The organism is Bowdeniella massiliensis (genome assembly GCF_023634005.1).
GTDB lineage: Bacteria > Actinomycetota > Actinomycetes > Actinomycetales > Actinomycetaceae > Bowdeniella > Bowdeniella massiliensis.
The window spans coordinates 1-56,205 of record NZ_JALIQR010000002.1 but is presented as its reverse complement, the minus strand read 5'-3'; the positions used below and the strand labels follow the sequence as shown (position 1 = coordinate 56,205).

The window sequence follows — 56,205 nt, the reverse complement described above, 5'->3', positions numbered from 1 at the left end:
AGAACACCCTCGTTGGACTGACTATGTCTTCGCCAAGTGCGGCCACGATGGCGCGCCAGCGTACCTGGTCGACAACGCGCAAACAGGGCGACCGAGTTTCCACCGGCCTGGAGAGCCTGTCCCGAGCGCGCGCCGCGCGAGGAGGGAAGTCGGCCCGTCACCGGATCCGTGAGATCGGCCGGCGTGGCATAATCGTGGCATGAGCCGCATACGGATTAGTACCACAGTAAACGCGGAACTTTTGGGGAACGCGCGAAAGGTCACCTCGAAGCCTGATTCCGCGCTCATCGATGAAGCACTGGCTGCGCTGTTGGCCAGGCATCGCGCGGCGGAAGTGGACGCCAGCTACGCCGCCTACGACACACATCCCTTGGATGAGCCTGACGAGTGGGGGGACCTGGCGTCGTTCCGTCGCGCAGTGGCCGCCTCATGACAGGCTTGCCGGCCCGAGGCGAGGTCTGGTGGTGTGAGATGGCCGAGATCGGTCGACGCCCCGTCGTCATAATCTCTCGCGACGCCGCCATCCCCAGGCTTCGTCGCGCGCTGGTCGCCCCATGCACGACCACGATCCGAAACATCCCAAGTGAGGTCCTCCTGGAACCCGGGGAAGACCCCGTGCCACGCCGTTCGGCAGTGAACTTGGACTCGGTCGAGAGCGTGTCGACTGCGATTCTGGTCGAACGCTTGGGGCGGTTGGCCGATGCGCGCATGGGCGAGGTCTGCGCTGCCCTTGCAGTGGCCGTCGACTGTACTGCGCAGTGAGCCCCGCCCCGAGCTCGCGCACACTCTGCCCGGCTCGGTCGTCCTTTATCACCTGAGTCGGGGTTTTAAAGCTAGACGTTGAACCGGCACTCGACCACGTCCCATGAGAGCCATGAACGGCTTCCAAGTCAGTTTCTCCGTGCCAACGGTGTTCTCGCGGCGTGCCCATCCCACGTGGCCGACGACCCGACCTTCGTTTCGCGCCATGATGTGGACATCATGTGGCGCATAGCCGTAGGGCTGTTGCGGATCCCACTCTCCGAACTCCTCGAGATACTCGCTGTCGAAGCCCCTGCAGATCGGCTTCAGTCAGCTCTTGATGGGCGATGACCGCAATCGAATGACGCTTCACGCGTCCGCATTCCACGGGTCGACGAGTTCGACGCCGGTGTGCTGGAAATCCATCACATTGCGCGTAGCGCAGGTTGCCCCGTGCGCCAGGCAAATCGCGGCAATCTGGGCGTCGGCGGTACTGACCGGCGCACCTGCCGCCTCACGCGACGCGAGCACCTCCGTATACCGCTCCGCCGCGTCAGCATCGAATGCGAGCACCGACCGGCTCCCCCGATACGGCGCTACCGCTTCCTCGATCCCGTGCGCCAGCGCGTCTTTGCGTCGACCTTCCGGGAGCCTTCGGACGCCGGCAAGCAGCTCCGCAAGAGTGATGGACGTGATGGCGACGTCGCCCGTCAGCGACACAAGCCACTCGAGGACACGAGGCTCCGGTGAGGGCCGAAAGATCTCCGAGATGACGTTGGTGTCGAGGACGATCATTCGAGGCTCGCCACCCGTGCGACATCGTCGCGTGTCGGAATCGGCAGCTCCTCGACCCCACCGACATCCTGCGCCACATTCAGAAGAGCCACGCCTATGTGCGGCCGTCGGGCCGCCTTCGTCAGGATGTCGCGAACCTCGGCCTCCATGGACCGCCCGTGTTCCTTCGCCTGAGATGCGAGCTGTTGCTTCACGTGGTCATCGAGACCACGCACGATGATGGATGACATCAGAGCCACCTCCTTCTGCTATCAACCATGATAGCTCTGATGGCGCGATGCGGGATCCAACAACCGGAAGAACTCAAGAACGATGCCTACCCCCGTAACGTCAATAGCAAGTAGGCGGCACGGGCACATTGCACGGCGAGATTACATTCAGTCACGCGACCTGCAGTGGAGTAATAGCAGCGACCGTGTTCTTCAACGCGCGACGCTCCAACCGCAGCTCGTAGTTCGACTGCAGATTCATCCAGAACTCCTCGGATGTCCCGAAATACCGCGCCAGCCGTATCGCCGTATCTGCAGTGATGCCGCGCTTGCCATGCACGATCTCATTGATCCGACGAGGCGGCCCCCCGATCGAAATGGCGAGCTTGTGCTGCGTAGTCCCGAAACCCTCGATGAAGTCCTCCATCAAGATCCCTCCCAGGTGGATCGACTTATCAGGTCGGCCTCAGTGGTAGTCGACGAGTTCGACACCATCTGCACCTCCATCACTCCAGACGAAGCAGATACGCCATTGTGCATTCACACGGATGCCGTGCTGTCCGCGCCGGTCGACGCGCTTGACGTACTGCTCATGCCAGATGCGCTCGGTGTCCTTGTTGTCGAACGATCCGGTCGCAAAGCCAATGCATCAGCAAGGCGATCGGCGACCATCCGCACCGCACGGTCCTTAAATTCTTGTGAATACCTCTTCGGCATGTTCCAATCCTCTCAAAAACAGGTAGGAACAAAACCCAGGACGCTTCAAGCGTCGCCAGGCCCAGAAAGAGGGCGTTGAAGCTTTGGAGGCTGCGGGTGTCCTTGGGGAGGGACTAGTAGTCGGAGAAACATGTTCCATATAATTAGCGCGTGTCCAACATATGGAAAGTTTTTTCACGGGACGTTACACGTTTGTTCCGAGTGCGGAAGGCATGGGTCGTCATTGTTGGCGTTATTTTTACGCCGGCACTGTACGCCTGGCTGAACATCAGCGCATTTTGGGACCCGTACTCGAATACAGGAAGTATTGAGGTTGCTGTCGTCAACCTGGACGAAGGTGCGTCATCCGAGCTCACTGGACCACTCGATGTCGGCGCGCTCGTGGTCGACGAGCTTCATGCTAATGACCAGCTCGGCTGGCAATTTATGGCGGAGGACGATGCTCTTGAAGCTGTGAAGCGTGGTGATGTTTACGCCGCGATCGTCATTCCCAAAGATTTCAGTAGAAATCTTCTCAGTATCACGACTGGTGACTTCGTCCAGCCGCGCCTCGAATACCACGTCAATGAGAAAGTGAGTGCGATTTCACCCAAGATTACGGACGTGGGGGCCTCTCAGCTCGACAGGCAGATCACCAGCACCTTCTCGGAACAGGTTGCAGCTGCCGCTACCGATGCTCTGAGAGACGTTGGATATTCGGCAGAAGCTCAGTTATTGGAAGCTCAGGGCAACACGTTGAGCGCAGTTGACGAGGCGGAATCAGAGGTGTCGACCACGCGCGAGCGCCTCTCCACGCTGCAGTCTGATGTGCAGTCGTCCCGGGAAGGGTTGGCTCTGGCAGGTAGTGCGTTGACCAACGTCGATACGGTCCTGACTGATGTGCAGACAGCAGTGACTCAAGCCCAATCAATTGTTGCCAGCGTTCAGGACGAGGTTATTGCATTCGGCGACGCCGCGACGGATGCCTATATAAATGGCACGGTACTTCTGGCAGAAGGAACGTCGGGCGCGAACATCGCAGTGACGGAAGTCGTCCAGTCTCTTGAGCAACTCAGCTCAAAGGCCGAAAGCGCAATCACCGATGTGTCGGAAGCCGTTGAGGCCAACGGTGTGGCAATAGAACGACTCCGTACCCTTCTTGAGAGCGCCGATGCCGATTCCGCAGTAGCCCAGCGGATAGTGGAGCTGCTGGATGCTCTCGAGGATCGTAACGCGACAGATCAGCAGCTGCTTTCAGACCTTCAGGCGCTCAATTCCAGTGCCGATGCTGTTGCGACTGCGATACAAGACACGGCGGGCCAGCTGGACAATTTCGCTCAGGATTCACAAAATGCGGCAGTCGAGATGCGCACCGTCTTGGCAGAGACACTACCGGGTCTCAATGAGTCAATGAGCGCGTTGACCGCGAGCGCCGGTGCGTTCTCAGCGGCACTCGATGCCCAAAAGGATCAGCTCACCCAAGCTCAACAACTCTTGACCAACATCGACGAACAGCTGGTCGCGACTTCAGATGTTCTCGACAGGCTTGACGAAAATCTTGATCAAATCGACGACGGCATACAGACAACCCATAACGATCTTGTCGCACTCAGCCAGGCGTCCATTTGGAGCCGCCTCAGTTCATTGACGGGCCTGGACACGGAACAGATAGCTCAGTTTATTGCATCACCCGTCTCTATTGATGAGCACGTGGTGTTCCACGTGAACTCCTACGGTTCAGCGATGGCCGCCCTTTTCACCAATCTGTCCTTATGGATCGGTGCTTTTGTCCTCATGGTCATTTTCAAGCTCGAGGTGGATCCGGAGGGCGTTGACGGGTTGACTGTACGTCAGGCGTATTTTGGGCGGTTCCTACTTCTAGGAATGATCGCCGTGGTACAAGCCCTAGTCGTATGCATTGGTGACCTCATGATCGGGGTGCAGGCGGTCAGCAGTATCGGTTTCGTCGCAACAGGCGTTTTCACAGCTTTGGCATATTTGAACGTTATCTACGCTCTGTGCGTTGCCTTTGGCCATGTGGGAAGGGGCCTGTGTATTCTTCTCGTGGTCATGCAAATCCCGGGCGCTTCCGGACTTTATCCGATCGAAATGATGCCTGGGTTCTTCCGAGATCTCTATCCATTCTTACCATTCACGTATGGCATTGACGCGATGAGGGAGACCATCGGCGGCTTCTACCAAGGACACTACTGGTTCTACATGGCGGCGCTAGCAGCTTTCGTTGCGGCCGCGGTCCTCCTTGGCCTCGTTCTGCGCCGTAGATTAGCGAATATTATCTTGATGTTTAACCGCCAGATCGGTGCGACAGATCTCTTCATCAGTGAGACCGTACACGTGAAGGGCTCAGGTTACAGACTTTCGGACATCGTCCACGCCCTCCAAAACCGACAGGAATACCACGAGGATGTCACTCGGAGGTCCGAACGGTTCGCACAACGCTATCCGACACTCCTTCGTATAACAGTGCTTACCGGCCTCCTTCTCACCATCATTCTGGCCGTTGCCGGTTGGCTGTATCCATCTGCGAATGCCACCCTCCTCGCCGCATGGCTTGTGGTCAGCCTCATCACCATTGGAGTCATCATCGCTCTTGAATATGTCAAGGAGTCATTGGAGCGAGCGCAACAAATTGCGAATCTCGACGACTCTGTACTTAGCAGTGTTGCGCGTGCTGATGTTGGAAAGGCAAGGAATGCCGGCCGGGATGGTTCTGATGAGGTGATGGCTGCAGCTTTGCCGGCGCGGCAGGTACTTGGTGCAGAGGGTGAGAGGACAGAGGATGTCGTTTCGCTGACCGAAAGAGCGGACGAGGCAGTCACAAGTGGACCGGAGGAGCCGGAAGACGAAGCAACCTTAAATAGCGAGCCAGAGGACATTCGTGGCGATGAGAGCACGCCCGTTGTAGAGAGCTCGGACCTTGACAGCGAGGAAAATGGAAGCGAGCAAGACGGAAGGTCAGAAGTTGATTGCGTGACCGATCCTGATGGTCCTCCCGTGCTTGAGGACGAGAACCAGGTGCATGACGACGCCAAAGCGGCGGGCCGGCGTGGATCTGGACGACATCGAGCAGACGCCGACACTGACGGCAAGCAGGAGGAGAACGAATGAGAGACATACTTCGGCTCATACAGCGCGATCTCCATCGTGCTACCAGCAATGTTCTGGCATCGATCGTCATTTTCGGGCTCATTGTCATCCCCGCTCTATTTACGTGGTTCAACGTGATTGCCAGCTGGGATCCTTTCTCAAACACCAAGAACCTCAAAGTTGCCGTTGCCAGCTCCGATGTTGGTTATGAAAGCGACCTCATACCCGTTCGTATTAATGTTGGCGACCAGGCGCTGTCTGCTCTTCGCGCCAATGATGACTTTGACTGGGTCATTACATCTAAAGAGGACGCGATCGATGGAACGGAATCGGGCGCATATTATGCCGCGATCGTTCTACCGGAGTCCTTCAGTGCCGATATGGTGACGTTCTTCGCCGAGGGCCACGATAGCGATCCTATTGCATACTACACAAACGAAAAGAAGAACGCCCTTGCGCCGACTCTAACCGAGCAAGGTGCGGAAGGTGTGTCAGCCCGCATAACGCAGGTATTTACCGAAACCCTCAGCGACCTCGCCCTCGGATTAATCTCATCGCTGTCAGATTTCCTTACTGACGACGAGACGCGTGTAACTCTCGCACAGCTTGAACTGAGGGTTAGCAAGATTGGAAGCAACCTACGCGGCGCCGCGCAAACCGCAGAGGCCTTTGGTTCTCTCATTGAAAGCAGTAAGACTGTAGTTGGCGGTGCCAATGACCTTGTCAGTGGATCCAGCATGGCGATAGAGGGTGTGTCTACTGCTGTTTCGGATGGGTCCGCGGCAATCGAAGGTCTCCGCTCGAACGTGCAGACAGCAACCCAAGGGCTCGCGAATGCACTCGCGTCTACATCGGATGCCTACGACGATGTGAGCGCGAGCGTTGATAACTTATTTGCCGAGCTCGATTCTGGCAGCGTCTCACAGGCCGACGCCATCGACACGCTTGCCCAGGAAGTCCAACTACAGATCGACAGTTATACTCGCGCGCGCGACACGCTCCGGGACGAAATCGCCCCAATGTTGCCAGAGTCCGCGCTTGACGGAATTAATTCCGTCATCGCCAAGGTCGAGACAGCAATATCCCGTCAACAGGATGTCTATGACAGGCTCGTCTCCGCTGCGCAGGCTGTTCGAGACAACAACAGTGAAGCTCAATCCTCCCGCCAGGAGGTCCAGGATACAGTTGCGCAGGCGAAGCAGGCGATCGACGATGTGGAGAATGCCTACATATCCGATCTCAAGCCACAGCTCGACGAGCTGTCGTCAACGCTCGACACTATCAAGGTAGATATAGAAGCCATTGGTGCTGACCTCGCCTCAGCATCGTCGCGCCTGTCGGGACAGACAGATTCGGTGATGGCATCGCTGACACGCGCCTTTGAAGCCACGGGAGAAATCTCCGATTCGCTCAAAGAAACGGCAGACAAGTTCGACGAGGTTGCGGCATCGCTCGCACGCGCAGCTGACACCGGGAAGCTCGACGAGATCAGCGCGATCATCGGAACGGATCCGAGCATCCTCGCAAGATCCCTAGCGCAGCCTGTTGGGATAGAGCGGATCGCGGTATTCCCAGTCGCTAGCTTCGGTGCAGGAATGGCTCCGCTGTACATGGTCCTCGCTCTGTGGGTGGGAGCCTTGCTCATGACCGTTGCTATCAGAGTTGATGTCAAAGCGGACGTGCTACCCGGAAGCCCCGACCTCACACCAGCACAGCAGTATTTAGGCAGATATGGAATATTTGCCCTGGTGGGTCTTGCGCAGGCCAGCCTTGTCACAATTGGCCTGATTCTCTTCGTCCAGATCGAGGCGCGTCATCCTCTTTTATTGATACTGACGGGATGGGTCATTTCCATTGTTTTCACGCTCTTGATCTACACAGCAGTCGCCGCATTCGGCAATGCCGGAAAGGCTCTGGCTGTTCTTCTGCTCGTCGTCCAAATCTCTGGCTCCGGCGGGGCCTATCCACTCGCGGTTCTCCCGCAATGGTTCCAGCAGATCAGCCCCTTCCTTCCTGCAACGCATGCGATCGATGCTCTACGTTCAGCGATCGCGGGCGTCTACGGCGGTGACCTCTGGATCTGCCTTGGATTGCTTTGTCTGTTTGCGTTCCCTGCCCTGCTCATAGGACTTGTGCTAAGACGCCCGCTCATTCAGTTCAATCGCGGCCTGACCGAGGCATTGGAATCGACGAAGCTCATGTAACTGGGAGAACTCTCCGGAGGAAAATAGCGCGCGAACTGTCCAAGAAGTTCAGCCGCAAGCCGGGCGAGCGTGCTATGCATATGGTCTACGACCTACAGTGAAAGGTGGTTAAGAATAGAATCGCTTTAGACCGCGGGACAGTAACGCCTCTTCGGTGCGGAGAGTAAGTGACGGCACAACCCTTTCTGATCATGCGCTTAAGCCGTATCAACGTCCGAGTACACGACGGTGTCGCCGACGCGAACGATCGATGACACGTAGCCGAGGCGGTCATTCAACTCACCAGTGATGGATGCTTCAGTGAAGGTCGTGGAGTCGTTAAACGTAGGCACCTACAGAGCCGCCGAGTCGGGCAAGATCGCCTGGTCTGAGGTCGCAACTCTCTACCCGTCGCTGTGGGTTCCGGTGGATATCAAGGGCACCGGCAAGACCCACCGCCCTGACTTCGTGATCAACCGTGAGCACCTGAGGACGAATGCTGAGCCTGTGTCGTTCGCCGTCGAGGTGGAGATCTCAGGAAAGTCTCCGAAAGAGTTGAGACAGGTGATGGCCGCCTACGCTCAGGACAGACAGTTCAAGAAGATCATCTACGTGATGAAGAGCGAGGCGTTCGCGCGCAAGGTTCATCAGGCTGCGAAGGACGCTGGGATCGGTTCGAAGGTTGAGTTCGTCAAACTGCTCGACCGCGATGGGCATCCCTTCACTGGGAAGATGTGGCGACTGTGAAAGGTCTTGTTACCTACGCCTTGTTGAGGAACTGATCTATACCGACACGTCCCCCGACAAAGACCACGGCAGCGGCTGCAGCCCCGGCGACTCCGTACGCGACATACTTGGTGAGGTCCTTGAGAAACTGCTTGTTCTCGGAGTCCTTCGCTGACTCTTGTCGGGCAGTCTCCATGATCAGATCAAGGATGTCCTTCTTCTGTTCCCAGGTGAGTTCATCATCATCGAGTTGCCCCTCCAGGATCGCACGCACATCGGACCACGCTTGATGAACCTGTGCTTGGCTCTCGCTGTTACTCGCTAAGGACTTCTCCTGAGCCGTCTGGATCGTGTTTATTGCTTCCAGTGCGAATGCTTTGAACTCGGGGAACTGCGCTACTACCTTGAGAGCGACTTCCTTGTCCATATCGGGCATCATTGCCGCGAACCTCATGACGTTCTCTTTTGAAAGGTTCCTGAAGGATTCGATCCCCAGCGCCTTCTTGACATCAACGTCAGTCTTGTACTTCAACTTGACCCTCTTCTTCGCCCGTCGTGGCGGCTTCAATCTCTTCTGGGTGACGCTGAACGATGGAGTCAGCGAGTGTGGTCTCGATGATGTCACTCCTCACGAGAGCCACGATCCCCGCCTGCTGGATGTAGGTGCGTAGTCCTTTGGCTTCACCAGCCAGTTTCTCAATCTCTTTGCGAACGTGGTGGAGCGAGCCGTCAGGTGCGTCCCGTGCTTCACGCCAGTCTCTCGGTCGAACCTCAAACTCGACCGGCTCCAGCGCACCATAGGGGCCGTCCGCAGTCACACGGAGGCGATAGATGGTCGCGTCATCCTTGTCTTCGAGAAGGTCAAAGCTGCGACCGAGAGACCATCGGATCACTCGTCGCGGTGCCAGAGAGAGGATGCCGTCGCGCAGCCGTTCCTGAGCCACCGCCGTGGCACCCGAGTACGCGGGATGCTCAGGGATCGCTGGATCGATGACCACTTTGACGTTGCGAGCCATCGTTGGTCCGACGTTGCCGACCACCAACTGAAGCATCGTGCCTTGCTGATTGTCCGGTTGGATGTCCGCCCACACGTAGGGCTGTGCCGCCTAAACCATCAGATCCCGCTGGATCTTGGTCTGTTCCTTCGACTGTTCAACAGCCTTGTTCGCGGGTCTGAGCGCAACGAACGCCGCCACGGCTGCTGCGACAGCGCCGATTGCCGCGACGACTGCCGCAACCGTGTTCGGGTCCATCGCTCTTACCTCTCAGCGTCCAGTAATCTTCCAATAACTTCCAGTAACCGCCCCGTCCAGTAAGTTCTTACTGGACGCAGATCGTTGAAATACCAACGTCCTATACGTTAAACCGGAACTCCACGACGTCGCCGTCGGCCATGACGTAGTCCTTGCCCTCCATGCGCATTTTACCGTGGGCGCGGGCCTCGGCGATCGAGCCCTGCTCGACGAGGTCGGAAAAGGAGATGACCTCGGCCTTGATGAAGCCCTTTTCGAAGTCGGTGTGGATGACGCCGGCGGCCTGGGGCGCTTTCCAGCCCTTGCGGATGGTCCACGCGCGAGCCTCCTTGGGGCCGGCGGTGAGGTAGGTCTGCAGGCCGAGGGTATCGAAGCCGACGCGCGCGAGCTGGTCCAGGCCGGACTCGGTGATGCCGGCTTCGGCGAGCATCTCAGCGGCTTCGTCCTCCTCCAGTTCCACGAGCTCGGATTCGAACTTCGCGTCGAGGAAGATCGCCTCGGCGGGGGCGACGAGGGCGCGCAGGCGCTCCTGCATCTCGGTATCCGCGAGACCCTCGTCGTCGGTGTTGAAGACGAAGATGAACGGCTTGTTCGTCATGAGCTGGAAAGTGGCGAGATGCTCGGGATCGAGGCCCGCCTCGGCCGCGCCCTTGGAGAGCAGGATGCCACGCTCGAGCAGGTCCTTGGCGCCGAGCGCCGTGTCGAGGACGGCCTTGTCGACCTTCTTGCCGCGAACCTCCTTTTCGAGCCGCGGGATGGCGCGCTCCAGGGTTTGTAGGTCGGCGAGGATGAGCTCGGTGGCGATGGTTTCGATATCGGCGGCGGGATCGACGCGGCCGTCGACGTGGACGACGTCGGGATCGGAAAAGGCGCGGGTGACCTGGCAGATGGCGTCGGCCTCGCGGATATTGGCGAGGAACTGGTTGCCGAGGCCCTCGCCTTCCGAGGCGCCGCGCACGATGCCGGCGATGTCGACGAAGGAGACGGTGGCGGGCAGGATTTTTTGCGAGCCGAAGATCTCGGCCAGGACCTTGAGGCGCTCGTCCGGCAGCGGGACGACGCCGACGTTCGGTTCAATGGTCGCGAAGGGATAGTTCGCGGCGAGCACGCTCGCGCGGGTCAGGGCGTTGAAGAGGGTCGACTTGCCGACGTTGGGCAGTCCTGCAATTCCGATAGTTAAGGCCACGTCGTCCCACTTTACCTCCTTGCTAGGGCGGAAGTGGTGTGCCGTTAGCGACGCTCGCGGCGCTGTTCCAGCCGGTAACCGGCTATCGCGAGGACGCTCGCGGCGAGAAACCACGCGGCGACAATGCCCGCCGAGAGCCACAGGTTGATGGCGGGGTCCGTCATGATGAATTCGAGGTCAGCCGGCTCGGCGAGCGTACGCCAGGCCAGGGCGCCGAAGTGGTAGGTCGGCAGGAAGGGCGCGACCTTCTGGAAGACCTCGGGCAGCTGGGCGAGCGGCATGAAGAAGCCGGAGAGGAAGGACAGCGGCAAAAAGACGAGGTTAACGATCGTCGTCGCCGCTCCCGGGCGCGCCCAGTAGGCGATGGCCGCCCCGAACGGCGCGAACCAGATAGCGCCGCTGACGCAGATCGCGGCGGCGGCAAGGGCGCGCGGCCAGTGAAAGTCCACCTTGCCGAACAGGCTCGCGGTGGCGAGCAGGAGGGCGACCATCGCGATGGCGAAGATGATGTTCATCGCGAGTTTGCCGCCGAAGTACGTCGTCATCGTCATCGGGGTCGCGCGCATCCGGCGCAGCCAGCCCTGGGCGCGCTCGGTGGCGAGATCCGATCCGAAGGAGAACAGCGACTGGCTCACGACGCCGTAGGCCGCAAAGGAGACGACGAGGATCCCGGGCACGGCAAGGCCCGAGGGCAAGACGTTATCGCGGTTGGTGAGGCCAAACATGGCAAAGAGGATGACCGGCAGCAGCACGACGCCGACGACGTATTCGGGCAGGCGACGAAAGCGGGTGACTTCGGCGCGGATTTGGGCGGCCAGTGCGCTCATGCGTGGGCCTCGACTTTCTGGTTGTTCGCGACGTGGATGAAGGCGTCCTCCAGGGAGGCGCGGGTGACGGTGAGCTGGCTGAAGGGCAGGCCGGAGGTGACGAGCGCCGCGACGGTGGCGTCTGCGTCGGTGGCGGCAAGGCGCAGCCCGTCGGCGCTCTGTTCGACACCGATGACGCCCGTGAGCTCACCGAAGCGCTCGGCGGGCGCCTCGGATTGGAAGGCGAGGATCATGCGCGCGGATTTCGCGGCGAGCTCAGTTGGACTGCCGTCGGCGACGATCCGGCCGCCCGCGAGCATGATGACGCGTTCAGCATTGGCTTCGACCTCCGCGAGGTTATGGGAGGAGAAGATGACCGTCGCGCCGCGGGCCGTGAAGGCAGCGAGGCCCTCCCAAAATCGCCGCCGGGCCATGACGTCGAGGGCGGCGGTGGGTTCGTCGAGGTAGAGGACGTCGGGATCGCCGATGATGGCGATGCCAAAGCTCAGGCGCTGGCGCTGACCGCCAGAGAGCTGGCCGACGGTCTTGGTGCGGTGGGCCGTGAGGTCGGCAAAGTCGAGGACCTCCGCGACGGGCAGCGGCGCCGGGTAATAGTGGCCGACGAGGTCGAGGATCTCGGCGGCAGTCAGCGAGGTGGGCGCATCGGTATCCTGCAGCATCGCGCCGACACGGGCGCGTACCGCCCGATCCGTGGGCGAACCGCCAAGCACGCGCACGGACCCGCTCGTGGGCACCTGCAGCCCGAGCATCATCTCGATCGTCGTGGTCTTGCCGGCGCCATTCGGCCCGAGGATCGCCGTCGTCGTGCCGGTGGCGATCTCAAAGGAGACGCCGTCGACGGCCCGAATCTCCTCTGTCGTGCGGGAGCTGCGGGCCGAGAAGATCTTGGTCAGGTCGGTGGCGTGCACTGCGGAGTTCATGTCTTTCACGCTAGGGGCGGCTCGCGCTAGCGGGCAGGGTCCGCGGTCACGAGTATCGCGGGTGCCCACCCATGACTTGTGGCACCTGTGGGCGATCGCGCCGCCCGCTACGGTGGAGTCATGAATCCCCCTGGCGACGCCATCGATCCGCTCGAACGCGGCCTCGGTTGGGTCGGGATCGGCGCCTATGGCCTCATTGGCGTCGCGGCCGCGAGTCTGCTGCCGCCCCTGCCCGCGCTGTTCTGGGTCTGCTACGGGATCGGTCTCCTCGGGCATCTCGTCATGTTCGTTGCGCGCAACGTGACGGTGGAGCGCGCGGCCGCCGTCGTCATTGCGCTCAGCACCCTCGCGCTGCCGCTCATTGACGTCGCGGGCGGCCTCGCCTTTGTGGCGCTCGTGATTGCCGCCGCCGTCGTCGCACTCCAGTTTTCGCAGCGCGCTGGCTACGTCTTCGTCGCGGCCCAGTGCCTCGTAGCGCTGGCCAATCCCGGCCTCGACTGGCTGATCAACGTCCTGCTGATTGCTCTGCTCTCGCTGTTCGCGGTGTTCGTCTCTGGCTTGCTGCTACGCGAGGCCAAGGCCCGCGCCGAGCTAGCTGCCGCGCAATCCAAACTGGCCGAGACGACGCGCGCTGCCGAACGCCTGCGGATTTCTCGCGACCTGCACGACCGCGTCGGGCACCAGCTGTCCGCGCTCGCGGTGAACCTCGAGGCGGCGAGCCACCTGACGGCGGGCGCGCCGACTCATGACCACGTCGAACAATCCCGCCTGCTCGCCAAGCGCGCGCTGTCGGAGATCAGGGAGGTCGTCTCCCAGCTTCGCGGCGATGACGACGACCCGTTCCTCGCGCGGCTTGAGGCCTTCGTCCGCCGCATTCCCTCCCCCAGGCTGATTGTCGATATCGCGCCGGACTTCACGGTCGATCCGGAGCTCGTGGGGGACCTCCTGCTTGCCACGCAAGAGGCGATCACCAACGCGGTGCGGCACGCGGATGCCTCCGCGATCCGGGTTCGCGGCGTGCGCGAAGGCGGCCTGCTGCGGCTTCGCATTACCGACGATGGCCATGGCGTGAACGAACTCGCGGTGGGCAATGGCATGCGGGGCATGGTCGAACGCATGAGCGCGATCGGCGGCAGCGCCCACTTCGATCCGGACCCGCCCGGCTTTACCGTCGAGCTCACTGCCCCGGCCGCTAGGAGCGTGCATGTCTAACCGGCTTCGAGTTCTCCTCGCGGACGATCAATTCCTGGTGCGCGCCGGGATCGTCTCCCTGCTCGGGCTCGATCCCGGCATCGACGTCGTCGCGGAAGCAAGCGATGGCGAGCAGGCCCTCGAGCTCGTCGCGAGCCACCGGCCCGATGTGCTCCTGCTCGACCTTCGCATGCCCCGCCTCGACGGTATCGGCGTCCTGACGCGACTGCGGGAGGACAACGATCCCACGCCCGTTCTCGTGTTGACCACCTTCGACGACGATGAGCAGGTCGTCGCCGCGATGCGCGCCGGAGCGCGCGGCTATCTGCTGAAGGACGTCACGCTCGAGGAACTCACGGCTGCGCTGCGGCAGGTTGCGGCCGGGCAGCGCTATATTCAGCCCGCGATTACGGCCACCCTGGTCGCGCACTTTGCTGACCCGGAACCGGCTGAGCCGCCCGCCTATATCCCGCGCCTGACCGACCGCGAGCTCGATGTGCTCAGGCTGCTCGCGGCCGGTTGGCCGAATCGGGATATCGCCGAATCGCTTCACCTTGCGGAAGGCACGGTCAAGAACCACGTCTCGGCGATTATGGACAAGCTCGGCGTGCGCGATCGGACGAAGGCGGTCTTGCGGGCGCTCGAGCTGGGCTTGTTGTCGCGTTCCTAGCCGAATAGGTCCGCAAATGAGCTGTAGAACCAGCCGATGCGGTTAACGAGCAGGAAAACCAGGGCACAGAACAGGAGCTGTCCCAGCACCATTGCGGCCGGAGCCAGCCGTTGCAGCCACCGCCGCTTGGAGGTCGGCTCAGTATCGCGCGCGAGCTCGGGGCCGATGATCGCGATCAGCAGACAGACCAGCGTCAGCACACCGACGATCGTCGCCAGCTTGGCAGAGGTCAGGCCCAGGGGCGTTGATGGTCCCCACATGAGGTCAGTTGCGAACACTGTTTTCTCCGATCCACTTCAGCGCGGCGGGGAACTGCTTGTACCAGTTCTTCCAGCCGTGGCCGCCCTTGTCGTAGGGCAAGACGTCAATGCGGTCGCCGGGCTTGGCCTTCGCCTTGATTGCGTTCGCATCCTCAATCGTTCCCGGATCATCCTTCGAGCCGATCAGCAGCAGACGGACGGGAATCTCGCGGTCCTTGTTCGCGACGAGTGCCGTCAGCTTGTTGGCATCGCGCACACTTGGGTTGTTCGCCAGGCCGCCGTCGATCGGCGTGTTGTAGCCGTGGAACCACACGTTGGCGCCAAAGACGTCGGGATGGGTGAGAGCAAGCCTCGTCGAACAGTACGCCCCGGCACTGACGCCGGTGATCGTCCAGTCATCCTTGTTCGTCGAGACGTTGTAGTTCGCGCGAATCACGTTGGGGACGTCGTTGACGATCCACGATTCGACCTTCGGTCGGCCCGTGAAGTCGGCGCAGTCGGTCGCCTGACCGAAGATGTTCATCGACGTGCTCACCACAATGGTGGGCGGCAGCGTTCCCGCATCGATCGCTTCCTGGACCCACTTTTGTACGCCGATCGCGGTCTGAATCGCTCCGGCCCGTCCCGGGTTTCCGGGGAGTGAATAAATGACGTTGTACGGCCCCTTCGAAGGGTCGTAGCCGCGCGGCGTCCACACGCGAATTTCTTCCGTAATGCCCGACGTCGGGCCGGTGAAGCTGACCTTCTTAATGCCTTCTTCATCGGAGTCGACAAAGTTGACTTTGTAGGGCGAATCCTCCGGCGTATTGCTCGGCTCGATCGGGTCCGCAACTACCTCGGTAGGAGCGCCTTTCGGGACGAAAACCGAGAAGTACTCAAAGGCGTCGCCCGCCTGCTTAAAAAAGTCAAAATGCCGGTTGACCATGAGCGCGCCCGTCGTCACCGCAAGTACGCAGGCGGCGAGGGTCGCAAGGAGGCGCTGGAGAATTCTCAAGAAGCGGCCGCCTGGCGCACGGTAGATCAAGAAGATCGCGAGCGCCGTCATCGCCAGGGTGATGATGATGGCGCCGGCGATCACCGGGGTACTCGTTATATCCACGTTATGAAATTCTTGTGTTTGGACCTGGTAGAAACATCAACCGCCAGGCGGACACATGTATGAGGGTTTCTCCGACTAGACGGCGATCGTGTCGGTACGGTGCGTCATGCTGGGAGCATGGATGCCTTAACACTCGTGTTCGTTGTCCTCGCGCTGGCCGTGGGAGTCGCACTCGGCTACCTGCTCGCCGGCCGGAAGGACTCGGCAGAAAAGACCGCGATGGCCATGCGGATCGGGACCGCCGAAGGCAAAGTCGCCGAGCTGACCGCGCTGGCCGAGCGCCAGGCCGAAGACGAGGCCGGCTACCGCTCCCTGCAGCGCATGGTCGGCCCCCTGGAGACGCGGCTCATCGAACTTCATCGCCAGGTCACCACCACCGAGCGGGACCAGGCGGCTGCCGCCGCCGAACTGCGCGAGCAGTTGAAGGCACATGCGCTCACCGGAGCCGAGCTCTCCCGCAGCACCTCGATGCTCGCCGGGGCGCTGCGCAACGCCTCGAGCCGTGGCATGTGGGGTGAGGTGGAACTCGAGCGGCTCGTGGAAGCAGCCGGAATGCAGCGGCACACCGACTTCACGACGCAAACGGGGCTCGCCGGTGGCGCTCGACCGGACATGATCATTCACCTGCCCGCCGGCGCCGCCATCGCGCTCGATGCCAAGGTCCCCTTCGATGCCTATCTGCTCGCGACCGAACTCGTGGAGGACCCGAGCGCCGAGGCCGCCGCCCGGCGCACGGAGCTGCTGAAGGAGCACGCAAAGTCAATGAAGCGCCACATCGATGCGCTCGCCGCCCGCAACTACCCCGAGGCGCTCAATGGCGGAATCGACCTGACCGTCATGTTTGTTCCTGCCGAGCCCCTTCTCGCCGCCGCGTGCACCACGGATCCAACGCTCTTGGAATACGCCCTGCGGAAACGCATCTCGCTCGCCACCCCGGTCTCGCTGCTCGCGATTCTGCGCAATATTGCCGCCACCTGGTCCCGGGAGGAAGTGAGTGAGCGGGCAAGTCAATTGCTGGAGGCAAGCCAGGAGATGGTGCGGCGCCTCGCCACGTTTGCGCAGCACCTCGATGGGGTTGGTAAATCGCTCGACGGTTCGATCAAGGCCTATAACAAGGCCGTGGGATCGTTCGATTCGCGACTTACCGTGCACGCACGGGCGCTCGCCGACCTCGGCGTTGCCGACGTTCCGCAGGTCCGCCAGGTCGAGGTCGCGCCCCGAACGGTCAGCTACCAGGACGAGGATTAGTCGTTGCGTCGCACCTTGTGCGGGCGGTCCGGCTGGTAGCCGGCCGCTTTCAGGTCGGCACGCAGGTTCTTTGGCAGCGAGAAGATGATGTCCTCCGTGGCGGTGCGGACTTCCTCAACCCGGCCAATCCCCAGCTCGCCGAGGCGAGTGACAACCTCGCGGACCAGGATCTCGGGCACCGAAGCGCCCGACGTCAGGCCCACGGTCTTCGCATCCTTGACCCATTCCGGGTCGACCTCATCGGCCTTGTCGACGCGGTAGGCCGCGCGCGCACCAGCCTCGAGGGCCACCTCGACGAGGCGCACCGAGTTTGACGAGTTCGCCGATCCGACGACGATGACGACATCGCAGTCAGGTGCCAGCTTCTTCACCGCAACCTGGCGGTTTTGCGTCGCGTAGCAAATATCGTCCGAAGGCGGGTCCTGCAGCTTGGGGAACCGCTTGCGCAACAGGCCGACGGTCTCCATCGTTTCGTCCACGCTCAACGTCGTTTGCGAAAGCCACACGACCTTATCGGGATCACGAACCTCGACCTTATCGACCTCATGCGGGCCGTTGACCACCTGGATGTGGTCGGGGGCCTCACCGTGTGTGCCCTCGACTTCTTCGTGCCCATCGTGACCGATGAGCAGAATGTCGTAGTCGCCGTTGGCGAACCGCACGGCCTCCTTGTGGACCTTCGTCACCAGCGGGCACGTGGCATCGATGGTCTGCAACTGGCGCTGGGCCGCCTCCGCATGGACCTGCGGGGAGACACCATGGGCGGAAAAGACGACCCGCGCGCCTTCGGGCACCTCATCGGTTTCCGAAACGAAAATCGCTCCGCGCTTTGTCAGCGTCTCGACAACGAACTTGTTGTGCACGATTTCCTTGCGGACATACACCGGCGCACCGTAGTGTTCGAGCGCCTTTTCGACCGCGTCGACGGCACGGTCGACGCCCGCGCAATACCCGCGCGGGGCGGCGAGCAAGATCTTGCGATCGGGATCGGCATCGACTCCCGGAGTCACCGCCGGGATCTCATCGGGGAACGCGGACGCACCTGCAAGCGAAGTCGGAGTAGTCACGATCCCTAGGCTACCGTGACGACCGATTTGCCGCGTTGGGGTGTGACACGTTCATCGGCCCTGCCATGTCCGTGCACTCTGACATGCTTAAGACATGCCGCCAATCGATCGTTCGCTTGCCGCTACCGCACGGGAGACCTCCGCAGAGAACCCGTGGCCCTTGCGCCTGCTCAATACCAAGATCGATGAGTACATCAAAAAGATGAGCCCGCTGTGGGTGGAGGGCCAACTCGTCCAGGTCAATCGCCGTCCCGGCGCCGCCATGGTTTTCATGACGCTGCGCGATACCGACACCGATATGTCGATGAATGTCTCGATGTTCGCTCGGGACTTCGACGCCATCGAGGTGCCGATCGATGACGGGGCACACGTCGTGTTGCACGCCAAGCCGACGTTTTGGGTCAAGCGCGGTTCCCTGCAGCTGCAGGCCAAGGAGATTCGCTCCGTCGGGCTCGGGGCGCTGCTCGCGAAGCTAGAAGAACTCAAGCGCTTGCTCGCAGCCGAAGGACTGTTCGATCCCAAGCGCAAGGTCCCACTACCCTTCCTGCCGCGCCGCATTGGGCTTGTGTGCGGGCGGGAATCAAAGGCCGAGCACGACGTTGTCGTGAACGCTCGGGCGCGCTGGCCCGGAATCGAATTCGACATCCGGGAAGTCGCCGTTCAGGGCGCCTACGCGGTAGCCGAAGTATGCGAGGCGATCGAATCGCTCGATGCCGATCCGGCCGTTGACGTCATCATCGTCGCGCGCGGCGGCGGCAGCGTGGAAGACCTCCTGCCGTTTTCCAATGAGCGCATGGTTCGGGTCGCGTCCGCGTGCGTCACTCCCCTCGTGTCCGCCATCGGGCATGAGACCGATACCCCGTTACTCGATCTCGTCGCCGATTTTCGCGCCTCCACACCCACGGACGCGGCCCGCCGCGTCGTGCCCGATGTCGCTGAGGAGCGCCGGCAGTTGTCCGTCGCGCAAGCGCGCCTCAACCAGGCAATTGAGCTGCGGCTGCAGCGAGAAGCCGAAGGCCTCGCGGCGCTGCGCCGCCATCCCGTCATGGCCCGCCCCGAGGTCATGCTCGACCGGCAGGCCGAGCTCCTGGTTTCGACTCGCGAGCGCCTCTCCCGGCACGTCGCTCATCTCATCGACCTCGCCGCGGCCGATATCACCCGGCTGCGTTCACGGGTGCGGGACCTCTCCCCCGCGACGGTCTTGGAGCGAGGCTACGCCGTCGTGCGTGACCGCGACGGCCACGTCATCACCGACGCCGAACAGACCACCGTCGGTGACCGTTATGACGTCATCGTCCATCGCGGCCGGATCGGCGTCGAAGTCGTTGCCGCCACCACCGAGAGCTTCACGGAAGGATCCTCATGACAGACCAACGCCCCGATATTGCCTCCCTCGGCTACGAACAAGCGCGAGACGAATTAGTCCGCGTCGTCCAACAACTAGAGTCCGGCGGTGCCGGCCTGGAAGAATCACTACAGCTGTGGGAACGCGGCGAAGCCCTCGCCAACCGATGCGAGGAGTGGCTCGCAGGCGCGCGGGAGCGACTCGCGGAAGCCAAGGCTCGCCGCGATCAGCCTGAGGATTCACCCGAGGAGAGTTCATGACCGGCACCATTCTCGTGATCGGCGAGGCTCTGATCGACGAAGTCCACCGCGGCGAGGACGTCGCCCGCCATCCAGGTGGCTCGCCCGCTAACGTCGCGCTCGGTCTCGCTCGCCTCGATAACGAGGTCACGCTCCTATCGCAATGGGGCAGCGACGACGATGGCGAGCTCCTAGCCGATCACCTGACGGACTCCGGGGTTGAGATCTTTCCCGGCACCCGCACCGCGGCAGATACCTCCCGCGCCATCGCGACGCTCGATGAGACGGGCGCCGCGACCTACGATTTCCAGCTCACGTGGGACCCCCAACCCAATGGCGACTTCTCCGAGGTGTACCACGTCCATACCGGATCGATCGCCACCGTGATCCAGCCCGGTGCCGCCACGGTCGAACGCCTCGTCGCCGCACTGCGCTCCCAGGCAACGATCTCCCTAGACCCCAATGCCCGGCCGACCCTCATGGGTGAACCTCACGAGGCGTTCGCTCAGATCTCGCAGTTGCTCGTCAATGCCGACATCGTCAAGGCCTCCGATGAGGACGTGGATTGGTTCACCGGTGGTAGCCCTGTCACGGCCGTGGCCCGGGAATGGCTCGAACGCGGGGCAGGCCTCGTCGTCATCACCAAAGGGGCCGACGGCGTGAGCGTCTACAGTGCTAGCGGCGAGGCATCCCAGCCCGCATTTTCCACGACCGTCGCCGATACGGTGGGCGCGGGCGATTCGCTCATGGGCGGGCTCATCGATGCCCTCGGTCGCCTCGACCTGCTCGGGGCCCACCGCCGCCAGGAACTCAAGGCCATCAGCCAGGATGACCTTTCCAAGGTCGTGACGTGGGCGAGCGCGATTTCTGCGATCACCGTCTCGCGCGATGGCGCGAACCCGCCAACGACCGCCGAGGTTCGGGACTTCCTATCTGAGCGGGACATCGCCTCCCCCTTTTAGGATCGGTAAGCTGCCACCATGACGAATGCGTGGCACACCCCCGACGGGGCCCTGCAGCTCCTGATCGAAGGCAACACTCGCTTCGCCTCCGGGCACCCGCACCACCCCCGCCAGGACGCCGCCGCGCGCGCCACGCTCCTGAAGGGCCAAACACCGCACACCTGCGTGATTTCCTGCGCGGATTCGCGCGTCCCCCCGGAAATCCTGTTTGATCAGGGCTTCGGCGACATGTTCGTCGTGCGCAACGGCGGCCACATCCCCACCGATGTCGTCATCGCCTCAGCCGAATTCGCGCACGTCGTCGCCAAATGCTCCCTCATCGTCGTTCTCGGGCACGAGGGCTGCAAGGCCTTGGAGTTTGCGCGAGCAATCCGCGCTGGCGAGGACGTCAACCTGCCCGGCTCAACCTCGGTGTTGACCAACGGTGTCATCGCCGATCTCGTCAACGACGACGGTTCGCTCTTCCCCACGGTCTCGCGCATCGTCGATCGGCTCCGCGGCTCCCAGGTCATCACGAAAGCCGAAAACGCCGGCAAGATCCGCGTGCTCGGTGCCGGATACCACCTGCACAGCGGCCTGGTGGAGTGGCTCTAGTCCAGCAGGCTTGTCACGAGATCAGCGATCTCGCTTCGCTCCGACTTCGTGAGCGTCACGTGCGCGAAAAGCTTGTGGTTCTTCAGCTTTTCGATCACGGCCACGACGCCGTCGTGGCGTCCCACGCGAAGGTTGTCGCGCTGAGCGATGTCGTGGGTGAGAATCACCTTCGCGTTCTGGCCCACGCGCGATAGGACCGTCAAAAGGACATTGCGTTCCAGCGACTGCGCCTCATCGACGATGACGAAGGCATCGTGCAGCGTGCGGCCACGAATGTGGGTGAGCGGCAGGATCTCAAGCAGGCCGCGCGTTGCCACTTCTTCGGTCACCTCCGGAGCAACGACGGCCGACAGCGTGTCATAGACGGCCTGGCCCCACGGGTCCATCTTTTCCGCCTCCGAGCCGGGAAGATAGCCCAGCTGCTGACCGCCCACGGCATATAGGGGACGGAAGACCATGATCTTACGGTATTTGCGCTGCTCGAGGGTGAGTTCCAAGCCCGCCGCGAGGGCGAGCGCCGACTTACCGGTTCCGGCGCGACCGCCGAGGGAGAGGATCCCGATGTCATCGTTCATGAGGTGCTCGATCGCGACCCGCTGTTCGGCGCTGCGCCCGCGCAGTCCGAAGATCTCGCGATCGGTGCGGATGACACGCAGTTTACCGTCGGCCCCGACCGTGCCGAGCGCTGAGCCACGCGCGGAGGTCAGGATCACCCCGGTATGGATCGGCTGGTCGGCCAGCTCATCGCCGGCCAGCAAGTTATCGATCTCGAGCTCGCCGTGTTCCCACAGCTGCGACATTTCCTCTTCGGTCAGCTCGGCCCGCGTCATGCCCGTCCAGCCGGACTCGATGACCTGCTGCGCCAAATACTCTTCGGATGCGAGGCCGACGGCAGAGGCCTTCACACGCATCGGCAGATCCTTGGAGACCACGACGACGTCGTGGCCGTCGGCCGCGAGCTGTGCGGCGACGGAAAGGATCCGCGAATCGTTGTCCCCGAGCTGGAGCCCAGACGGCAGCGCATCGGACTTCTCGTGCTGCAAATCGACCCACAGCCGGCCGCCGTCGCCGACGGGAACCGGCATATCTAGCCGGCCAAACTCGACGCGCAGGTCATCGAGCGCGTGCAGGGCCTGGCGGGCGTAGTAGCCGAGTTCGGGGTGGGAGCGTTTCAGCTCGAGTTCCGTGACCACGATGATCGGAAGCACGACATCATGCTCCGCGAATCGCTGCAGGGCGCCGGGATCGGACAGGAGAACGGAGGTGTCGATGAGATAGGTGCGCACACCCTCTCGACGTTCGATGAGCGGTGTGGACGTCATATCTGAAACCTAACCGGCAAGCCGGCTGCGTGCATGCTCGCCGCGCCAACGGGCGGCAAGGCCGCCAAGAGTTTGCCCGCTGCTCACCTCGCCGCTACTCGGACAGGGCGACCACCACCTTCGCGCTGCGCCACAATAGGGGCAGCGACGAAGGAGAAATCATGAGCTTGCGGCCCGCGCGCCTCGCCGGAACGATCACGGTTCCGGCCAATAAATCGGTGGCCCAACGCGCCCTCATTGCCTCCGCCCTGGCCGGCGAGCGCCTCACCGATCCGCCGCAGTTGCGCATCGAGAATCCCGGCGCCGACATCGTCTCCACCGCGCACGCGATGGCGGACCTCGGCGCCCTCAGCATCGACGTCCTGACCGACGACCTGCTGGTCGCGACTTGCTATGGCGCCCCCGACACCCTCGGTACCCCCGACGCGCCCCTCGTTCTCGATTGCGGAAACTCGGGAACCGGCATGCGGCTGCTCATGGGAGCCCTCGCCAGCCTGCTCGCCGATCGCGAGGGCGCCGTCACCCTCACCGGGGATTCCTCACTGTCGAGCCGGCCCATGGATCGGGTGGCCGCGCCGCTGCGCGAGATGGGTGCTCGCATCGAAACCTCAAAGGGCACCGCCCCCGTCACGATCACCGGCCCGGCCCCGCTGCACCCCATCGATATCGAGCTGCCCGTGCCCTCGGCCCAGGTCCTCGCCGCCCTGTGCTTTGCCGCGCTCGCCGCCCCCGGCACCACCCGTATCACGCTGCCTGGCCCTTCCCGCGACCACACCGAGCGCTTCTTTGCCTTTTGTGGCGTCGACATCCGCCGCGAGGGCGCCCCGCAAACCCGCACGACGATCACCGGCCCCGCCCGCCTCACGCTGCGCGAATTCAGTGTCCCCGGCGACGAGTCCTCCGCGGCGTTCTGGCTCGTGGCGGCCACCATCCACCCCGACGCCGACCTCACGCTGCCCGCCGTCGGCCTGAACCCGACCCGCACGGCCCTGATCGCCACGCTGCGCCACATGGGCGCCGACATCACGCTCACCCCCGATGACACGACCGGCCCCGAGCCCTCCGGCACGATCGAGGTCCGCTCCGCACCGCTGCTGTCCCCCATCACCATCGCGGGCGCCGAAACCGCAGACCTCATCGACGAACTGCCCATCCTCGCCCTCGCGATGGCGGGCGCCGGCGGCACCAGCGAACTTCGCGATGCCGCCGAGATGCGTGTCAAGGAATCCGACCGCATCGCCCTGACCTGCGCGATGCTCACCGCCGCCGGCATCGACGTCACCGAAACTCCCGACGGCTGGCGCATCACGGGCTCGCCGCGCCGCTACCCCACCGCCGACGCACCGCCCGAGGCGATCCGGACCGACGGCGATCACCGCATCGCCATGGCCGCCGCGATCCTCACCGCGAGCCAGCTGGCGCCCCGGGCGATCATCGCCGACGATCCGCACTGCGCGGCGGTCTCCTATCCCGGCTTCGCGGCCGATCTCGCCGCGGCAACTGAACGCCGCGACGCGCCGCAGCAGTGATCCGGGGGATACTAGGCGCATGACCGGGCGCACGTTCACTCTCTTTGGCCATCACATCGGCTATTCGGCCTCCCCGGTGATCATGGCCGCGGCCTTCGCCGCCCTCGACATGCCCCACCGCTACACGCTGAGCGACGTCAGCCCCGAGGACTTTCCCGCCGCACTGAACGCGCTGCGCGGCACCGACGGCGGCGCCAATGTCACCGTCCCGCACAAGCAGCGCGCCGCCGAACTCGTCGACGAACTCACGGGCCCGGCCGCGCGCCTGGGCGCCGTCAACACGATCGAGGTCGACGGCGACCGCCTCATCGGCCACAACACCGATTATCCCGCGATCCTCGACGAGCTCGACGCCCTCGGAACAACGCCTCGCCGGGCCGCGGTCCTCGGCGCGGGCGGCGCCGCAAGCGCCGTCACCCTGGCCCTTGCCGAGCGCGGTATCGAGGCCACAACGCTCGCGCGCCGGACCGGCACCTGGGGGCAGATTGCGGCCGAAGTGCCGCGCTGCGACCTGCTCATTAACGCCACCCCAATCGGCACGCAGTCCGAGGAACTGCCCGTTGATCGCGGCTTGCTGCGCAGCGATCTCGCGGTCTTTGATCTCGTCTACCGGCCCACGCCCACCGCGCTCGTGGCCGCCGCCCGCGAGCTCGGCGCACCCGCGCGCGCCGGCGCCGGAATGCTCGCCGGCCAGGGCGCCCGCGCCCTTGAGATCTGGACGGGAACCGAGGTTCCGGTGCGCCTTATGCTTACCGCCCTGCTGACAACCCTGGGAGCCAGCCATGTCTAGTGTCATCCTCGTCGGAATGCCCGGCGTCGGAAAGACGACCGTCGGGACCGAGCTTGCGCGCTCGCTCAACCTGCCCTTTATCGACCTCGACGAGGTCTTTGCCCGCGAGGAGAAGGCGAGCCCCGCGGACTATATCCGCGCCCACGGCGAGGCTGCATTCCGCGCCCGCGAGAGCGCGCTCATCACCCGGATCGTCACGGGCGATGCCGCCGTCTACGCCACGGGCGGTGGCGCCGTCGTCGATCCGATCGCACGCTGGCACCTGTGGCACGCGGGCACCGTCGTCTGGCTCGACGCGCCCGATCACGTGCTGCGCAACCGGTTGTCGATGGATGAAACGCAGCGACCGCTCACGACGACGGCCGAGCAACTCGCCGAGCGCCGTACCCAACGGCTGCCCTACTACCGCGCGGCCGATATCCACGTCGATTCGACCGCGCAGGCCGAGCGGATCGCCGCCCACATCGCCCAGCAACTCGCCGATCTCAGCCGGGCGCGCGCGGCCGGCCGGCCCGATCCGGGCCGCCTGCTGTTCAAGATGATGACGCGCCGAGATCACCCCATGGGCCCGGCGCAGGCGACGATCGCCTTTGCCGACCGGCTGCCCGGCGCCTTCCTGTCCGATCTCATCGCGAACGCCTCGGCCGGCACACCGGTGCTCGTCGCGGATAAGAACCCCGCCGCCGCGCACCCCGACCTCATGAGCATTCTGCCGAGCTCGCGGCAGTGGCTGCTCGACGCCGGGGAGGAAAACAAGCGCCTCGCCACCGCCGAAGCGCTGCTGGAGTTCGCCGCGAGCGTGCGTGCTGAACGCAAGGACGCCTGGCTGGCGCTCGGCGGCGGCACGACGGGCGACCTCGTCGGCACCGCCGCGGCGCTGTACATGCGCGGCGCGCCGCTCATCCAACTGCCGACGACGTGGCTCGCGATGAGCGATGCCGCGATCGGCGGCAAGGTCGCCGTAGACCTGTCGGCCGCGAAGAACTCCGCGGGCGCGTTCTGGCCGCCCGTCGCCGTCATCGCCGACGTGTCCACGCTGACCTCGCTGCCGCGTGATCTCCTGCTCGATGGCATGGGCGAAACCCTGAAGTCGGGCCTCATCGGCGATCCCTGGCTCTTCGACCTCGTCGAGGCCAAGGGCCGCGCCGCCCTGTCGACGAGCGAGCCCGATCTGGCGGCGCGCTACGCCATGATCGAGCGGTCCGCGCTGCTCAAGCTCGGCGTCGTCGAGCGCGATCCCTTCGAGGAGGGCGAGCGCCGCAACCTGAACCTCGGCCACACGATCGGCCACGCGCTCGAGATCGAATCCGGCTACCGCCTGCCCCACGGCCGCGCCGTCATCTTGGGCCTGCGCGCCGTCGCCCACATCGCCCGCGGGCGCGGCGCCGATCCGGCCTTCATTCAGCGCATCGACGACGTCGCGGCGGACCTCGGCTTCGAACTCACCCGCCGCTTCGATCCCGCCGTCGTCACGAGCGCCCTGAAGGGCGACAAGAAATCCCATCGCGGCAAGGTGCGCTGGATCCTGCCGATGGCGCTCGGCGAGGTCGTCCAGGCCGATGACGTGAGTGAAGCAGAAGTCGATGCGGCCCTCGCGGCCATCTCGGAGTAGCCATGCGTATCCTCGTCGTCAACGGCCCGAACCTTGCGATGCTCGGCACCCGCCAGCCGGAGATTTACGGCTCGATGAGCCTTGCCGAGATCATCGCGGCGATGCGCGAGCACGCCGCAGAGCGCGGCCATGAGCTCGCTGATTTCCAGTCCAATCACGAAGGCAGCGCGATCGACCGGCTCGAGCAGCGCGACTTCGATGCGCTCATCATCAACCCCGGCGCGTGGACGCACTACTCCTATGCGCTGCGCGACGCCCTGGCCGCGCTGAGCTGCCCCATCATCGAGGTGCATATCTCCGACGTCGAGGCACGCGAGGAGTTCCGCAAGATCAACGTCATCCGCGACGTGACGAGCGCCCACATTGTCGGCCGCGGCTGGCCGGGCTACCTCGAGGCGATCGACGCGCTCGGCTAACGCCCCATCCGCCGTTCGCGCTGCCCGTAGTCACGCAGCGCGCGCAAGAAATCGGTGCGCCGAAAATCCGGCCAGTACGCCTCACAGAAGTAGTACTCGGAGTGCACGGATTGCCACAGCAAAAAGCCGCCGAGGCGCTGCTCCCCGCTCGTGCGGATGACGAGGTCCGGATCGGGTAGACCCGCGGTGTACAGGTGCGCGGTGATGTCCTCGACGGTGAGCGAATCGGCGACCTCACCGAGTTCGCGGCCGCTCGCGGCCTGGGAGCGCAGGAAGTTTCGCACGGCGTCAGTGATCTCGTGCCGGCCCCCATAGCCTACGGCGACGTTGACGACCATCGCGTCCTTCGCCACCCCGCTGCGGCGATTGCGCGCTTCGGCCTCCGCCAAACAGGTGCTGGCCGCCTCGGGCAGCAGTTCGAGCGCTCCGGTGACCCGCAGGCGCCACCGCCCGTCGTCGGCGATCTTGTCGACGGCGCCGCAGATGATGTCGAGCAGCTGGCTGAGCTCGTCGCTGGAGCGCGAGAGGTTATCGGTGGACAGCATCCACAGGGTGACAACGTCGACGCCCGTATCCGCGCTCCAGGTGAGCAGCTCGGAGATTTTGTCGGCGCCCTTTTGGTGGCCGTGGGAGGCGGGCGTGCCCAGGGCCTTGGCCCAGCGCCGATTGCCGTCCAAAATGACGCCGATATGCCGCGGAACGTTGTGCTTGTCGAGCTGGCGCGCAAGCCGTCGCTCGTACATCGGATACAGCAGCGAGCTCAAAGCCATGTGCGTTCCTTCCTCGCGGGTGCGTGGCGGGTTTCCCTTCCGTCATTGTGTCAGGAAAATAGGGACGTGAGATGGACTTCTTCTGCTCGACTCTATCCAACACGTGTGGTTACGATGGCGTAGGTTACGAGTGCGTAAGTTAGGAGGGTTCATGACTCATCGCGTGAAGCTTCGCTCGACGTCATCCACGTCTGCCCGCATGGCTGATCGGATGGAGGATATGTTCGAACAGGTCAAGCCCCGCTTCCGCGGCTGGATCCACGCCGTCACCGCTCCGCTCGCGCTCGCCGCCGGCATTGTCCTCATTGCGCTGACCCCGACCGCCATGGGCAAGATCGCGGTCTCCATCTTTGCCGCCAGCACCGTCGTGCTGTTTGGGCATTCGGCGGTCTATCACCGCGGCACGTGGTCCGCGAAGGTCGGGGCGATCCTGCGCCGGATGGATCACGCCAACATCTTCTTGCTCATCGCCGGAACCTATACCCCGCTCTCGCTCTTCCTCCTCGACCGCGCCACCGCGACGACGGTGCTCACCGTCGTGTGGGGCGGCGCGCTCGCCGGCATCCTGCTGCGCGTGCTGTGGCTGCACGCCCCACGCTGGCTGTATGTGCCGCTATACATCGCCCTTGGCTGGGTAGCCGTCTGGTTCCTGCCGCAGTTCTGGCACGCCGGTGGGCCCGCGATCGTGTGGCTCGTGGTCGCCGGCGGTATCTCCTACACGCTCGGGGCCGTCGTCTACGCGCTGAAGTGGCCGGATCCCGCACCGCGCTGGTTCGGCTTCCACGAGATTTTCCACGTCTGCACGGTCATCGGGTACGCCTGCCACTGCGTCGCGGTCTTTATGGCTGCGCTCACCTTGCGCTAGCGAGGTAACGCGCGTGGTGACGCGCGGAGCTCTAGGCTGGTGGCATCGAAAGGAGCCACCGATGTCAGCCTTCCTCACTCCCCCTTGGGAACTTCACCGCGCGGGCGCCGATACCGTCCTGGCCGATATCGATCCCGATGCCACGCCCGGCTGGGACGCAGGCAAATCCGCCGCCGAAGAGTTCATGGCGGCGCGCGGCGAACTGCTATCCGAACTGCAAGAACGGCTCTATGCCAACGGTCGCAGCGGCGGTGACAAGTCCGTGCTCCTGGTCGTGCAGGGAATGGATACCTCGGGCAAGGGCGGCGTCGTCCGACACGTGCTTGGGATGGTTGACCCCCAGGGTGTCGCACTGCGATCCTTTGGAGTGCCGACGGCAGAGGAAAAGAAGCATCACTATCTGTGGCGAATCCGCCGCGCCCTGCCGCCGGCCGGCAAGATCGGTGTCTTTGACCGTTCGCACTACGAGGACGTCCTCGTCGTTCGGGTCGACAAGCTCGAACCGAAGACGGTGTGGGAGCCACGCTACGAGGAGCTCGTGAAGTTCGAGCAGAAGGCGGTCGACAGCGGCATCACCGTGATCAAGGTGATGCTGCATATCTCCAAGGAGGAGCAGGGGCTGCGCCTCATGGAGCGCCTGGACCGGGCAGATAAGCACTGGAAGTTCAACCCGCATGACATCGATGCGCGCTCCAAATGGGAGGACTACCAGCAGGCCTACCAGGATGCGATCCAAAGGACGAGCACCGACGAAGCGCCCTGGTACGTCGTGCCCGCCAACAGCAAGTGGTACTCGCGACTCGTGATCACCGAGTTGCTGACCAAGGCCCTGCTGGACCTGGATCTGCAGTGGCCCACTCCGCGCTGGCACGTCGATGTCCAGCAGCGGCGGTTGAAGGAGACCATGGAGCCCGAGACGATCGAGCTCGCGGACAAGAACGCGCCGAAGGCCGAGGCAAAGACCGAGGCCGAGCGCGAAGAGCTGCAGGAAATGGTCGCCGACTTCGTCGACGACTACGAGCCGAACGACTCTAAGGACGACGGCAAAAAAGACAAGAAGAAAAAGAAGGACAAGAAAAAGAAGAAGTCCTAGCCTTCGAACCTCTCTCGCAGCCAGCTAGCGAGGGTGCCGTCAGCGATTCGCGCGTCGATGAGTTCATGCTCGCTCGGGTCCTCGATCACGACGACGAGGTGTTCCTCATCGCGCGCATCATCGCGGGCCATGATGACCTCGCCGTCTTCGCTGCCGGCCATCGCGAATGATGGCGACAGGCCTAACTCTTGGAGCGTGGTCCAGACGATCTCGGCACGCTTCTCATACGATTCGCTGAAGCGTCCCTCGTCTCCGCCCCACACGGAAGGAATGCCGTCCGGAGTACGGGGGAAGGGAGTGGACGCTAGGTCGCCGCGGCGCTCGAGCTCTTCCCGCGCTTCACTGTCCGGGTCGTATTCGGGAGCACGTTGCCCCAGGACGGTCTGCGCGTAAGGCCCTTGGGTGGGCTTGAGATTCGGGTCGATCGGAATGTGGCGACGCCGGTCTCCTGACGCTTCACCGTAAAGCTCTTCTTCCCGCTCATCGGCGTGGAACGTGGCCTTGCGGATGTGTCGCGAAAACGAGCTGAACAGCAGCCAGCCGCAGATCGCGAGCACAAGGAAGGTCATGAATCCGTAGATGCCGGGCGACACGAGGTACGGATCGATCTTCGCCGGCGGCGAGGGCTCAACACTTAGCCAAATCATGGACGGGGCACACCCTTTGATCGCGAATTTCTGCTGTCTTCAGTCTATGTCAGCGGACTTTGTCGCTGTCCGTGCCATCGTCGATTCCGGCGAACAGGTCATCTTCCATTTCGGCGACGTCTACGACCGTGCGAGCCAGCTCGAACTCTTCCCACGGCCAGACTTCAGCTTCGAGATCGCGTGGCACTTGGAAGAAGAACCCTTCGGGGTCGATCTGGGTGGCGTGTGCGCGCAGCGCAGCGTCTCGCTGCGGGAAGTAGTCACTGACCTCGATCCGAGCGGTCGCGGTGCGCTGCGGGCGATCACCCCTGCTCTTGAGCCATTCCATAAAGGGAGACTCCAGATCCCGTTCGATCATCGCGTCGTGAATCGCGACCAGTCGATCCTGGCTGAACGAGACGTCATAGTAGACCTTTGAGACCTGCCACGGCTCACCCAATTCCGGGTGGTAGTCCGGGTCCGCTGCGGCATCGACCGCGGCAAGCGAAATCTTGTGGGTGGCAATGTGATCGGGGTGCGGGTAACCGCCGATCTCGTTGTATGTGGTGAGCACATGCGGCCGAAAATCTCGGATCTGGGCCACGAGCGCGGGCACGGTCTGCGAATCGGGCGCCAATGCAAAGCAGCCTTCCGGCAGTGGCGGCATCGGATCGCCCTCGGGCAGACCGGAATCGACAAACCCCAGCCAGGCGTGTTCGATCCCAAGCGCCCGGGCTGCGGCGGCCATTTCGGAGCGGCGCACGGTCACGAGGTTATCGATGATCTGGGCATCGTTTTCGAGGCGGGGATTAAGAATGTCGCCGCGTTCACCGCCAGTGCAGGTGACAACGCGCACCCGGTGGCCCTCGGCGACATACTTCGCCATCGTGCCGGCCCCCTTACTCGCCTCGTCATCAGGATGGGCATGCACTGCCATCATCCGCATAGGTGTCACCTCACATAGGACATGTCCGATTAACTCCAAGTGATCTTACTCGGAAGGTCTTACCGCACGCGCCCCCAGGTCAGCTGTGAGCTGAAGTCTGGCTAGGATGAGGCCATGACCTCCACCGATCAATACCTGCGCGACCGCTACGGTTCGCCCGAGGGAAAGAACCGGTTACTCTGGCTCGGTGGCGCCATCGCGGGTCTCCTCATAGCTATCTGGTTGATTTCGCAAGCTGTTGCGATCATGAGCCCGCAAGCACACTCCGACGTCCTCGGCTCGACCGTGAACTCGGACTCCTCGATCACGGTGCGTTACAACGTCACCAGCGATCTGGATGCCACCGTCCGCTGCACCGTACGGGCGTTCAATGAGAACTCCATCGAGGTCGGCGTCAACGAGGTCGAGACCACAATCGAGACGCAACCGACCACCGTGGAGGTCGAACTCATGACGACCCAGCGAGCAGCTCGCGGGGATGTCACCGACTGCATCGTGCTCAAATAGCGGAAATTCAGCGAGCGCTGCGAAAAGTCGCGGTGCTATAATCGAGCGATCAACCGCTGAGCTACCAGATTTTTACAGCTGTGTAGCGATGTTTCACCTCGGCGAAGGGCCGGGGTGGTCTTTTTTGTATGGAGGAATCGTGACTGAGACCTGGCTGACGCAAGAGTCCTACGACCGCCTGAGCGCTGAGCTTGAACACCTCAGCACGGAGGGCCGCGCCGAAGTTGTCGCTCGCATCGATGCCGCGCGTCAGGAAGGCGATCTGAAGGAAAATGGCGGCTACCACGCTGCCCGGGACGAGCAGTCCAAGCTCGAGGCCCGCATCCAGCAGCTGACCGAACTACTGCGCGACGCGCAGGTTGGCGAAGCCCCCGCCGACGACGGCGTGGCAGAGCCTGGCACCGTCGTACACGCGAAGGTCGATGGCAAGGACATGACGTTCCTCATCGGCTCGCGGGAAGCGGCCGTCGATGTGGACCCGGCCCTGAAGGTGTTCTCGGAGTCCTCCCCGATCGGCGCAGCCGTCATCGGCCACAAGGTCGGCGACAGCGTGTCCTATGAAGCACCGAACGGCTCGACCGTGAAGGTGAAGATCACCGAGGTCGAGCCGTTCCGTAGCTAGTTAATCTCTGGGCGCATCCTTGGTGCGCTCATCGGCCGCGTCCGCGTGGGCTTTCGCCTGCTCCGCATGATCGGTAGCAGATTCGGCATCAGCCTTCGCGGATGCGGCTTTTTGCTTGGCCAGCGCGGCCTTGACCTTGGCTTTTTCGGCGCGAATCGCGGCGCGCTCTGATTCGGTCAGGTCCTCGATCTCGTCTTCGTTAATCCCATCGACGATCTCGGCGGCCTCGCGGTGCTCCGCAACATCGATGGAGTCCTCGAACGTGCCTTCGATCTGTTCCGAGAATGCTCCCGGTGCCCCTCCGGGGCGAGCCGGGTCGGAGGCGAGCGCCGGGAATTTATCTCGACCGTTGAAGTACAAAATCACGGTGTTCAAGAAGGCGACGAACGGCACGACAAACAGGGCACCCACGATGCCCGCGATATACGTCGCGCCCGCCACCGCGAGCAGCACCGCAACAGGATGCAGAGAAACCGCGTGGCCCATGAGGAAGGGCTGCAGCACGTTACCTTCGATCTGCTGAACCGCGAGAACCACGATGAGCATGAAGACCGCGGTCGACAAGCCATGGGATACAAGCGCGACAAGAACTGCGATCGTGCCGGTGACGAGGGCACCAACAATCGGCACGAAGGAGCCGAGGAAGACGAGCACACCGAGCGGGAGGTACAGCGGGACTCCCAGCAGCCAGGCGCCGACGCCAATACCAATCGCATCGACGGCCGCCACCAGGATCTGGGTGCGGGCGTAGCCGCGAAGCGACAGCCAGCCGCGAATCGCGGCTTCGTGCGTGCGCTCGCGAGCGCCGACCGGCAGCAGGCGGACGCACCACAGCCAGATCCGTCGGCCTTCCATCAGGAAGAAGAACAGGCAGAAAATCGCGATGAGTGCGCCGGACAGGACCTGGCCGAGCGAGGAGGCAATGCTCAGAGCGCCGGAAGCCAGGGTGGTCGCGTTGTCCTGAACCTTGGAGACCAGCTCCGCCTGGAACTCGTTGATCTTGGTCGCATCGATATGCAGGGGCCCTTCGGACAGCCACGTGAGCAACCGGTCAAAACCGGCGGCGGCGGAATCCGCGATATCCGCGAAACCGTCGACGAGTGCCTGGCCAGCGAAGGTCAGCAGCGCCGCAATCGCCGCAAGGGTACCGACGACGGTCGTGAGTGCAGCAAGGGCGCGCGGGAAACGCAGGTAGCGACGAAGCCACTGGTTGATGGGTTCGAGCAAGACCGCGATCAGGGTCGCGACCAGCAGCGGAACGACGATGATCTGCATCCAGTACAGCGCGTAGACGAGGACAGCAAGCCCCGTCACGATGATCAGCAGGCGCCACGACCACTCAGCTGCCGCCCGTACGCTCCAGGGCACTACGGCGTCGGGATCGTCATCGGTTTTCGCGTTGACGGAGACGAGTGCCTCTTCCGGAAAACGATTGGTGTTGCCAGCCGCGCGAACACGCTCAGCCGACTCCACCATCTTCATTTTCGAGGTGCGGGCGATCGTGCGAATCCAATTCGGGGTCGCAGGTGACATGGTGAGCATCGCTTTCGACGAATAATCGGTACTGGATACGACTGTAGTTTACGGCGCGCCACTCAGCTCATTGACTTGCGACGCCGCAAATCAGGGCGCGCAGCAAGATTTCACTCCTGCGCGCTACGCCAGCGACGTATCGCTCCCTCTTCAGTCGGATTGACATGCTGAGTTACGATCACGCTATGTCGAATTCTCCAGCCTCCCAGGAATCTATTGGTCTCGCCCTCGGTTGCTTCTGGGGCGCCCAAAAACTCCTCGATTCCCTCGACGGGGTAAGCGAGACGACCGTCGGTTACATGGGCGGCGACGCTTCCCATCCGTCCTACCGCCAGGTATGTAGCGGCAACACCGGGCACGCGGAGACTGTGTGGGTGACCTACGACCCGGAGCAGATCGATGTCGCTGACATCCTCAAGGTGTTCTTGGAAAACCACGATCCGACTCAGGGCGATCGTCAGGGCAATGACGTTGGCAGCCAGTACCGCTCGGTTGTGTTCCCGACGACGACGGAGCAGGCGGCAACTGCTCGCCAGCTCATCGCCGATTATGAGCCGCGCCTAGCCGAGGCCGGATACGGGCCGATCACGACGACGGTCGAAGAACCCGGCGCCCACGAGTATTGGCTGGCCGAAGAAGAACACCAGCACTACTTGAAGAAAAACCCGTTCGGATACTGCCCGGTTCACGCCACCGGCGTGACCTGTGGCTAGTTCTCACCCCGGCAATGTGATTTCACTTCAGACTACGCGGCTGCATCCGCCATCACTCCTGACGAGGCCGTTGCAAAGCGACACCTCCAGCGATTTATGTCCGGACATGATGATCCCCGGCACGGCTACTGGCTGGTTGAGCGCCGGGACCGGGGTGGCACGGCCGAACCCGTGGGAATGATCCTGGTCAAACCCATTCCGCCTTCCGGTGGCGCAGCGCCGACAGAAACGGAAATCGGCTGGCGCGTCATGAGCGCCACGGCGGGAACGGGTACATGAGTAGGCCCCGATCCCTCGATGCCACCCGCGCCCATCGAGTAACCGTTCGCGAATGGCTGGTTCGAGTCGGGTCGTTGAAGGCAGGTCCTCCAGGTCGTAGGGCGGACGGCGATCGAAGACGAAGAACACCACCCCGTCGACATCCTCGAGACTCTCAGCGATCCGCCAGCGCCGCGCAAAGTGAGCGAGGTTGGATCCTGGAGTGATCTCCTCAAGTGCGGGATTTAGCAGCCAAGAGTCACACCAAAAGGTGCGAGCAAACTCGGGCCGCGAATAGATCCGCGACGTCCTCGGTATCGAAACCAAGCTCGTCAACAATGGGCTCGAGCCTCGAGCGGGCGAGGCGCTCACGCACCTGGGAGGAGTCCATTGGTTCAGCCTAGTTGGCCGCCCGCCCCCGGCGCTGACGGCAGAGTACAGTTACCTAGCCGGAGCGAATGAAGTGGACACCACCATGCACGCAGCCGATAGCCACGACCTCATCAAAGTGCGAGGCGCCCGAGTCAATAACCTGAAAGATATCGACGTCGATCTGCCCAAACGCCGCCTGACCGTCGTCACGGGCGTCGCCGGCAGCGGGAAGTCCTCGCTCATCCACGGCTCGCCGGCCTGCTCGATCCCATCCGGACGATGTTTGCGAAGGCTAACGGCGTCAAACCAGCGCTCTTCTCGCCAAACTCGGCGGGCGCCTGCCCCACCTGCAGCGGCCAGGGCGTCATCTACACCGACCTCACCATGATGGCGGGCGTCGCGACGACGTGCCCCGAATGCGAGGGCCGGCGCTTCCTGCCAGAAGTATTGACCTATCGGCTCGACGGGCACACGATCGCCGACGTCCTGGACATGACGGTGGAGCGCGCCGCGGAGGTTTTCACGAGCGGCAAGCCGAAGAAGATCCTCGCGACCCTCATCGACGTGGGCCTCGGTTACCTGCGCCTGGGCCAGCCGCTCTCGACGCTGTCAGGCGGTGAGCGACAGCGGATCAACACAACCTCGCTATCATGGCGCAGGCCGATCACCTCATTGACGTCGGCCCCGGCGCCGGACATGACGGCGGCGAGATCGTCTTCACCGGCACGCCGCGTGAGCTCGCGGCCGCCGAGACCCTCACCGGCCAGGCGCTTTCGGCCTACAGCAAGGGCACGAAGGTGTAGGCACCGTGCTCGCTGATCGCGATCTCGCCGTCGTGACCGCGTCGCACCCGTACCATCGTCGTGCCCACGGGATCACCATGATGCCGCCGGGCGCGAGCTGGTCGATGAGCTGGCTCGGCAGCTCGCGAGCTGAGGCCGACACGAGGATGCGGTCAAAGGGAGCCTCCTGCGGAACGCCGAGCACGCCCGGCTCAGCGAGGCGAATGCTCGCCCAAGGCCGGTTCATCGCCGCAAGGTTTGCGCTGCCGAACTCGGCGAGCTCGGTGACGCGTTCGGTGCCGATCACGAGTCCGCCCGGCCCGACGAGATGAGCGCGCAGCGCCGTCGACCACCCGCTGCCGGCTCCAACATCGAGGACCCGGGCGCCGGGTGGGACCTCGAGCAGGTTGAGCATGTCGGCAACGGTGCGCGGCTGCGAGTTCGTCTGCCCGTGCCCGATCGGGATGGGCATATCCCAGGTGGCGTGCGCACGCGATCGCTCGGGCAGGAACCCCTGGCGAGGAGTTGCCGTGAAGGCGTCGCTGACGCGTGGATCCATCTCAGCTGTGCTCCCCGATCAGGGGCGGCCAGGTCGAGGTATCCGCCGCGAGCGTCTCACACGTAGGAACCGGGTCATCGTGCAGCCGGCCGTAGGTGCGCACGTCGAGGCGCTCGCCGTCGATGAGGAATTTGCCGCGCTCGACCCCCTCCCACGTGAAGCCGGCCGCGAGCGCCACCCGGCCCGAGGCAGGATTGTTCGCGCGGTGGCCAAGCTCCAGGCGTTCGAGCCCGCCCTCGCCAAGCGCCCAGTTGGCGACGGTCGTCGTGGCGCGCGAGGTCAGTCCCTTGCCGCGGTGCTCGGCGTGCATCCAGTACCAGACCCAGCCGACGAGGTTCACGCGATCAACGCTGATCCCCACGCAGCCCACGACGTGGTCCACTACGACGATCCCGAAGGCGCGCGTCGCGGAATCGACGCCACTCGCCCACCGCGTATATGCCGCCGCGCTCGCCTCATCGCGAACATCGCCTTGCCGCGCCATATCGGGCGCGGATGAGAACGCGGCGAGGACATCGCCGGCACCCTGTAGCTGGAGCGGTCGCAGTGTCGCTAAGGTCATGCCTCATTATCGCCCACGCCGGTACACTGGGGCCGACGCCCCACCCTCACGATCCAAAGGACGCCCGTGGCCAAGCTGTATTTTCGCTATGGAGCGATGAACTCCGGCAAATCCACTGCCCTGCTGCAGGCCGCCTACAACTACGAGGAACGTGGCCAGCGCGTCCTGCTCGGCAAGCCCCGCATCGACACCAAGGGCGAGGACACGATCGTCTCCCGCCTCGGGGTCGCCCGCCCCGTGGATTTCCTTCTCGGCCCCGACGACAACGCCCGCGAGATCATCTCCGCCCTCGCCGCCGGCGACGCACCCGATACCCTCGTCCCGCACGTCGACATCGCGCCGCTCGCGTGTGTCCTTGTCGACGAAGCCCAGTTCTTCACCCCGGGGCAAATCGACGATTTCTTGCGCATCGCGATCCTCGATAATGTTCCCGTCCTCGCCTACGGCATTCGCACCGACTTCCAGACGCGCGCTTTCCCGGGTGCCCGCCGCCTGCTCGAGATCGCGCACAGCCTAGAAGAACTCAAGACGATCTGCCGCTGCGGCCGCAAAGCCATGTTCAACGGCCGACGAATCGGCGAGGATTTCGTCTTTTCCGGCTCCCAGGTCGCCATCGACGGGGTCGACGTCACCTACGAATCGCTGTGCGCCCAGTGCTACCTGCGCGAATCCGGCGGCGAGCTCGAGCCCGGCGCCTAGGGCGTCGGCACCAAGATATCCGCGAGCGCCGCGAGCAACGGGTGCGAGGTCACCGGCTCATCGAGCAGAGGGTGGGAGCCATCCGGCCATAATTTCGGCGGCTGCCCCGCAGCGCCCCACACGACCACGCCTTCCGAGCTCAGCGGTTGATCATCGCGCAGCACCCTCGCCCTGCGGGCACGTACCTCGCCATCGTCGAACTCAAGCGGTGGCAGTTCCAACACGCGGTACGTCGTCCCGTCAGAGACTAGGTGGACCGACACGAGCCCCGCCAGGCTCGGGATGACAATGGGGTCGTCGTTAACGAACACCCGCGGAGTTCGGATCTGAGCCAACTCCCGGGCAATAGCATCCGAGACGTGCTGAAGCTGCTCGGATGCGCGGATATCTCCGAGCCGCCTCACGCCGTGCAATCCAAACTCATATTCGCCCCCGATGATTGGATCGGACCAGAGCTCGTTGTAGGCGATGATGGTCATTCCCCACGTTTCGGGCGCGATCTCCTGCCACCCAACTGCCGGTGGCCGAATACCTCCCGACGGCAGCCACGACGCAGTACACTCCAAGCCACCATGCCAAAACATGGGACCGACGGTGTCGCCATTGCTGAGTGCGACAGCAAGCATTCCGGCTGGCAATGCACACGCCGGTCGGGCGTGATCTCTGTCGAGTTGCTCGGAGCGGACCGGCCACACAACCATCTCTGCATTAATCACGAGTCTCTCCTTGCAGTTAGTCAAGATGAGCGATAACTCCATTAGCCCGAACTGAAGCAATCCTCTCACCGCGGGGGGACTTAAGCTTCCAATAACTGCCTCGATGCCCGGCGTGATCTCGTTCGATCCGCCAGCCCTGGCCCTTAGGCTCACGCCATCCGTTTTGGATCTTCACGGTGAACACCTTGAGGTTGACCTTCCCACCCACCAACAACCGAACAGGTATCCTGCTCGTCCCGCATTGGAGCTCAGCATCTGGCCGACTACTTGATGATGTCTGCGCAAGAGGAGCGACAGACATCGGTGCACAGTGGATTGGACCAGCCGGATCAATTTCCTTGGCGTGAACCGCAGCCGGAACGAACGCAAGTAGCGCCCCCACTATCGCAGCTAAAAACCTCTTCATGAGTCCCCCTGTCTTACAGCCAGCCACACCGTATGACCCGCTTCGCGCCAGTATTAGGGTCAACTCAAGCAATTGTCAATAGAATTTGTTACCCCAGTCACTCCCGGGCCCGCGTGCGAACTGATGATCGGCTAGCTGAAACGCGGGGCACGGCGCTTGCGGGTGCGGATCGCGGCCGCTTTCCGGCGCACCCTGCCCGTATGGCGCCCGAATCGTCCCGTCGTATGCGGCTTCCCACGGCCCGAATCGCCACCGCGGCTCAGCTGCTTGCGACGGCGCGTCAGGAAGAACGCACCAAGCATGCCCGCCAGGAGCGAGGCCACCATGACGCCGAACTTGGCGGCATCGACGGCCGGGTCGCCGGGGAAGGAGAGCTCGGAAATAAGCAGGGAGACGGTAAAGCCGATACCTGCCAGGAAGCTGACTCCGAGCAGATCTGCAATATTGACACCGCCGCCGGGCTTCAGCGGCGTGAAGCGCGCGAAGAAGACTACGCCGCCATAGATGCCGATGAACTTGCCGAGCACGAGGCCGGCGATAACGCCGATGGCGGCGGAGTTCGTCAGCATCTGACCGATCCCCCCGGCGACGGTGACGCCCGCGGCGAAAAAGGCGAAGACGGGCAGCGCGAAACCGGCAGAGATCGGGTGGATGGCGTGCACGAAGCGGTGCGTCATGGAGTCGTCCTCATTCCCGCGCATCTTGGCCGGCACCGCCATACCCAGCAGAACGCCCGCGACGGTGGCGTGCACTCCGGAGCGGAACATAAAAACCCAGGCAATAAGTGCGAGCGGGATGAGAATCCACCACGAGGTCACCCGCCGCTGGACGAGGACCGCGAAGGCCGCGATCACGAGGAAGGACAGCCCCAGCGCCGCGAAGTCCACGCGGTCGGTGTAAAACACAGCGATCACGGTGATCGCGAGCAGGTCATCGACGACGGCGAGCGTCAGTAGGAAGACGCGCACTCCGGGCGGCAGCCCCTTGCCGAAGATCCCCAGCAGCGCGACCGCAAAGGCGATATCGGTCGCGGCCGGGATCGCCCAGCCATTCCCGAGTCCCGAGTTCGTCATCTGCTGCACGAAGGAATACAGCAGCGCCGGCACCACCATGCCGAGTACGGCGCAGATCATCGGCAGTGCCGCGCGCTTCGCATCACGCAACTGCCCGGTGACAAACTCGGTCTTGAGCTCGAGACCGACGATGAAGAAGAAGATCGCGAGCAACCCGTCGGCGGCCCAGTGCGCGACCGACATCTTCAATCCGAGCGACTCCGGGCCGAGGTATGTCCCGGCCATCTGGTGATAGCTGTCGCGAAATGGGCTATTCGCCCACAAAATTGCGAGCACCGCTGCCGCGAGCAGCAGCATGCCGGAGCGGGTTTCGTTTTCTAAAAACTCGCGGATGCGCGCGCCCGCGTGCCGGCGCGGCGGACGCAAGCGCTGCGGTGGCGGGGCCGTCTGAACGGTGGCGATGTTTGCCGAAACATCGATATCGGGCGACGGGCTCGCAGACGTATCGGGATGAGACACGGTACTCCTGGGTCGGACTTGGGTGATGTGTGCCGACCAGACTTCCCGGCGCTCCAGGAAATTACCCTAACAAAATCCGGCTGGCGCCGCCCTGAGCGGTGCCAGCCGGATTCAGCTGAGCGGTGTGAGATTATTCCGCGTCGAGGATATCCACGACGAAGACCAGCGTCTCATTCGGGCCGATGCCCGCCTGCGGCACGCCGGCCGGGCCGTAGGCCAGGTGGCCGGGGATCGAGAGCAGGACGCGGTCGCCGATCTTGCGGCCGACGAGGCCCTCATCCCATCCGGCGATGACCATGCCGACGCCGATCGGGAAGTCGATCGGTGCGCCGCGATCGTAGGAGTTGTCGAAGACTCCACCATCCCAGGACTGGCCGAGGTAGTTCACGGTGATCGTCTGGCCCGCGGCGACGGTCTCGCCGTTGCCTTCTTCCAAGACGAGAACTTCCAGCTCGCGGGGAGCCGGGCCGCCGGGGAAGGTGATCTCGGGCTTGTCGCCGAACTGGCCGGAGGCCGTGGGCAGGTTCGTGTCAGTCATATCGCTCCTTAGTTATTGCGCAGGATTGCGAGCAGGCGCAGGAATTCGAGGTAGAGCCACACGAGCGTGACCGCAATACCGAAGGCTGCGGCCCACGAGTACTTCTGCGGCACGCCGCGCTGAACGCCGCGCTTGATTGCGTCGAAGTCGACGATCAGGGAGTAGGCGGCCAGCACAACCGCGAGGACGCCGACGATGATGCCGAGCGGAATTCCCATGATCGTGGCGCCGCGCAGGCCCCACGGATCGGTCGTGACGCCGGTGAACATCAAGACGAGGTTCACGAGGCTGAAGGCGAGGTAGCCGAGCATCGCAAACATCAAGATCCGCACCGACTTTGCGGTCACGCGCACCATGCCGGAGGCGTACAGGCCAAGGCAGACGAGGAACGTCACCGACGTGGCAAGCACGGCCTGCAGGACGATGCCGCCCCACTGCGACTCGAACATGGCGGAAATGCCACCAAGGAACAGCCCCTCGGCGACCGCGTAACCCATGATGAGCAGCGGCGAGGGTTCCTTCTTAAAGGCGTTGACGAGACCGAGAACGAGGCCAACCACGAGGCCGAGCATCGTCAGGCCCATGTTCGGGCCGAGCACAAGCCAGTGGATCGCGGCGGTCAGCACGATCGTGCCGATCACGACGCCGGTCTTCATGATGGCGTCATCCAGCGTCATGCGCCCGGTATCCATCGGGCCGGCGGCCGGCTGATCGTAGGAGTGCTGCAGTTCCTCTGCGCTCATCGGCTGTTGGGCATAATCCTGGCCGCGGTACTCGCCGTAGGCCGGCTGCTGCTGGCCGGGCGCGGTGGCCTGTGACGAGCCCGGGGTGTAGCCCGGCATCGTCGGGTAGCCACCCGGGGTGCGGTCAAGCTTGGATTTTTCGGCGAACACTGGATTCGACGAAAAGTATGGATTGGACATCTTAATCCTCCTAGTCGGGGGCGCCGGGTGCGGCGTCTACCGGCTCTGTCCCTAGTCTACGGGCGCGAACAATCTGGAGCTAGCAAGCTTTTTCGCTAAGCGAACATCTGGGGGAAATCTCCTCCTTGCGTAGGACACGCGGCGCCCGCTCCTCCCCACTACTACCCTGAGGTGCTTTCCGAGCTTTCGCCATCTCGACGGATCCGGTCCGCGAGGACGATTCCTAGGCTGGACTTAGGAGGAAAGACCATGATTGAAATCCGCAATCTCACCAAGATCTACGGCAATGTCCGCGCGGTCAACGACATCTCGGCGATAATCCCGCCGGGAAAAGTCACGGGCTTTGTCGGCCCTAACGGCGCCGGCAAATCCACGACGATGCGCATCGCGCTGGGCCTGGACCGCCCCACCTCGGGCACCGCCACCATTAACGGCCAGCAGTTCGCGGACTCGCCCGCGCCGATCTCGACCGCAGGCGCACTACTCGATGCCCGCGGAATCCATCCCGGACGCAAGGCCCGCGCCCACCTACGCGCGATCGCCGATACCCACGGCGTCTCGGGGGCCCGCGTCGAACAGGTCCTCGACATCGTCGGTCTGCGCTCGGTCGCCGACCGCCGCGTGGGCACGTTCTCCCTCGGTATGGGCCAGCGCCTCGGTATCGCGGCCGCAATGCTCGGCGATCCGGGCGTCTACCTACTCGACGAGCCCGTCAACGGCCTCGACCCGGCTGGCGTGCGCTGGATCCGTCACCTCACCCGGTCCTGGGCCGCCGAGGGCCGCACCGTCCTCGTCTCATCCCATCTCATGAGCGAACTTGCGCAAATCGCCGACGACGTCCTCGTCATTGGTCGCGGCAGCATCCTCGCCCACGCCCCTACTGCCGACGTCATGGCGGGCCGCGAGCAGGTCCGCACCCGCGTGGTCGCCTCCGACATGGACGCGCTCCTTGCCGCTTTGAAGCACCCATCCATCCACGACGGCGTCATCGAAGGTCTTGACGCGCGCACCATCGGTGATGCCGCTGCCCGCGCCGGCATCGCACTGTACGAACTCACACCGCTGCACTCCTCACTGGAAGACGCCTTCTTCTCGCTGACCGACGATTCCGTGCAGTTCTCAACCCCGGAGGTATCCAAGTGAGCACCGCGAACGCCATCTCCACGATCGAAACCGCCGCCAACTTCTCTGTCGCACCACGCGTGAGCTTCCCACGCGTCGTGCGTAGTGAATGGCGAAAGTTCTTATCGCTTCGCTCGCTCGTCATTACGACCGGCATCTCGCTACTGATCGGGCTCGGCCTGCCGGCCCTCATCACGTTCACGATGCCGAGCGAAAGTGATCCGTCGGTCACCTCCCACGTGGCACTCCAGGCCTCCCTGCAGTTGCAGGCCCTCATCCTGCTCGCGATCGGCGTTCTGGTCATGTCAACCGAATTCACGAAGAACGCCGCCATCACGACGTTCGTCACCGTCCCGCGTCGCCTCATGGTGTTTGCCGCAAAGGCTCTTGTCGTCGTGGGCGTCGTGCTCGCCAATTGGGCTGCCACGGTCGTAGCCGCACTCGGTTTCGGGCTGCTTCGCTCCGGCAATTCCGCGGTCACCGACGACATCGCTGCAGTCAGCGGTTGGGCGATCGTCTACTTGCTGTTCTTTGCGCTGCTCGGCTTCGCCCTCGCGGCGATCCTGCGGTCGTCGGCGGGTGCGATCACTTCGGGCGTCGGGCTGATCTACGTGTTGCCCCTCCCGATCATGATGCTCTCGAGCCGCTTCGAGTGGCTGGGCCCGGTCACGGAATACATGCCCCTGATGCTGACCAACCACCTGCTGACGCCCGCAGTTTTCGCGACCTCGCCGGTGAGCCGCCTCACCGCCGCGCTGCTCCTTGCACTGTATGTCGCGATAGTCGCTCTCATCGGCGCCATCTTCGTCAAGCAGCGCGACATCAACTAGCCGACCGGCGTGGCTAAGCGCCCTAGGCTAGTCAGTATGAGACTGCGTCCAATCCCCCACCCCCGAGCCATCACTGGTTCGGGGGTGGACGACGTCCTGGTACTGGGTGATGGTGCTCCCCGCCGCGGTTCGCTGCGGCAGTTTCTGCGTTCTCACCCGTGGCTGACGGACATTTCCATCGCGCTGCTCTACGTCGCGGCAACCTTCAGCTCCGACACCCTACGCCTTCGCGGTCTCGCGCTTGCCATCACCGTCATCTACGTCGTCATCATGGCGGTTGCGGTGGCATTGCGACGCTGCCAGCCGCTCGGTTTCCTCGCCGCCGCGGTGCTCGTCCCGATCCTCTACCAACTCGCACTCACGGCGGCGCCTGGTGCGGGCACGACGACGGCCGCTCGTACGGTCTTGCACCTGCAAGTCAGTGGCCAAACCCTGTCCCAGCCGTACACGCCCTACATCGATCTGGCGGCGCTATGCCTGGCCGTCTTTACTGTCGGCTCCGAATGCGCGCTGCGGATTTCTCTACCCGCGACGGCCACGACGCTGCTCGCGACGACGGGCGTCGCCTATATCTGGGCTGCGCGGGAAGTCTTCGGCCTGCTCGTCCTCGTCGTCTGGTTGCTGCTGCTCATCGCCTACCTCATCGGCTCCAATATTCGTTCCTCCCGGCTGCGCATGGCGGAACTCGAAAACCGCGCCCGCCAGCTCACGCTCGAACATGAACAGCGCGAGCAGCTTGCCGTCTCCCAGGAGCGAAACCGGATCGCGCGCGAGATGCACGATGTCGTCTCCCACTCGCTGTCAGTTATGGTGACCCTTGCCGAAGGCGCAGCCGTCGCCCTCGAACGCAATCCCGACATGGCGAAAACGGCCGTCACCCAGCTCGCTCAGGTCGGGCGCGACTCCCTCCAAGATGCCCGCCGCCTCGTCGGCGTGTTGCGCCAGGATGCCGCGAGCGCTCCGACCCTGCCGGGGCAGCCGGCCGCCGATGCCGAAGACGATGTCCCCCGCGAGCCACAACCCGGTGAGCACGACGTCCGCCGCCTCGTCGCCTCCTACAAGCGCGCGGGGATGCCCGTCACGCTCGAGGAATCAGGCCCGGAACTTCCTCCGGACCCGGGCCTGCACTTGGCCATTTACCGCATCGTGCAAGAATCCCTCACCAACGTCCTGCGCTATGCCCGCACCTCCAAGCGGATCTCCGTCACGCTCTCGCGTTCCGGGCGCGATATTGTCATCACCATCGAGAACGACGCCGGCGACGGCCGCCAGGTCATGCCGGGCTCGGGCAAGGGCGTGATCGGCATGCGCGAGCGCGCCGCCGTCTACGACGGCACCGTCCACGCCGGCCCGACGACCAAGGGCTGGCAGGTGCGCGCCACCCTGCGGGTGCCAGGCCAACCCTACACCTGGTCCTCTCCCATTTAGACTGACCAGTACCACCCCATGCAAAAGGAGCACCCGTGACCGCCGAGGAATTCGACGCTGAGAACGATTCCGTCATCCGCGTCCTCATCGTTGACGATCAAGCCCTGCTACGCATGGGCTTCGCGATGGTCCTCGACGGCGCCGACGGCATCGAGGTCATCGGTGAGGCCGCCGACGGGCGCGCCGCCATCTCCCAAGCCAAGGCCCTCTACCCCGACGTCGTCCTCATGGACGTGCGCATGCCCGAGGTCGACGGCATCGAAGCCACCAAGCAGATCGTCGCGGCGCTCCCCCACACCCGGGTCCTCGTCCTGACGACCTTCGATCTCGACGAATACGCCTTCGCCGGGCTGCGCGCCGGGGCCTCCGGCTTCCTGCTAAAAGACACCCCGCCGGCTGACCTCATCACCGCGATCCGCAATGTCGCCTCCGGCGAAGCCGTCCTCTCCCCGCGCATCACCTCGCGCATGCTCGAGCTGTTCGGGGAGAAACTCCCGACCGAAGAAGCCGCAGATTCCGCACACTCCGCCGCGATCAACTCCCTGACGGTGCGCGAACGCGAAGTCCTCGAACTTATCGCGACGGGTGCCTCCAACGCAGAGATCGCCTCCGAACTCTTCGTCTCGGAGACCACCATCAAAACCCACGTCGGTAACCTGCTGGCAAAACTGGGTCTGCGCGACCGTGTGCAGGCCGTCGTCTTCGCCTATGAAAACGGGATCGTCACGCCGCACTAGTAGTGGACGTTATCGATATGGTCCTACTTGCTGCTCGTTAGGTAGCACTCGGAATACAGTCTCACCGCCTCACGGCGCGATTCCAGACGGTCGTGACAGAACTGCCCGTGAGCAGGAAGCCGACCGAGAAGATCGTTATCGTAAGAATCCAACTGGCTGGGCCAACCGTTGTCAGATTAGCGGGATTCCACGAGGTGTGCACACCGTCTGAGGACACCCAAAAATACGTGATGAAAGGTACGAACAATACCGGAACTACCCACGAGTAGTTATGTCCAAAAATAAACCTACCGATAAGCGCGGCACCGCCGAAAAACACGGACACTCGAGCCAAAACTGTCGCCAGAAAGAACGCAGCTGAAGATAGTGAGCCAAGTCCAACGAGTATCGCAGCGCTCGCAATGGTGGCTGCAACAATAGTCAGGATAGCAACCAAAGCTCGCTCTGCTACACGTAACCGCTCACCAGCCAGCCGCTCAATATCTGGCGCGACACTCCCGGAAGAAACTCCGATTGCACACCCCATCGCAATTGGGACAAGTAAGACGACCGGTGTCACCGCTCCACCTCGGCCTTCAAACCCATACTCTGAAGAAACCGAAACAGCTACCAGGATACCGGTGAGCATCAGTAGTGACACCGCAATGTGCACCCGACGCGTCAATAAGAACAACACATTTGGGCGGAATCTCATTCTTGAACGCGCTCGATCACTGATAGAAATCCACTTTCGGCATGTTCCATCGTAGATGCATCATCAGTCAATATCGAGAGTGCAGCCAGTTCATTTACCGATCCTTGGAAACAGACCCGCCCGTCCGATAGGACAACAATGCGGTCCCCCACTGTCACAACGTCCTCAATCAAATGAGTGCTCAGGATAATTGTGAGATCGCGAAGGCTATCGAGCAGTCGTCGAAAATAGATTCGCTGTTCTGGATCTAGACCCACAGTCGGTTCATCGAAAATGAGAAGTTTGGGGCTACCAACGATTGTCGCTGCAATTGCAGCTCTCTGTTTCATTCCACCGGAAAGAGATCGGATCTTTCGCGATGAGAGCTCCGTGAGATCTACAAACTCTAACGCCGCCTCAATTGTCCCAATATCGGTGGGCGCTTCGCGCAACCAAGCCGCATATCGAACCAGATCCGCAACCGAAAAAGTCGGGTCGGCAACAAAACCCTGAGGTAGGTATCCAATACTTCGACGAGCTTCTCGAAGTGCCGAAGATCCCCTAATCCGCGTTCCGTTAATACGCAACTCTCCCTGCTTTGGCAGCATCTCTGTTGAGAGGGTCTTTAACAAGGTCGTTTTTCCAGCGCCGTTGCGCCCGAGAATCGCGGTGACGCCGGGGGTGAAACGCAGATTTACCTGATCCAGGACAATTCGGTTCCTATATCCCTGCACCAAGTCACTGGCTTCTAATATGACCGATTCTTCGCTCAGCATTCTCTACCTGAATTCCATGTACTCTTAATCCAGTCCAGTTGTTGATCTTCAGGAAGCTGCCAGGCCTTCTCTGCAAGCTCGCGAATCTCCTCATCCCGAGGATCGGTCGACTGTATTGACGCGCCGCGTTGAGACCCGAAAATAAAGTTGGTCATTGCTTCTAGCGCTGCCCTGGATGTTACATATGAGTCTGCTGTGTTCGGACTGTGCTCGGGCGAGCAGCCCGCTGGAGGGAGGGCATTCGCTAAGCCATAGGCCATTTCTTCCGCAGCTAGCCACATCCCGTCGCCGCCGCCTAGAGGACGTATGGCAATACGCGGATCGGGTACATTCAAACCAGGTTCCGTAATCACCATATTCCTTTCGCCATCGAGATGCTCATTTAGAACGCGAAGTCGCTCAGCAAATTCCGCCAATCGAGGCAAATAATGCTGGTCTCCGGGCCAGACGCACACGGTGTACGCAGCAGACTCATCACATATCCCAGCATCGGGACTGACTCTCTCGACTTGCTTCGGCTCTCCGGCTGAAATCCAGGTCCCCACGAGTGCAATCGCCGCGGATGAAGCCCCTAGTATCCTTCCAAATGCGCGCACTCTATACCGAGCAAGAAAAGTCACAGCGCACGCAGAAAACACCAAGGTTACGACGATGACAACTAAAACGGTCACGCTGTCATGGGAAACCATCAACCACTCTCGCTTAGCTGGAGGAATTGGCGAGCCAAAAAGCGAGTACAGGAGACCAAGCAGCACTCCAAGAATGAGTGTCGCGATACGCGATTGGGCCAACGCTCCAATCGTGACACCCAGCGCGCAACCGCCGATGAGGAGAACCGTGTTCAGCGCAATGTACTCCGGAGATAATTCGCCATATTTGGCACCGAATTGGGCGGCACCAATAACTATCAACGATGGCAGAATCGAGGGGAGGATAGCGCCATAAGTCAAAATCGCAGCAAAAGGAGCCCCTGCCGTCTGCCATAACGGCCGACCACTACAACGGCCTATTAATGGCAGGGAAGTCAACCTGCGTGCATACTCACAATCCGCAGCGCCAGCCACAACCAGCGCACCAAAATATATAGTCGGGAGACTAGCCCAAATTGATGCTTGAGAGAGCGAATCCATCCACCGACTAGTTGACGAAAGTGCCATTGCTGTGGAGGCTAGACTCACTAATAGTCCCCACCAGAGCATCCTACTTCGGCGAAGCTCTACAGCAAACCCAGTCAACATTCTCGTCGCTCAACAAGTCGGCGCTGGCTTACCGCGAATGGGCGAGTTGCAAATCTATCCAACACAGGCGGAACTAGCGTGCGCGCGTCTCCGCCTTGTTTACTCCCAACACGCATTCAGCAGGACTCACTCCTGATACGGTAGAACCTTTTCCGACCCACTGCCACACGCCACGGATCGTAGGCTGTGCAGTACACCATCCTTGCGTTTGGTAGCTTGCGCTTTGCGAAGTGTTAACACAGCTCGTCGAAAACGCAGTGTTCCACCATTTCGCCGTGCACCCATTGATTGTGTTTCCGGTCCCTGCACCGAAAGCCGCCGTGGCGATTCCGGCGGCGGCCAGCAACCCGACCGCGAAGCTGGAGATCGTTCTTGTTAGAACTCTTGACATTTCTATGACCTTTCTGAAGTCGATCTAAATGATGTGTCGCACACCATACTAGCAGGTTTATTTCTTGGCGCCGCCGCTGGGCGCATACACATGAATTTGCTGTGTCCTCCGGACCTGGATTTAGGCCGATACGCGTCATGAAACACCTCGAAATCCCCGACTCTATGTCATGACACAGCATGCAAGGCGGGGGTTGTACTAGTTCCCAGGCTGACGAAGAACCGCGACATGACCGAATCACCAATCCCGCAGGAACGATAGCGCCCAATTATGACCCAAAGGCCATTAGCAACAACAGTTCACCTAGAAAACTGCGTCATAATGCGAAAAAGCAACGGTCCCCCCGGTGGGACTCGAACCCACACTGGACTGATTTTAAGTCAGCTGCCTCTGCCGATTGGGCTACGGGGGGCGAGATAAGCGTAGCGCTCGCGGACCTAATCGTCACAATGGCCTGCCCCGACGGCCAAACCCAATCACGCCTTCCTAACTAGAACGCACTCATGAGTGCACACTTGGGCAGCGTCACCAACCGTGCATCGATCGGACATTCGATCTCTCTCGTCCGTTTACGTGGACGATGCCACATCTGCCTAGCGTGCAATGGAGACAATTCGTCGTTCTCCCCTCGGGATTTCTGGAAGGCTCCCATGCACACATTTGCTCCTCCACTGTCCGCGATGCGCGCGCTCATCGCAGGCGCTGCCGCCGTTGCCCTCGCGCTCCTCGCGCTCATTTCTCCCCTACTGCGGGCGCATGCGACTCCCCTGGCGCCGCCTGCCGAAACCGTCTCCGCGCCCGATGTCCTCGATGTCGACTTCGCACGCAAAACGGCGAGCGACGCCGCCCAGGGATTCCACGCGAAAACGATCGGCGGCGCGGCATTCCTCGCCGACCCGGATCTTGGGCACACGGTCGCAACGTTCGATGGTAACGACGATGCGCTGCACTACGAGAGTTTCGCTCGCGCCTGGACGGATGACGCACTCGTCCGCCCCACCACTGCCTTCACCCAGCAATGCAAGTTCCGCTACACCGGCGGCGAAGCACCCGCAGATCCCCAGTTCGTGTGCCGCGTCAATAACACGGGCGGCTTTGCCATCTACATCACCGGCACCGAGCTGACCGCCAACTTCCAGTCCACCACCAAGAACGATTGGATCGGCAGCCAATACAAGCCCGGAGAATGGGTCGACGCTGTCCAAACCTACGACGGCACGACGTGGGCGCTCTACCTCGATGGCAAACTCGCGACGACGAAGAAGCGTGATGGCCAGGTCCGCGTACCGAGCGCGGGTAATCGCGCCTACACCCTGGCAGATTCACCGGTGAATAAGGACTGGAACTTCGAAGGCGATATCGCGGCGACCCGTGTGTGGAGCCGTGCCCTATCGGCGAGCGAAGTCACCGCCCTCGCTGCCGGCAACGTCGCCCAGCCGGATACCGGTTCCGCGAAAATCGTTCCGGACGCCAATGTGCTCGATGTGGACCTGAGCCGAGGCACCGCAGACGATCAAGCCCAGGGCCTCGCCGCGAGCGCCAAGGGTAAGGTCGCGCTCGTCGAAGACTCCGAGCGTGGCACCATCGCCCGCTTTGATGGCGTCGATTCGGCCTACCACTATGAGGACTTCCCCAAAGTCTGGACGGATGCCTCCTACACCCGCCCAACGCAGAGCTTCACCCAGCAGTGCACCTTCAAATACACCGGCGAGGAACCGCCCTCGGGCCCGCAGTACGTGTGCCGCGTCAATAACCCCGGCGGCTTCGGTTTCTACATCGACGGACCAGCCCTGACGGTCAACCTCCACACCGATAAAGACAACAACTGGATCTCCGGCACCTACGCCCCGGGCGACTGGGTCGACGCCGTCCAGACCTACGACGGCGAACTGTGGACCCTGTACATCGACGGCGAGGTTGCCGCGACGGCCAAGCGCACCGGCAACATCCGCGTGCCCAGCGGAGCCTCGCAGAAATACACCCTCGGCGACGCCCCCGCGAACGCCGCCTGGTTCTTCGAAGGCGACATCGCGGCCTCTCGCGTCTGGGACACCGCCCTCACGCCCTACCAGGTCAAAGCCCTGCACGAGGGCAGCGCGGACGTCCCAGAGGTCGACGTCGTTGACACGACCCCAGCACGCGGCGCCCACCTGACCTCCGAAGTTGTCTTCGACGTCCGTGTCACTGGCGCCGAGGCTGCTCGCAACTGGAGCTACACCCTCGACGGCGAGCCCATCTCACCGGGCACAAGGATCGGTGCCGATCTTGCTGCCGGCGCTCACGAGATCGTCATTACCGCCGTTGGTCCACGCGGCGAGAACCTCAAGTGGCGCATCCCCTTCACCTCAGAAGCAATGCCGACGGGCGGCGGGATCGACACCGGTCAAGGTCAGGGCACCGTCACCCTGTCCGCCATTGCTTCCAACCCGCACGGCGGCGACGTTACGACGACCTTCAACGAGGCCGATATCTCCCTCGCCCGCGATGGATTCCAGGGTGTCATCCCCGCCATCCCGGAAACGCTCGACTTTGACTACACCGACGGGAAGGAGCTTTCGGGTGAGCACGGGCCCGATGGAAACCTCCTCGAAAGCCCCGTAGCCTCCGATCGCCGGCTCGTCTTCCAGCGCTTCGATGTCCCCGTTGAGCCCGGCGCCACCCATCGCGACGTCGTCTGGAATGGGCTTGCCGATCCGCAACGCAGCGTGAGCCTGTGGGCCTGGCACGACGAGCGAGCGGAATGGGTCAAGCTCACCTCCGCGCGCGGTGCCGCCGAGGGCGACACCCATCTGCGCGGCAGTCTGCGCGACGGATTTCATACCGGCGGCACCCTGCGCCTGATGGTGATCGGCGAGGACCCCTTCGCGGACGACCTCTCGCCGCGCGATAAGAGCGCCAACCTGCCCGAAAACCGCGATCACTTCGAAGAGCCGACGGACTACGATTTCGCCCTCGCGCACATCAGCGATACGCAGAACATCGCGCAGATCGTCGGCAACGTGTGCCCGCAATACAACCCCAAGGCCGAAGGCGTCATGCGCCAGGCCTACACCGATCTGACGACGTGGATCGCATCCAATGCCAAGGATCGCAAGATCGCCTTCACAGGTCACACCGGCGACATCATCGAAAGCAAGATGACGTCTTACCCCGCGCTGTGCGCCAAAAACGCTGAACAGGTCACGGCGGAATTTGAGTTCACGAGCGAGATGCAACGCATCCTCGATGACGCGGGCCTTGTCAACACCGTCTTGCCGGGCAACCACGACAATACCAACGGCACCGACAACGGCCCCGACACCGAGTTCAACTCATTCTTCGGCGCCGACCGCTACTACGAAGCCGCCAAGGCCTGGCCCGAAGGCGCCTCCTACCACCCGTGGGACGAGGAACTGGACGAGAATGGCACCGTCGTGAAGGCCGGCAAGGACAACGACAACCACTACGTCCTGTTCAGCGCGGGCGGACTCGACTTCGTCGCCGTCTCCCTGGGCTTTATCGTCACCGAAGAAGAAGCTGCGTGGGCGAGCTCAATCTTCACCAAGTACGCCGATCGCAGCGGCATCTTGCTCACCCATGCCTACCTCGGTGCCTCCTCGCAACCTGATGGCCGCTCGGCGAGCTACACCGCCGACGGCGGACTGCTCTCAAAGCAGGTCGTCGACACCAATCCCAACGTCTTCCTCGTGCTCGCCGGGCACGTCCACGGGGTCGGCACCAACGTCAAGGGCGATGCTGGCGTCAGCATTGACCGTCGCCACGGCGTCGTCGAGATTCTCGCGGACTACCAGGAATACCGCGTACCTGCCGGGAAGGTCTGGCCGGACAAGCTCGCGTCAGACGGCACCATCGACCTCGACGGCGACGGCAAGGCGGACTATAAGGAGGGCGACGGCATCATTCTTGGCGCAAGCTTCCTGCGGCTGCTGCAGATTGATACCAAGTCCTCGACGATGTCGGTCGATACCTATTCGCCGTACCTCGATAACTTCGGCGCAACCGAGTTTGACCGCTCGAATCGCTACAACGGCGCCGAGGACAACTTCACCGTCCCGATCGACCTGCCCACCCGCACGACGTCGATCGCAACCGATGGCCTCGCCGTCGTCACTCCGACGGACCGCGTGATTGGAGAAGCGACGGCGAAGTCGGGCTGGCCCGCGAGCGTGCAGTGGTCGGGCCTGAGCGAAGGTGAGCTGTACGCGTGGACGGCCACGAGCCGCGACGCCTCCGGCACGATCCTCGGAGAAGTACACCAGTTCGGCGGGATCTTCCGCGCCACCGCGGCTGGCACCGACACCGAACCACCGGTTCTCAAGGTTCCGGGCGCCGTCAGCATCGTGGCGGGTGAGAGTTTCGATCCGCTCGCCGGGGTGTCCGCACTCGATAACACCGACGGCGACATCACCGACCGCATCCAGGTGACTGGCAGCGTCGATACCGAAACTCCCGGCGCTTACGCACTGCACTACCTCGTCGCCGACGCCAACGGCAATCAAGCGACGGCGCTGCGGGCAGTGACCGTGACGGAGGCCGACGTCCCCGACCCAACTCCTGGCCCCACCGACCCAACGGATCCGACGCCTAACCCCTCCGACCCAACGGATCCGACGCCCGACCCGACCGAGCCCACGGACCCCACACCCGGGGTACCGGGAACACCTGGCGGACCCGGTGGCGGTAGCGGACCCGGTGACGGCGGCGCACCCGGCGGCGGTCACCACGCGCCCCGACTGCCGGTTACGGGCGCCGATGGGACTGCCGAGTTGCTCGCGGCACTGGCGGCGCTCGTGGCCGCAGGCGGCGCGATGGTCCTCGCGGCGCGGCGCGGCGGACTCGTCCGTCGCTAATCGTCACACGCGCCACGATTCGGAAAATGCGGCCGGGCGGGCCCCCGAGCGATACCCTGGCTTCAATCGCCTCATTGTCGCCCTCGAAGGTTCAACGCCATGCCAGATCCGGTCCGCCCGCCGCATCCGAAGGGTTACCGTCGCGCCCTCGGCCTGTCCCAGGTGGGTGCCTCGCCCGACGCTAACCCGGTACGTATCCCGTTCCGGGGCGAGGGAATCGTGCGCTCCTCGCGCGCGAACTCGCCGGGCGCGCATGGCTTCCAACGCCCCCGCAACCTCGATCGCAGGCGCCGGCGGCTGCGCCGCTACCAAAGCGAGTTGCGGATCGGGCCGAAGGGCGTGCGCGGGTTCCTGGAGTCGATCCCCTCGCGGCTGCACCACGAGCCCACCGCGGGCATGGTGTTGCTCTTCGGCGCGGTCCTTGCGCTGCTGTGGGCGAACTCGCCGTGGCGCGCGACCTACCACGCCATCTCCGAGTACACGATCGGTCCCGCCTCGCTGCACCTGAACCTGCCGATTGCGCACTGGGCGTCCGACGGGCTGCTCGCGATCTTCTTCTTCGTCGTCGGCCTCGAGCTCAAGACGGAATTCGTCACGGGTGCGCTGCGCGATCTGCGCCAGGCGATGGTCCCCGTGCTCGCCGCCGTCTTCGGCATGGTGGGACCGGCCGTCGTCTACGTCGCAATTCAACTCGCCACTGACTCCGACGGCCTGCATGGCTGGGCGATCCCCGTCGCGACGGACATCGCCTTTGCTGTCGCGCTCCTTGGCATCTTCGGGCGCGGCCTCCCGCCCGCGGTACGCACCTTCCTGCTGACGCTTGCCGTCGTCGACGACTTACTCGGCATCATCATCATCGCGACGTTCTACACCGAGTCACTGAACTTCCTTGCGCTGCTCGGCGCCTTCGCCGTCATCGCCGTTTTCGCGGTTCTCGTCAACCGGCGTATCACCTCGCCGCTGCTGCTCATCCCGCTGGCACTGCTTGCGTGGGCGCTCATGCACATCTCGGGCGTGCACTCCACGATCGCCGGCGTACTGCTTGGCCTCATGGTTCCCGCGACGATTAAGCGTGGCGAGCACGAGGCGCTCACCAACCGCTGGGCCGAGCGTTTCCATCCCTACAGCGCGGGATTGGTGCTGCCCGTCTTCGCGTTCTTCGCGGCGGGCGTCACCCTGATCGAGGGCTCGGGCACCCTCGCAGATATCTTCCTTGATCCCGTCGCCCTCGGCGTCATCCTTGCGCTGCCGTTCGGCAAGCTCATCGGCATCTGGGGTGGCACTGCACTGCTGGTGAAGAACACGCCGCTGCGCCTGGGCGGCGGAGTCGACCTGCCGGACCTCGTGGGTGTCGCGCTGCTCGGCGGTATAGGCTTTACCGTCTCGCTGCTCATCGCGGGACTCTCCTTCGGCGAATCGCCGCACACCGATCACGCGAAGATCGGTGTCATCGTCGGCTCGCTCCTCGCAGCGATCCTGGGCGCGCTCGCGCTCAAGCGCCGCGTGCGAACCGCCGTCCGTCGCGGTTAACCCCCTGCCCGCGACTAATCTGCCTGCTCGCGAAATAAGACATACCTACCGCACAGTCCAATACCGCTAAGGCGGATAGCCCAACGATTCGCAATTCAGCGAGTTCCGCCCTTGGTTCGTCTTCCGCGCCGTCCTTGCCCGTCTCCCGCTTCCACCCGTACCTGTGTACTCCTACCCCCTCACCGCTCTGACGGCAGCGCCGTCCCCGCTCAGACGCCCGCATCGGGTCGCAAATCCTTGTCTTGACCTCGTTCGCCTGGCCGTCGTCTTCCACACCCTGCCTCCCGACGCCTCTCGCATCCCGGTTTTCGGGGGTCCAAGGATTTTGGGTGTCGACGTGCTGGTTTGATCGTGGTCAGTCGCCTGCAGCACCGGCAGCAGGCACAGATCATCCACTCACTGATTGGCTGGAGGGAGGCACATTATGGAACTCACGTCACTGTTCGAAGCGGCTGGTCTTGATGTGCCCACCAGCCACCCCGCTGCCGGTAGCGCTCCGGTCGTGTCGGAAGGCCTATTGAATCTCGGGATTGGGATCCTCGCGGCAGCGGTCGAGAACGGTGTTGACCTGCCGGAGGCGCTGCATAAGTTGATCGCGGCACGCAACATCGAACGCGCCT

General features: G+C 63.1%; 58 protein-coding genes and 1 tRNA gene. 30 read left to right on the top strand and 29 right to left on the bottom strand.

Annotation, left to right across the window (positions count from 1 at the left end; all coding sequences use genetic code 11):
- The first annotated feature begins 429 nt into the window (after positions 1–429).
- Positions 430–762 (top strand): type II toxin-antitoxin system PemK/MazF family toxin, encoded by a 333-nt coding sequence (locus MUN85_RS13005; RefSeq protein ID WP_431603530.1) that lies wholly within the window; start codon positions 430–432, stop codon positions 760–762.
- A 348-nt stretch (positions 763–1,110) separates the two neighbouring features.
- On the opposite strand, the gene MUN85_RS01485 is transcribed toward MUN85_RS13005, so the two are convergent.
- From MUN85_RS01485 to MUN85_RS01475, 3 genes are all read right to left on the bottom strand, one after another.
- Complete coding sequence (locus MUN85_RS01485) at positions 1,111–1,536, bottom strand: type II toxin-antitoxin system VapC family toxin (protein WP_250505070.1); 426 nt, start codon at positions 1,534–1,536, stop codon at positions 1,111–1,113.
- Positions 1,533–1,766, bottom strand: a complete 234-nt coding sequence (locus MUN85_RS01480; RefSeq protein ID WP_250505069.1) for a FitA-like ribbon-helix-helix domain-containing protein — start codon at positions 1,764–1,766, stop codon at positions 1,533–1,535. The genes MUN85_RS01485 and MUN85_RS01480 overlap by 4 nt, the downstream gene beginning before the upstream one ends.
- 151 nt (positions 1,767–1,917) lie before the next feature.
- On the bottom strand, positions 1,918–2,172 hold the full coding sequence (locus tag MUN85_RS01475) for a HigA family addiction module antitoxin (RefSeq protein ID WP_250505068.1): 255 nt from the start codon (positions 2,170–2,172) through the stop codon (positions 1,918–1,920).
- A 440-nt stretch (positions 2,173–2,612) separates the two neighbouring features.
- Between MUN85_RS01475 and MUN85_RS01470 the strand changes: the two genes are divergently transcribed.
- The 3 genes from MUN85_RS01470 to MUN85_RS01460 all read left to right on the top strand — a co-directional run bounded on the left by MUN85_RS01470 (position 2,613) and on the right by MUN85_RS01460 (position 8,479).
- Positions 2,613–5,570 (top strand): YhgE/Pip family protein, encoded by a 2,958-nt coding sequence (locus MUN85_RS01470; protein WP_250505067.1) that lies wholly within the window; start codon positions 2,613–2,615, stop codon positions 5,568–5,570.
- Positions 5,567–7,753, top strand: a complete 2,187-nt coding sequence (locus MUN85_RS01465; protein ID WP_250505066.1) for a YhgE/Pip domain-containing protein — start codon at positions 5,567–5,569, stop codon at positions 7,751–7,753. The genes MUN85_RS01470 and MUN85_RS01465 overlap by 4 nt, the downstream gene beginning before the upstream one ends.
- 300 nt (positions 7,754–8,053) lie before the next feature.
- Positions 8,054–8,479: a hypothetical protein gene (locus MUN85_RS01460; RefSeq protein WP_250505065.1), complete on the top strand. Its 426-nt coding sequence runs from the start codon at positions 8,054–8,056 to the stop codon at positions 8,477–8,479.
- Positions 8,480–8,492: 13 nt separating this feature from the next.
- Here MUN85_RS01460 and MUN85_RS01455 read toward each other — a convergent pair whose 3' ends face one another.
- From MUN85_RS01455 to MUN85_RS01430, 6 genes are all read right to left on the bottom strand, one after another.
- A complete protein-coding gene (locus MUN85_RS01455; protein WP_250505064.1) occupies positions 8,493–8,990 on the bottom strand; it encodes a hypothetical protein in 498 nt (165 codons plus the stop codon).
- Positions 8,974–9,549, bottom strand: a complete 576-nt coding sequence (locus MUN85_RS01450; RefSeq protein ID WP_250505063.1) for a DUF8453 domain-containing protein — start codon at positions 9,547–9,549, stop codon at positions 8,974–8,976. Before MUN85_RS01450 ends, MUN85_RS01455 begins: the two co-directional genes overlap by 17 nt.
- A gap of 15 nt (positions 9,550–9,564) precedes the next feature.
- Positions 9,565–9,711 (bottom strand): hypothetical protein, encoded by a 147-nt coding sequence (locus tag MUN85_RS01445; protein WP_250505062.1) that lies wholly within the window; start codon positions 9,709–9,711, stop codon positions 9,565–9,567.
- A 100-nt stretch (positions 9,712–9,811) separates the two neighbouring features.
- Positions 9,812–10,897 carry a redox-regulated ATPase YchF gene (gene ychF / locus MUN85_RS01440; RefSeq protein ID WP_250505061.1) on the bottom strand — a complete coding sequence of 362 codons (1,086 nt, stop codon included), beginning with the start codon at positions 10,895–10,897 and terminating at the stop codon, positions 9,812–9,814.
- Positions 10,898–10,941: 44 nt separating this feature from the next.
- Positions 10,942–11,724: an ABC transporter permease gene (locus tag MUN85_RS01435; protein WP_250505060.1), complete on the bottom strand. Its 783-nt coding sequence runs from the start codon at positions 11,722–11,724 to the stop codon at positions 10,942–10,944.
- On the bottom strand, positions 11,721–12,644 hold the full coding sequence (locus tag MUN85_RS01430) for an ABC transporter ATP-binding protein (protein WP_250505059.1): 924 nt from the start codon (positions 12,642–12,644) through the stop codon (positions 11,721–11,723). The genes MUN85_RS01435 and MUN85_RS01430 overlap by 4 nt, the downstream gene beginning before the upstream one ends.
- 120 nt (positions 12,645–12,764) lie before the next feature.
- On the opposite strand from MUN85_RS01430, the gene MUN85_RS01425 reads away from it, so the two are divergent.
- Complete coding sequence (locus MUN85_RS01425) at positions 12,765–13,856, top strand: sensor histidine kinase (protein WP_250505058.1); 1,092 nt, start codon at positions 12,765–12,767, stop codon at positions 13,854–13,856.
- Positions 13,849–14,505, top strand: coding sequence for a response regulator (locus MUN85_RS01420; protein WP_250505057.1), 657 nt, complete (start codon positions 13,849–13,851; stop codon positions 14,503–14,505). The genes MUN85_RS01425 and MUN85_RS01420 overlap by 8 nt, the downstream gene beginning before the upstream one ends.
- On the opposite strand, the gene MUN85_RS01415 is transcribed toward MUN85_RS01420, so the two are convergent.
- The gene (locus tag MUN85_RS01415) at positions 14,502–14,783 is read right to left on the bottom strand and encodes a hypothetical protein (protein ID WP_250505056.1); all 282 of its coding nucleotides are present in this window, start codon (positions 14,781–14,783) and stop codon (positions 14,502–14,504) included. The two genes, MUN85_RS01420 and MUN85_RS01415, sit on opposite strands and share 4 nt — an antisense overlap.
- Positions 14,770–15,864: an alpha/beta hydrolase gene (locus tag MUN85_RS01410; RefSeq protein ID WP_250505055.1), complete on the bottom strand. Its 1,095-nt coding sequence runs from the start codon at positions 15,862–15,864 to the stop codon at positions 14,770–14,772. Before MUN85_RS01410 ends, MUN85_RS01415 begins: the two co-directional genes overlap by 14 nt.
- Before the next feature lie 117 nt (positions 15,865–15,981).
- On the opposite strand from MUN85_RS01410, the gene MUN85_RS01405 reads away from it, so the two are divergent.
- Positions 15,982–17,112, top strand: coding sequence for a DNA recombination protein RmuC (locus MUN85_RS01405; protein WP_250505054.1), 1,131 nt, complete (start codon positions 15,982–15,984; stop codon positions 17,110–17,112).
- Here the strand turns inward: MUN85_RS01405 and MUN85_RS01400 are convergent.
- Positions 17,109–18,131: a 4-hydroxy-3-methylbut-2-enyl diphosphate reductase gene (locus tag MUN85_RS01400; RefSeq protein ID WP_250505209.1), complete on the bottom strand. Its 1,023-nt coding sequence runs from the start codon at positions 18,129–18,131 to the stop codon at positions 17,109–17,111. The two genes, MUN85_RS01405 and MUN85_RS01400, sit on opposite strands and share 4 nt — an antisense overlap.
- 142 nt (positions 18,132–18,273) lie before the next feature.
- Here MUN85_RS01400 and xseA point away from each other — a divergent pair, with 142 nt between their 5' ends.
- The 4 genes from xseA to MUN85_RS01380 are packed head-to-tail and all read left to right on the top strand — an operon-like array spanning position 18,274 to position 21,319.
- Positions 18,274–19,545: an exodeoxyribonuclease VII large subunit gene (xseA, locus tag MUN85_RS01395; RefSeq protein WP_250505053.1), complete on the top strand. Its 1,272-nt coding sequence runs from the start codon at positions 18,274–18,276 to the stop codon at positions 19,543–19,545.
- Positions 19,542–19,784 carry an exodeoxyribonuclease VII small subunit gene (locus MUN85_RS01390; RefSeq protein WP_284500813.1) on the top strand — a complete coding sequence of 81 codons (243 nt, stop codon included), beginning with the start codon at positions 19,542–19,544 and terminating at the stop codon, positions 19,782–19,784. Before xseA ends, MUN85_RS01390 begins: the two co-directional genes overlap by 4 nt.
- Complete coding sequence (locus tag MUN85_RS01385) at positions 19,781–20,725, top strand: carbohydrate kinase family protein (RefSeq protein ID WP_250505052.1); 945 nt, start codon at positions 19,781–19,783, stop codon at positions 20,723–20,725. The genes MUN85_RS01390 and MUN85_RS01385 overlap by 4 nt, the downstream gene beginning before the upstream one ends.
- Before the next feature lie 18 nt (positions 20,726–20,743).
- Positions 20,744–21,319, top strand: a complete 576-nt coding sequence (locus MUN85_RS01380) for a carbonic anhydrase (RefSeq protein ID WP_250505051.1) — start codon at positions 20,744–20,746, stop codon at positions 21,317–21,319.
- Here MUN85_RS01380 and phoH2 read toward each other — a convergent pair.
- Positions 21,316–22,641: an RNA 5'-3' helicase PhoH2 gene (gene phoH2, locus MUN85_RS01375; protein ID WP_092563901.1), complete on the bottom strand. Its 1,326-nt coding sequence runs from the start codon at positions 22,639–22,641 to the stop codon at positions 21,316–21,318. The two genes, MUN85_RS01380 and phoH2, sit on opposite strands and share 4 nt — an antisense overlap.
- A gap of 161 nt (positions 22,642–22,802) precedes the next feature.
- On the opposite strand from phoH2, the gene aroA reads away from it, so the two are divergent.
- From aroA to MUN85_RS01355, 4 genes are read left to right on the top strand one after another with little or no spacing between them, the layout of a single operon-like run.
- Complete coding sequence (gene aroA / locus MUN85_RS01370; RefSeq protein ID WP_250505050.1) at positions 22,803–24,170, top strand: 3-phosphoshikimate 1-carboxyvinyltransferase; 1,368 nt, start codon at positions 22,803–22,805, stop codon at positions 24,168–24,170.
- Between the two features lie 19 nt (positions 24,171–24,189).
- A complete protein-coding gene (locus MUN85_RS01365) occupies positions 24,190–24,960 on the top strand; it encodes a shikimate dehydrogenase family protein (protein ID WP_250505049.1) in 771 nt (256 codons plus the stop codon).
- Positions 24,953–26,572, top strand: coding sequence for a bifunctional shikimate kinase/3-dehydroquinate synthase (locus MUN85_RS01360; RefSeq protein ID WP_250505048.1), 1,620 nt, complete (start codon positions 24,953–24,955; stop codon positions 26,570–26,572). Before MUN85_RS01365 ends, MUN85_RS01360 begins: the two co-directional genes overlap by 8 nt.
- A 2-nt stretch (positions 26,573–26,574) precedes the next feature.
- Positions 26,575–26,988, top strand: coding sequence for a type II 3-dehydroquinate dehydratase (locus MUN85_RS01355; RefSeq protein ID WP_250505047.1), 414 nt, complete (start codon positions 26,575–26,577; stop codon positions 26,986–26,988).
- Here MUN85_RS01355 and MUN85_RS01350 read toward each other — a convergent pair.
- Positions 26,985–27,758: an isoprenyl transferase gene (locus tag MUN85_RS01350; RefSeq protein ID WP_250505046.1), complete on the bottom strand. Its 774-nt coding sequence runs from the start codon at positions 27,756–27,758 to the stop codon at positions 26,985–26,987. The genes MUN85_RS01355 and MUN85_RS01350 overlap by 4 nt on opposite strands.
- Before the next feature lie 199 nt (positions 27,759–27,957).
- On the opposite strand from MUN85_RS01350, the gene trhA reads away from it, so the two are divergent.
- Together trhA and MUN85_RS01340 are read left to right on the top strand one after the other, a co-directional pair.
- A complete protein-coding gene (gene trhA / locus MUN85_RS01345) occupies positions 27,958–28,623 on the top strand; it encodes a PAQR family membrane homeostasis protein TrhA (RefSeq protein ID WP_092564144.1) in 666 nt (221 codons plus the stop codon).
- 61 nt (positions 28,624–28,684) lie between these two features.
- Positions 28,685–29,716, top strand: coding sequence for a PPK2 family polyphosphate kinase (locus MUN85_RS01340; protein ID WP_250505045.1), 1,032 nt, complete (start codon positions 28,685–28,687; stop codon positions 29,714–29,716).
- On the opposite strand, the gene MUN85_RS01335 is transcribed toward MUN85_RS01340, so the two are convergent.
- Positions 29,713–30,363, bottom strand: coding sequence for a hypothetical protein (locus MUN85_RS01335; protein ID WP_250505044.1), 651 nt, complete (start codon positions 30,361–30,363; stop codon positions 29,713–29,715). The two genes, MUN85_RS01340 and MUN85_RS01335, sit on opposite strands and share 4 nt — an antisense overlap.
- Before the next feature lie 49 nt (positions 30,364–30,412).
- Positions 30,413–31,279 carry a mycothiol conjugate amidase Mca gene (gene mca / locus MUN85_RS01330; protein WP_284500818.1) on the bottom strand — a complete coding sequence of 289 codons (867 nt, stop codon included), beginning with the start codon at positions 31,277–31,279 and terminating at the stop codon, positions 30,413–30,415.
- Positions 31,280–31,402: 123 nt separating this feature from the next.
- On the opposite strand from mca, the gene MUN85_RS01325 reads away from it, so the two are divergent.
- Both MUN85_RS01325 and greA read left to right on the top strand, forming a co-directional pair.
- A complete protein-coding gene (locus tag MUN85_RS01325; RefSeq protein ID WP_250505042.1) occupies positions 31,403–31,795 on the top strand; it encodes a DUF4307 domain-containing protein in 393 nt (130 codons plus the stop codon).
- A 136-nt stretch (positions 31,796–31,931) separates the two neighbouring features.
- Positions 31,932–32,417, top strand: coding sequence for a transcription elongation factor GreA (greA, locus tag MUN85_RS01320; protein WP_431603534.1), 486 nt, complete (start codon positions 31,932–31,934; stop codon positions 32,415–32,417).
- Here greA and MUN85_RS01315 read toward each other — a convergent pair whose 3' ends face one another.
- On the bottom strand, positions 32,418–33,950 hold the full coding sequence (locus MUN85_RS01315) for an AI-2E family transporter (RefSeq protein ID WP_250505040.1): 1,533 nt from the start codon (positions 33,948–33,950) through the stop codon (positions 32,418–32,420).
- A 185-nt stretch (positions 33,951–34,135) separates the two neighbouring features.
- On the opposite strand from MUN85_RS01315, the gene msrA reads away from it, so the two are divergent.
- Positions 34,136–34,663 (top strand): peptide-methionine (S)-S-oxide reductase MsrA, encoded by a 528-nt coding sequence (msrA, locus tag MUN85_RS01310; RefSeq protein ID WP_250505039.1) that lies wholly within the window; start codon positions 34,136–34,138, stop codon positions 34,661–34,663.
- Positions 34,664–34,690: 27 nt separating this feature from the next.
- On the opposite strand, the gene MUN85_RS13000 is transcribed toward msrA, so the two are convergent.
- Genes MUN85_RS13000 through MUN85_RS01305 form a run of 3 tightly spaced genes read right to left on the bottom strand, consistent with a single transcriptional unit; the run spans position 34,691 to position 35,540 of the window.
- Entirely contained in the window at positions 34,691–35,149 is a 459-nt protein-coding gene (locus MUN85_RS13000) for a hypothetical protein (RefSeq protein WP_431603533.1), read from the bottom strand.
- Positions 35,150–35,180: 31 nt separating this feature from the next.
- Positions 35,181–35,312 carry a hypothetical protein gene (locus MUN85_RS12615; protein WP_284500812.1) on the bottom strand — a complete coding sequence of 44 codons (132 nt, stop codon included), beginning with the start codon at positions 35,310–35,312 and terminating at the stop codon, positions 35,181–35,183.
- A 54-nt stretch (positions 35,313–35,366) separates the two neighbouring features.
- On the bottom strand, positions 35,367–35,540 hold the full coding sequence (locus MUN85_RS01305) for a hypothetical protein (RefSeq protein WP_250505038.1): 174 nt from the start codon (positions 35,538–35,540) through the stop codon (positions 35,367–35,369).
- A gap of 403 nt (positions 35,541–35,943) precedes the next feature.
- On the opposite strand from MUN85_RS01305, the gene MUN85_RS01300 reads away from it, so the two are divergent.
- A complete protein-coding gene (locus MUN85_RS01300; protein WP_250505037.1) occupies positions 35,944–36,096 on the top strand; it encodes a hypothetical protein in 153 nt (50 codons plus the stop codon).
- Here MUN85_RS01300 and MUN85_RS01295 read toward each other — a convergent pair.
- Positions 36,050–36,634 (bottom strand): protein-L-isoaspartate O-methyltransferase family protein, encoded by a 585-nt coding sequence (locus MUN85_RS01295; RefSeq protein WP_250505036.1) that lies wholly within the window; start codon positions 36,632–36,634, stop codon positions 36,050–36,052. The two genes, MUN85_RS01300 and MUN85_RS01295, sit on opposite strands and share 47 nt — an antisense overlap.
- A gap of 1 nt (position 36,635) precedes the next feature.
- Positions 36,636–37,196 carry a GNAT family N-acetyltransferase gene (locus MUN85_RS01290; protein ID WP_250505035.1) on the bottom strand — a complete coding sequence of 187 codons (561 nt, stop codon included), beginning with the start codon at positions 37,194–37,196 and terminating at the stop codon, positions 36,636–36,638.
- Between the two features lie 66 nt (positions 37,197–37,262).
- On the opposite strand from MUN85_RS01290, the gene MUN85_RS01285 reads away from it, so the two are divergent.
- Positions 37,263–37,895, top strand: a complete 633-nt coding sequence (locus MUN85_RS01285; protein WP_250505034.1) for a thymidine kinase — start codon at positions 37,263–37,265, stop codon at positions 37,893–37,895.
- On the opposite strand, the gene MUN85_RS01280 is transcribed toward MUN85_RS01285, so the two are convergent.
- From MUN85_RS01280 to MUN85_RS01265, 4 genes are all read right to left on the bottom strand, one after another.
- On the bottom strand, positions 37,892–38,374 hold the full coding sequence (locus MUN85_RS01280) for a hypothetical protein (RefSeq protein WP_250505033.1): 483 nt from the start codon (positions 38,372–38,374) through the stop codon (positions 37,892–37,894). The two genes, MUN85_RS01285 and MUN85_RS01280, sit on opposite strands and share 4 nt — an antisense overlap.
- A 774-nt stretch (positions 38,375–39,148) precedes the next feature.
- Positions 39,149–40,549 (bottom strand): Na+/H+ antiporter NhaA, encoded by a 1,401-nt coding sequence (gene nhaA, locus MUN85_RS01275; RefSeq protein WP_250505032.1) that lies wholly within the window; start codon positions 40,547–40,549, stop codon positions 39,149–39,151.
- Between the two features lie 130 nt (positions 40,550–40,679).
- A complete protein-coding gene (locus MUN85_RS01270; RefSeq protein WP_092563958.1) occupies positions 40,680–41,087 on the bottom strand; it encodes an FKBP-type peptidyl-prolyl cis-trans isomerase in 408 nt (135 codons plus the stop codon).
- 8 nt (positions 41,088–41,095) lie between these two features.
- Positions 41,096–42,010, bottom strand: coding sequence for a Bax inhibitor-1/YccA family protein (locus MUN85_RS01265; RefSeq protein WP_250505031.1), 915 nt, complete (start codon positions 42,008–42,010; stop codon positions 41,096–41,098).
- Between the two features lie 249 nt (positions 42,011–42,259).
- On the opposite strand from MUN85_RS01265, the gene MUN85_RS01260 reads away from it, so the two are divergent.
- From MUN85_RS01260 to MUN85_RS01245, 4 genes are read left to right on the top strand one after another with little or no spacing between them, the layout of a single operon-like run.
- On the top strand, positions 42,260–43,153 hold the full coding sequence (locus tag MUN85_RS01260) for an ATP-binding cassette domain-containing protein (RefSeq protein ID WP_250505030.1): 894 nt from the start codon (positions 42,260–42,262) through the stop codon (positions 43,151–43,153).
- Positions 43,150–43,962, top strand: coding sequence for a hypothetical protein (locus MUN85_RS01255; RefSeq protein WP_250505029.1), 813 nt, complete (start codon positions 43,150–43,152; stop codon positions 43,960–43,962). The genes MUN85_RS01260 and MUN85_RS01255 overlap by 4 nt, the downstream gene beginning before the upstream one ends.
- Positions 43,963–43,998: 36 nt before the next feature.
- The gene (locus tag MUN85_RS01250; RefSeq protein WP_250505028.1) at positions 43,999–45,390 is read left to right on the top strand and encodes a sensor histidine kinase; all 1,392 of its coding nucleotides are present in this window, start codon (positions 43,999–44,001) and stop codon (positions 45,388–45,390) included.
- Positions 45,391–45,425: 35 nt separating this feature from the next.
- Positions 45,426–46,127, top strand: a complete 702-nt coding sequence (locus tag MUN85_RS01245; RefSeq protein WP_348647922.1) for a response regulator — start codon at positions 45,426–45,428, stop codon at positions 46,125–46,127.
- 690 nt (positions 46,128–46,817) lie between these two features.
- Here MUN85_RS01245 and MUN85_RS01240 read toward each other — a convergent pair.
- On the bottom strand, positions 46,818–47,576 hold the full coding sequence (locus MUN85_RS01240) for an ABC transporter ATP-binding protein (RefSeq protein WP_250505027.1): 759 nt from the start codon (positions 47,574–47,576) through the stop codon (positions 46,818–46,820).
- Positions 47,570–48,604 carry a hypothetical protein gene (locus MUN85_RS01235; protein ID WP_250505026.1) on the bottom strand — a complete coding sequence of 345 codons (1,035 nt, stop codon included), beginning with the start codon at positions 48,602–48,604 and terminating at the stop codon, positions 47,570–47,572. Before MUN85_RS01235 ends, MUN85_RS01240 begins: the two co-directional genes overlap by 7 nt.
- A 440-nt stretch (positions 48,605–49,044) precedes the next feature.
- Between MUN85_RS01235 and MUN85_RS01230 the strand changes: the two genes are divergently transcribed.
- Entirely contained in the window at positions 49,045–49,233 is a 189-nt protein-coding gene (locus MUN85_RS01230; protein ID WP_250505025.1) for a hypothetical protein, read from the top strand.
- Positions 49,234–49,543: 310 nt separating this feature from the next.
- Here the strand turns inward: MUN85_RS01230 and MUN85_RS01225 are convergent.
- A tRNA-Leu gene (locus MUN85_RS01225) sits at positions 49,544–49,617 on the bottom strand.
- Between the two features lie 238 nt (positions 49,618–49,855).
- On the opposite strand from MUN85_RS01225, the gene MUN85_RS01220 reads away from it, so the two are divergent.
- From MUN85_RS01220 to MUN85_RS01210, 3 genes are all read left to right on the top strand, one after another.
- Positions 49,856–54,055 (top strand): LamG-like jellyroll fold domain-containing protein, encoded by a 4,200-nt coding sequence (locus MUN85_RS01220; protein ID WP_250505024.1) that lies wholly within the window; start codon positions 49,856–49,858, stop codon positions 54,053–54,055.
- A 99-nt stretch (positions 54,056–54,154) separates the two neighbouring features.
- A complete protein-coding gene (gene nhaA / locus MUN85_RS01215) occupies positions 54,155–55,585 on the top strand; it encodes a Na+/H+ antiporter NhaA (protein ID WP_250505023.1) in 1,431 nt (476 codons plus the stop codon).
- 424 nt (positions 55,586–56,009) lie between these two features.
- On the top strand, positions 56,010–56,205 hold a 196-nt coding region (locus MUN85_RS01210; protein WP_250505022.1), incomplete at its 3' end, for a hypothetical protein.

What these genes read in the sequence shown, in the direction of transcription:
- MUN85_RS13005 (WP_431603530.1), top strand. Translation starts at nt 430, where the DNA reads ATGACAGGCTTGCCGGCCCGAGGCGAGGTCTGGTGGTGTGAGATGGCC.
- MUN85_RS01485 (WP_250505070.1), bottom strand. Translation starts at nt 1,536, where the DNA reads ATGATCGTCCTCGACACCAACGTCATCTCGGAGATCTTTCGGCCCTCA.
- MUN85_RS01480 (WP_250505069.1), bottom strand. Translation starts at nt 1,766, where the DNA reads ATGTCATCCATCATCGTGCGTGGTCTCGATGACCACGTGAAGCAACAG.
- MUN85_RS01475 (WP_250505068.1), bottom strand. Translation starts at nt 2,172, where the DNA reads ATGGAGGACTTCATCGAGGGTTTCGGGACTACGCAGCACAAGCTCGCC.
- MUN85_RS01465 (WP_250505066.1), top strand. Translation starts at nt 5,567, where the DNA reads ATGAGAGACATACTTCGGCTCATACAGCGCGATCTCCATCGTGCTACC.
- MUN85_RS01445 (WP_250505062.1), bottom strand. Translation starts at nt 9,711, where the DNA reads ATGGACCCGAACACGGTTGCGGCAGTCGTCGCGGCAATCGGCGCTGTC.
- MUN85_RS01435 (WP_250505060.1), bottom strand. Translation starts at nt 11,724, where the DNA reads ATGAGCGCACTGGCCGCCCAAATCCGCGCCGAAGTCACCCGCTTTCGT.
- MUN85_RS01430 (WP_250505059.1), bottom strand. Translation starts at nt 12,644, where the DNA reads ATGAACTCCGCAGTGCACGCCACCGACCTGACCAAGATCTTCTCGGCC.
- MUN85_RS01425 (WP_250505058.1), top strand. Translation starts at nt 12,765, where the DNA reads ATGAATCCCCCTGGCGACGCCATCGATCCGCTCGAACGCGGCCTCGGT.
- MUN85_RS01420 (WP_250505057.1), top strand. Translation starts at nt 13,849, where the DNA reads ATGTCTAACCGGCTTCGAGTTCTCCTCGCGGACGATCAATTCCTGGTG.
- MUN85_RS01405 (WP_250505054.1), top strand. Translation starts at nt 15,982, where the DNA reads ATGGATGCCTTAACACTCGTGTTCGTTGTCCTCGCGCTGGCCGTGGGA.
- xseA (WP_250505053.1), top strand. Translation starts at nt 18,274, where the DNA reads ATGCCGCCAATCGATCGTTCGCTTGCCGCTACCGCACGGGAGACCTCC.
- MUN85_RS01390 (WP_284500813.1), top strand. Translation starts at nt 19,542, where the DNA reads ATGACAGACCAACGCCCCGATATTGCCTCCCTCGGCTACGAACAAGCG.
- MUN85_RS01385 (WP_250505052.1), top strand. Translation starts at nt 19,781, where the DNA reads ATGACCGGCACCATTCTCGTGATCGGCGAGGCTCTGATCGACGAAGTC.
- MUN85_RS01380 (WP_250505051.1), top strand. Translation starts at nt 20,744, where the DNA reads ATGACGAATGCGTGGCACACCCCCGACGGGGCCCTGCAGCTCCTGATC.
- phoH2 (WP_092563901.1), bottom strand. Translation starts at nt 22,641, where the DNA reads ATGACGTCCACACCGCTCATCGAACGTCGAGAGGGTGTGCGCACCTAT.
- aroA (WP_250505050.1), top strand. Translation starts at nt 22,803, where the DNA reads ATGAGCTTGCGGCCCGCGCGCCTCGCCGGAACGATCACGGTTCCGGCC.
- MUN85_RS01365 (WP_250505049.1), top strand. Translation starts at nt 24,190, where the DNA reads ATGACCGGGCGCACGTTCACTCTCTTTGGCCATCACATCGGCTATTCG.
- MUN85_RS01360 (WP_250505048.1), top strand. Translation starts at nt 24,953, where the DNA reads ATGTCTAGTGTCATCCTCGTCGGAATGCCCGGCGTCGGAAAGACGACC.
- MUN85_RS01355 (WP_250505047.1), top strand. Translation starts at nt 26,575, where the DNA reads ATGCGTATCCTCGTCGTCAACGGCCCGAACCTTGCGATGCTCGGCACC.
- MUN85_RS01350 (WP_250505046.1), bottom strand. Translation starts at nt 27,758, where the DNA reads ATGGCTTTGAGCTCGCTGCTGTATCCGATGTACGAGCGACGGCTTGCG.
- trhA (WP_092564144.1), top strand. Translation starts at nt 27,958, where the DNA reads ATGGCTGATCGGATGGAGGATATGTTCGAACAGGTCAAGCCCCGCTTC.
- MUN85_RS01340 (WP_250505045.1), top strand. Translation starts at nt 28,685, where the DNA reads ATGTCAGCCTTCCTCACTCCCCCTTGGGAACTTCACCGCGCGGGCGCC.
- MUN85_RS01335 (WP_250505044.1), bottom strand. Translation starts at nt 30,363, where the DNA reads ATGATTTGGCTAAGTGTTGAGCCCTCGCCGCCGGCGAAGATCGATCCG.
- mca (WP_284500818.1), bottom strand. Translation starts at nt 31,279, where the DNA reads ATGGCAGTGCATGCCCATCCTGATGACGAGGCGAGTAAGGGGGCCGGC.
- MUN85_RS01325 (WP_250505042.1), top strand. Translation starts at nt 31,403, where the DNA reads ATGACCTCCACCGATCAATACCTGCGCGACCGCTACGGTTCGCCCGAG.
- MUN85_RS01315 (WP_250505040.1), bottom strand. Translation starts at nt 33,950, where the DNA reads ATGTCACCTGCGACCCCGAATTGGATTCGCACGATCGCCCGCACCTCG.
- msrA (WP_250505039.1), top strand. Translation starts at nt 34,136, where the DNA reads ATGTCGAATTCTCCAGCCTCCCAGGAATCTATTGGTCTCGCCCTCGGT.
- MUN85_RS12615 (WP_284500812.1), bottom strand. Translation starts at nt 35,312, where the DNA reads ATGGACTCCTCCCAGGTGCGTGAGCGCCTCGCCCGCTCGAGGCTCGAG.
- MUN85_RS01300 (WP_250505037.1), top strand. Translation starts at nt 35,944, where the DNA reads ATGGCGCAGGCCGATCACCTCATTGACGTCGGCCCCGGCGCCGGACAT.
- MUN85_RS01295 (WP_250505036.1), bottom strand. Translation starts at nt 36,634, where the DNA reads ATGGATCCACGCGTCAGCGACGCCTTCACGGCAACTCCTCGCCAGGGG.
- MUN85_RS01290 (WP_250505035.1), bottom strand. Translation starts at nt 37,196, where the DNA reads ATGACCTTAGCGACACTGCGACCGCTCCAGCTACAGGGTGCCGGCGAT.
- MUN85_RS01280 (WP_250505033.1), bottom strand. Translation starts at nt 38,374, where the DNA reads ATGACCATCATCGCCTACAACGAGCTCTGGTCCGATCCAATCATCGGG.
- MUN85_RS01270 (WP_092563958.1), bottom strand. Translation starts at nt 41,087, where the DNA reads ATGACTGACACGAACCTGCCCACGGCCTCCGGCCAGTTCGGCGACAAG.
- MUN85_RS01265 (WP_250505031.1), bottom strand. Translation starts at nt 42,010, where the DNA reads ATGTCCAATCCATACTTTTCGTCGAATCCAGTGTTCGCCGAAAAATCC.
- MUN85_RS01260 (WP_250505030.1), top strand. Translation starts at nt 42,260, where the DNA reads ATGATTGAAATCCGCAATCTCACCAAGATCTACGGCAATGTCCGCGCG.
- MUN85_RS01250 (WP_250505028.1), top strand. Translation starts at nt 43,999, where the DNA reads ATGAGACTGCGTCCAATCCCCCACCCCCGAGCCATCACTGGTTCGGGG.
- MUN85_RS01240 (WP_250505027.1), bottom strand. Translation starts at nt 47,576, where the DNA reads ATGCTGAGCGAAGAATCGGTCATATTAGAAGCCAGTGACTTGGTGCAG.
- MUN85_RS01220 (WP_250505024.1), top strand. Translation starts at nt 49,856, where the DNA reads ATGCACACATTTGCTCCTCCACTGTCCGCGATGCGCGCGCTCATCGCA.
- nhaA (WP_250505023.1), top strand. Translation starts at nt 54,155, where the DNA reads ATGCCAGATCCGGTCCGCCCGCCGCATCCGAAGGGTTACCGTCGCGCC.